Source organism: Microcoleus sp. Pol12B3 (assembly GCF_036701355.1).
In the GTDB taxonomy this organism is placed as follows: Bacteria; Cyanobacteriota; Cyanobacteriia; order Cyanobacteriales; family Microcoleaceae; genus Microcoleus.
Genome location: NZ_JAUBQS010000032.1, coordinates 1 through 57,671, shown reverse-complemented (window position 1 = coordinate 57,671; position 57,671 = coordinate 1). Strand labels below are relative to the sequence as shown.

The following is a 57,671-nucleotide window of genomic DNA, read 5'->3' as shown; positions in this document are numbered from 1 at the left end:
AAACAAAGCGCATTTTAACAGAGTAGGGTCTATATCTTGACCGATACCGCTCAGACAGTAATTTGACTGTGTTAACATTAAAGCACCCGTACCGCACGCAGGTTCATTGAAGCTGGAAATTCGCTCTGTTTTATCACCACTGACTAACTTAGATATGAACTGACACAAAGCTAAGGGTGTCGGATAAAACCCTGAACTTTTTTGAGCAGTCTTTCCGCAAATTTGGGGTAGCAGTCTGCCCATATAATCTTCAGGATACAGCATGAGAATTGACAGGTCAAACATCTGATAAAGACGCATTGATGCACCTTCACAGCCGGCAGGTTCTTTGGGTAAAATCTTGTAAGCTGGATGTCCGAATGCGAACAAAACCCAGTCCAAGAAAAACTCCAAATAGTCCCAAGCTGACCAAGTTTTCCATTCTCCATGTTGAGGAATGCAATTGAGGCTATTATCTAACATGGCTTCTGCGGTAGGAGAATGCTGCCATTCGATTTGGGGAATCGGTTCTGCTGGCAAAGTTTCCTCAATTACAAATTTGGGTAAAATTTCTGGTTTTCTGTTTTCCAGAATGGCTAGCATTGGCTCCATCTTCCACCGCATCCAGGCATGAGCGGGGACAGCTTGACACAAAGCCCAATAATCCCACCTTCCCCATAAACATCGGTCTATTTGTGCGAGAATTGTTAAAAGCCAGCCATGCTTTAAATCTCGTGTGAGGTTGGGGATTAAAGCTTGCTTTTTCTTTTGTTTATAGGGTTGATTTTTGAAATGTAACAGCGTTGACTCTCTAATTTTGGAGTCAATGATTGGCAAGACAAGCTTGTTTTTCATGAGTACAAGTCTGAAAAATGCACCCCTAAAAACCGCAGTAGCGGTTCGCACAATTTTATGTTGATGCAAGCAGCGTCTTGTTTAATAAAAACAGTAAAAACAAATTGGGAATAGAGCGTAGCTTTTTTGTGTGAAAAAAGCTACACTCTATTCCCCACTCCCATTTTCCCTATTTCTCTCTCCCATTCCCTCCCATTTCTCAGCCGTCTATTCCACCAATCTTTTGATATTTAAGGAGTAGAAAATGCTTCGCACAGCAGCAGCCCCACCTGCTTGAGTAAAGCTTTGTTACCATCAGGGCATCCCGACTGAATCAAACATTTAGGACAGCCAGAACTGCAAGAACAACTGCGGGCTAACTCAGCAGCCGCATGAGCTAATTGAGGGAGAGAACGAAAAATAGCTTCCGAGGTTCCCGAACCTCCTTCTGCTAAATCGTAAAAGAGTCCTGCATAGTCATTTGCACCTCTCTTCTCTACCAGAAAATTCACATCATTAGGTGAAGCCAAAATAGTCAGAGGTAAAGCTGCTAAAATTTGATGGCCGAAACTGTGAATAGCCAACAAATTCGCGGGGTACTCCCACAACTGCTGATATCCGGGCGGAATCTCCTGTTGAGATTGAAGCAATTCCTGGCGAGTAGCTGTTACTACCTGTTGCAGATAACATTCAACCGGGGAATTAAAACTAATTTGCAGTACAGGAGTCGCAAATTTTATTTCGTAAGGTTGCTCAAAGTTTACCTCATTAAGAACCGATGTTAGCTCAGCAGAGCGAGTTCTCTTGCCACAAACAGGACAGGCAGTACATTTTGGTAAATGCTCTTTGTAATTGACACACTTTCTATTGAGACAAGTTAACTCGTAATTGCGAGTTAATAATTGATAACCAGTGACGAGTTGGCTAATTTCTCCCCAAACCAGTTCCAGAATAGCTTGAGCTGGAATTGCCTTACTATCCGTTGAATTGGTTTGAACATTTCCTTCAACTTCTGGAATGACCAACGGGATTTGTTGAGGCAAACTCAAATTCTGCTTGAGGCTGGTATGAGTGTGGCTAATCGCTACAGTAAACAGTCGAGTTTCAGGGGTGTTTTGCAAAATAGCTTTGCCATTCAAGAGCGAGCGCGAAGTATAAGTCACCAAACAGCCGTCTGAGTTTTGCGTGCGGTAAATAGCACCAGGAAATACCTCTCGATAAGCAATCTCCGCACTGAGGAGTTCAATCTCTTCTTGAGTCTCCGCATCCACCAGTTGTATCGTGCTAGAACCCGTTCCCCCTCGAAAGTTTACATCTTTATGGGGAAAGCCTTTAGCCCATAATTTATCCCGACTTTTGTGAAGAACACCTTGCTCAATTAAAGCCGTTGCAATTTGAGGAGCGCTCTTGCCAAAGTAGTGCTTGAGCTTATTGGCCCGAATGCCAGTTTCAACAGCCGCGCACATCAAATGTTTGGCAATATCTATGGGATAATTGGCATTAAAGCTCACCAATTCAGATTCGGCCGACACCAACAATTCAGGGCGCTCGGCAAAATAGTTATCCAAAGGTGATTGTGCAATGGGAATGAAGACAATTAAACCGGAGTTTGCGCGACCAGCCCTGCCAGCCCTCTGCCTAAAAGCTTGCAAGCTTCCCGGCCATCCCCTAATAATAGCAAAGTCAAGTTGAGGCAAATCAATTCCTGCTTCGAGAGCGCTAGTGCTGAGGATACACTTAACTGTTCCTGACTGCAAAGAGTTAATAATTTCCATGCGGCGCTCGCTTGTTAAACTGCCGTAAAAAATTGCTACTTGCGACTCAATTCCCGAGTTAGTTTGAGTTACAGCTTCTTGCTTAAAAGTGGCCCACAAGTTCTTAATTGCTTGTCGGCCGTTACCGAAGCAAATTCCGCTTTGCCCTTGCTGCAACAAAAACATAATGATGCGAGCAACATCTGAATTAGCATCATGAGTCGGTTTAGTAACAATTAATTGCCGTTCTGGGACAGCAGCTCCGCTAGAGTTAATCCAAACTAACCGCTCGGGTTTATTGATATTTCGCTTTCGACTTCTACCAGATAGTAACTTCGCCAATTTAACTGGATTGCCAACGGTAGCACTCAATATCAGGAATTGCAGTTTTTGAGAAGAACCTCCGCGCTCGTCTACTGCCAATTTTAATCGGCGAATTAAGCTAGCCATGTTAGCTCCGTAAACTCCGTTAAAAGTGTGAGCTTCATCTAGGACAATATAGCGGAGGCGACTTAAAAAATGCTGCCAAGGCTGACTCCAGTGAACGCCTTTCAGCGCATAGTGAATTAACTCTGGTGTGGCGCTGATTATGCTGGGATTTGCAGCTAATAATTGTTCTCGGGTTTTGGGAGGAGTATCTCCAGTTAGAAGGGCAAGGCGCGGGCGCGCAGGCTCAGGAATCAGTTGGAGCAAATCGGCAAGTTTTTGACTTTGGTCGGCTGTTAAAGCTTTCAAGCCATAAATAGATAGTGCAGTAAATTGATGTTGGAGAATGCCCTCTAAAATAGGCAAGTACGCACTTAAAGATTTGCCAGAAGCTGTTGCTGTGCTGAGGATGACATCTTTGCCCTGGCGCACGGCTTTGAGTGTTTTAATTTGGTGCGAATAAAGCTGTTGAATGCCTTGGCTGTGCAAAGCAGAAATTATTGAAGGCGGCAAGTCTTGAGGAATTTTGTAGAGCTTAGGAGTTATAGCAGTCGCGATTGTCTGATAAATAACCTCTTCGCCTAAAAACTCACACAAATCGGCTGTTGCAGTTGGCTGCAAGTGGCTTGCTTCTGGGAAGTTATTTGGGTGAAAATCATGTCTGGCTATTAGTTGGGAAAGAAGGTTGATATAATTGGGAGGCATTGGTCACTCTAAGAATGAATCTTTTCTCTCTTACTACCGATAGGTAGGAAAAAGAACGAGAGAAGAAATTAATAAAAAAACTGGGAGTCGGACTGATTTTGGTAGCAATTATGGGTTTGGGTTCAGGAACCAACAAAGCGGTAGACTTCCACCTCACTGCGCGATTACAACGAGCTAATTACACTTATCTGTCAGTAGTTGTTTTAAGCGTTCGGCCACTGCACCAATCAACACCTTCTTGCGTCTAGCTGGAATCCAAATAAAATGGTATCTAATAAGCGTTACTGATGTAATTTTTAGTCTGTATTTATCTTGCATATTGATTGTCGTTAAGTCGTCAACATCTACAATAACCTCGTACAATAATTTAAGGAGGTGGTGCAATTTGCTTTTAAGCTTCAAATACAAACTTAGACCTAATCAGCAGCAATCCCAAAAACTAATCCAGTGGCTCGATATGTTGAGAGCGAATTACAATTGGTGCTTGCGTGACAGGATTGATGGTTGGCATCAGCAGTTTATTTGCGGTGATTATTGCGACTTGAGGACTCAGGTAGAAATAACGCCTTTGACTTGCGGTATTACTAAAGGAACCCAACTCGCCAACCCCTGGAAGGAGGGCGGCGGTAAAGCCCAAAAAGAAGGATATAAAGATACATCTCCTAAGCGGTCAGCATCATTAATGCAAGATGCAAATCTGCAAGAGTTAAAAGAGGCAAGACCTTGGTATCAAAGTATTGATATTGGAGTATTGCAGTCAATTCCAGCCAGAGTTAATGAATCCTTTAATAAGTTTTTTAAGGGCGCAGGGTTTCCGAAGTTTAAGCGCCGTCACGATTTCAAATCGTTTAGCTACAAACCAGGAAGAATCAAGATTAAAGGTAACAAAGTTTACCTCCCTAAAATTGGGTGGCTGCGTTTCTACAACTCTCGCCTTATCCCCGAAGGATTTGAGATTAAAACCGTAACCATCAGACAGAAAGTTGATGGATGGTATATCTCGGTCAGGATAGAAAACAAAGATATACCAGGCTTCCCAGTAATTCCAGATAGTGAAATCAAAACTATCACTGGCTGCGATATGGGGTTAGGTAAATTGGTTTATCTCTCTGATGGCAGCGCCATTGATAATCCGCGATTTGCTACCCACAAGAAAGCTAAGCGTTTGATGCGAATCAGACAGCGACGGGTTAGCCGTAAGCAAAAAGGTAGTAAGAATCGCAGTAAAGCTCAACTTAGAGTGAGCAAGCTGCACAATAAAATTCAACAGCGTCGCGAATCTTACCAGTGGGATGTAGCTAATCGGATTATTAAAAGATCCGATGCAGTTGTAGTTGAAGATTTACAGATACAAAACATGATGAAGCGGTGCAAACCTGTTAAATCTGAATCTGGTAGATTTCTCCCCAACGGTCAATCGGCTAAACGTGGTTTAAATAGTTCTATCGCTGATGCGAGTTGGTATGCGTTAACTCAAAAACTTGAATATTTGGCTGTGAAGTCAGGCAAGAAGCTGTACCGAGTTAACCCAAGGCATACCAGTCAAACTTGTAGCAAGTGTAAGCATATTGATAAAGATAGCCGCAATGGTGAAAAGTTTATCTGTACCAATTGTGGGCATATTGATGATGCAAATTTGCAAGCTGCAAGGAATGTGAAAGTTAAGGCGATAGAAACCTACAAGTTGAATATTGTCAAAAAGATTAAATCGAAAATGGTACGGCGGGACTCGTCGAAACCAGTACAGTTGAATCTCTTTGAGGTTGAATTGTACGAACGCTCGTCAGTTAACACGCTGCCTTTAAAAGGCAAACGGCGTGTGGGCGAGAACCCACAGGGCAAGCAATTGTCTCTTTGGGGTATTTAGAGCGAAATCTCTAAAGAATCCCATCCCCTTTAGGGGTGGGAGTGTCAACTTACAGATTATCCACTACCTCCGGTTGAGCAAATTTTGGGCTTTCTCGTTTGGATGATGCAGGAAAGATGAGCTGTTATTAAACAAAAATAGCGACCTAGTGCGATAAATAAACTCAAAAACTTCTTTGATAAATTAATGAGAAAAACAACTTCTTTATCACTACAGTTAATTAAGACTTACGCATAAACTCTATCTGTAGGTTACGCCGCGCACCTTACTGCTACCAATAGTGTTGCAAAGCAGTTTTTGCCTCCAGGATTGTTAATGAAAGACTGCCGAATTAACTCGGCAGCGCTTTCCTGTTATTTAAGGTGAGTGAGTTGAGTGATGCTGAGCAAAGCAGGCAACATCGAGTCAGGCTTATCCCCTGTTTTGAGAGCAATTTCTAAATCAAACAAAATGGAGAGCGATCGACTTAAGAAGTTCGCAGATACTTCCTTAACCTCCTGCTTAAGGAAATACAGCCGCTTCGGGTTACTAATTCCGCACATACTAGCAATTTCGCTATCAGAACGTTGTTGGTCGGAATTGATAGTAGCTTTTACCCAAAGCCAAGTTTTAAACTGAGTTTGGAGAGTGGCAATAATTGCTAAAGGAAACTCTGCCCGAGATAGCAATTCATCAAGCACCTTAATTGCCGCCACTGCTTGACCTTTTAAAAGAGCTTCGGCAAGTTGAAAACAGTTGGCTGTGGTAGCTGGAACGAGGATTTTAGCAGCTTCTTTGGTAATGCGAGATCCCGCTGCATAAATAGCTAATTTCTCCAGTTCCTTAATCATTCTAGAAGAATCGTTGCCAATGGCTACCGCTAGATAACTGACAGCATCTCTGGCAATTGAGAGATTCATCTGTTTAGCAGTAGTAGCGATCACACTTTCAATCAAATCAGTACGCCAAGGGGGAATGAGAGTAAACTCCTTAAGTTTACCAAAGTGCAACAAATGCTTGACTACCTTGAGCCGTTTGTCGATAACAGCAGCAGTGAAGACTAAGTGCGTTGTAGCAGGTAATTGGGGCAAAATTTGCAGCAATTCTAGCCCCATTTCTCCAAATTGCTTGAAATCGCAATTTTCAACGACAATAAGTTTGTTTCCACCGCCGAAAGGAACTGAAGCAGCAGCAGAGAGGGCTGCATCCAGGGAAGAAGCATCGAAGCGGTGGATGTTGAAATCTCGCCAGAGAGGATGAGTTTGAGTCTTAAAATTTTCAACTTCTCGTTCAATTGCGTAGGTATCATTCCCAATTAGGATGCTAATCATGCTGCTAACTCCTCCTGTTGTTTGACAGTTACAGTAACAGAGCGGCCTAAAGCTTTAGTAACGATCCGCTGCACGGATTTAAGGTGACTCTGAAACTTGTTTGCGTATTTTCTTTCTACTGCTAACACACATGAATCAGCCGAAAGTTCGGCAATTTGAGCGCGGTTTAAGAGGCTACGATTGCCTGGTTTCGCTGCTGCTACTACTTGCGCCCAAGTTGTCTCAAAGTCAGGAGAATCTGCCTCTATTTTTTGAGGGGTTTTATCACAATTGTCAGGCTGATTAGATGGGGAAGTTGCCGACGATCGCGTTTCGGGGGCAGCGGGTTTGCTTGACAGCATCAAGTTCAGCAGACAAACTTCTAACCAAGTAGCAGCATTGGTGCTAGTTCTCAATTGAAATTCTGATTTTTGCAATTGTGTACAAGCCGCATCAATTGTTTCAAAATCGAAATGAAGAGCGAGCGAGCGCAGTTGTGAATAGCCTACTGGCCCTGCAATTAAATTCTGGCAGTGGCGCGTTGATTTGACAATGAGCAAATCTCTCATTGCTGCTAGCAAGCTGCTGAGAATCAGTTTAGGGGTTTTGCCGCTGTCAATGAGCGTTCTCGAAGATTGCAGTACGCTTAAGGTATCGCCAGAATGAATGGCTTTGAGAAGGGCGATCGACTCTTGCTCGCTGATACTGCCAGATACTTCTGCAACTTGAGTTAGGGTAATCTCTGAGTTTAGCAGTGAAAGCTGAGAGAGTAATTGCAAGGCATCTCTTAACCCTCCGTCGCAGGTGCGAGCGATCGCCCGCATCGCCTCACTTGCGATCTCAATAGATTCAGCGGAGCTAATGTTGTGCAATTGTCCGATAATAGCATCAACTGACAAGGCTCGGAAGTTAAAAGTTTGGCAGCGGGAGATAATTGTCGGCAGGACTTTATGTGCTTCAGTCGTACAGAGAATAAACACCACATGAGCCGGAGGTTCTTCAAGGCATTTGAGGAGAGCATTTTGAGCGCTGGTACTGAGTTGGTGACACTCGTCTAAAATCCAAATGCGGTAACGGCTCATCGCTGGCGCAAAGTTGCTGTGTTGTATTAATTCTCTGGCATCATCCACGCCATTGTGAGAGGCAGCATCGATTTCAGTTACGTCTAAGCTTGAACAGGAGTCAATGGTTTTGCAGCTTGAACATTCTCCGCAAGGAGTGGCGGTTGGCTTTTTGCTATTCAAACAATTGAGGGATTTAGCAAGAATGCGAGCGGTTGAAGTTTTGCCTGTTCCTCTGGGGCCAGTGAATAGGTAAGCTTGAGCAATTTTGTCGGAGGTGATGGCATTGGTCAAGGTTGTTTTGATGGTGTCTTGACCCACTAATTCTTGGAGGTTTTTGGGGCGGTATTTGAGGTGCAGTGGTTGGTACATTTTGAGTGGTTAGAATACTTCTGGTAACTATTCCCCGATAGGGGAGCCGTGAGCCGTGCCTGAAGTTAAACTCATATGACTTACGCATAAGCTCTATCTGTAGTATAAAAATTGTGCATTTTACCGCTACCAATAGTGTTACCAAGTATTTTTTGCGTAAGTCCTGGCTCAGTTGTTGGCGCTGGCGCGCCGAACACACTACCGCAAGAAAAAATTGCTAAACCATCTGCTGCTGAGATACAGCAAAAAAGCACGGCATGAAGGAAAAATCGAAAGCAAAAGGTTTGAGCGAGTGGAAACTGATTCCAGATCCCAATACTGGGGCAATTTACACCCCGCTTACTTGCGATGTAGGGAGTTTTAAAGATGCCAATTGTCGGCTGTCGCGAGCTTATTTAAACCAATGGAGAGAGACATTAAAACTCACTAATTTACCAGCAAAATCGTTGCTTAGCTAAAAAAAAAGTAGTAAAATATATGTGGTGTTTGTAGACAATTTACTGTGGTATGGGCAAAAACCACTTAAACCCTCCTAATTTATAAGTAGTTGGACAGAAATATTTACCCAGATATAATTTTGTAAGGCTCACAGGAAGAAAATTTTAGATTTTATTTTGTGTAATTAATTCTGTCCAACTACTTACAGCAATAGGCTCCGAATTTTTGCAGGAGAGGGCATCAAATATAGATGCCACTCCCACATGCACGACTATTCTTGCGGAGCGACAATATATTCGCACTCTAAAGCCTCTGTACCCGACGCAGGCGTTCCAAACGGTGCAATCAGTAGGGGAGCGGTAGGAGTTGCCATTAACACCCGCAAATCAGAGCTGGAAATTGCTTTGGCTGTATCAATCAAATAGCGGATGTCACACTTGAGACAAAACTCACAACCCCATAGCTTGGCATCAACTGTCTCAGTTCCTGAACTGAGAGTATTGTTGAGTGATGCTCGCACTTGTTGGGCATCTAAATCGAATTCTAAAATAGCTGTTAGGTGAGACTTGTCGCTGTGAGAAGCTAACCTCTCTAAGGCTTTTAAAAAGCTCAGCCTCTCAACCACCACTTGATGGCTAAATTGATGCCGATAGGGAGCGATAATTTGGTCACAAATTGGATATTGCCCTTCTAGCAACTTCGTTGTCAACCGCCAATTATTCCACTCGAATGCGACAAAATTACTAGGTTCCTCTGGCAAACCTTCATAGTAAATCGTAACTTTGTCAGCAGAATTCAAAGAACGCTCCAATAACCGGAGTACCTTAGCAGGGACAGTAAAATTAACTACTTGACGGCTCAAAAGATAGGAATTGCCGCTTTCGTTCAATCCTAAAACCATTGCTATCCGATGCCCATCTGTCGTCCAAACTCTCAGTTGATCGAGTCCTCTGTCTGCGTCGTGACTGAGTTGAAAATTCCCTCCTGTTAAAATGCGTTTGTTTTCCTCAGAACTTACAGCAAATAAGCTAGCTTTTAGGACAGAAATTAACACGCTAGCAGGAAGCGTTACAAGTTTCTGTTGAACGCTGGGGATAGCCGGAAATTCGTCCGCAGCTAGCCCGCGAATGGCGTGCTTGCTTCTTGACGCACTCAGAGTGGCACTGACTGATGGAACGTGGCTTCCTTTAATAATTTCAGAAGAACTCTTTAAGGTAAGGCTGCCGTTAGGAAATTTTCCCAGAATGTCAGCAAGTATGGGTGCGGGGAGGGTAAGCTTTCCAGATTGATTGACATTCGCACCAAAGCTCACTTGCATTCCAAATTCTAAGTTGTAGGCAGTTAGATGCAAATGTTGAGTTTCTGCATCAGCTTCAATCAAAATATTGGACAAAATGGGATGGCTGCTATTGCTGGGAATGATGCCTTTCAGGGCTTGTATATAATCGTTGAATTCTCTTGAATTGCAGGCAACTTCAATAGCTGATGGGAGAGTAGAAGGGGAAGGCAATATTGCCTCATTTGACAATGTTTCTAGAGAAGGAGCATCGACGGCTGGAAGTGCTGCAAAATTTGTGCAAGTTTGCGAGGCTTCTACTTTTTGTGGAGAGATTGTTAAGGGTTCGCAAACCGAGTCAGTTTCAGTTGTTGCTTTGACTGATTTCTTCACAGTTTTGGCAGAATTATGTGCTGTGGCACTCGAGCGTTTTTTCTTAACTGTTCTCTCCCAATTTTCCTCTTTAGGGGGTGTTCCTGTTAGTCGAGATTTTGCCATAATTAGTCTGGTGTCAGGGGTGCGATTGGCCGCTGCGGTAGCAGCACTTATTCAGGTTGTTGAGAAAGAGGAGTGGGAAGGGGAAGGAGAAGGAGAAAGAGAAGGAAAAGGAGAAAGAGAAGGAAAAGGAGAAAGAGAAGGAACCCACGCTTAAAAACATAGGATTGAAGGGTAGACATTTTGTATCTAACTCGGTGGGTATCGATACAATTATTGATTTTTTGAGCGTTGCTATCAACCCACAACTAAAGTTTTTATCTCCATCTTTATCTTCTCTTTCCCCTTGCCCTTTCGTTTCCTTGTTCGCCTTATTTTATAAATAGGACTTACGCACAGACTCTACTTTAGGAATTACGCAACTGGCATAGTCCAATCGATTTGTAGGGTGCGTCAGACTTTCGTTATAAGGCGATTATCGAGGGTTTGGGATAGTAGCGCACCTTACTAATTGTGCCAGTTGCGCCCAGGACTGTACTTGTAGGTGCTGATGGCACACGTTACTACTACAGATAGTGTAAAAATTGATTTATGCAGCCTAAGTCCCGATGGAGAAGCTTTTTGAAAGTTGAGTGTTACTGACTGTTTTCTACAAACGTATGTGCCTCTTGGTTGAAGACTTTACCTCTTGGTTGAGAAGTTTACATTGTACTTGAGAATTTTATTGTTTGAGTACGAGTCATTGGGGGCAACAAATAATATCCGATATCGGCAGCGGCTTGCACCGACATAATAAAGTCGATGGTACTCTTTAAGTTTCTGTTGACTGCTCAAATCTTGACCGATTAACAATCTGCTGAAAAGGTCGCTTCCGTCAATGCCAACTTCATCAAAAGTGCTGCCTTGCGAATTGTGAATAGTCAGAGCAAAGCAATTGTTAATTTCAGCAAACAAGTCATCTTTGAACCAGTAATATTTCCTCCAAAGAAATCCATTGCGTTTAGCACTCTTTAGCTTTTCTTTAAGTTCAGCCTGGTAGCGCTTATTTTCAGACTCGTGCAGGACAAAGATTTGCCGAAATAAACCGTCATCAGTCACAATTTTTAGCAGCCAAACTCGATAGCCTCCGTGCTGGTTAATCTCAACTTCCTTGACGGTAAATTCCGTTGAAGTCGGTAAAATTACGGTTTTGCCGTCAGGTGCCATGACGGGTTTTTTGGTAATTAGCCTTTCTCCCGGTACAAATTGGGGTGCAGCTTGACCGTAGACTTGTTCTCTGATAAGCTGATTGTAGTATCTGACTCGTTTGTTAGTCCAGCACAGAATTCTGAAACGATCGGGATTTTGACTAAATTCTAGATCGATCGTTTTGACGGCATATTGTAGCAGCGTTTCTGATTTAACTTTGAATGCACCGTTTGACTTGTCTCCTTTTTTGTATTTAGAGTGTGGCAAAAATATGTCTGCTTTGCTATTGACAAAAGAGCGGCATTCTGTTATGAAATCGAGCACAGGGCTTTCCCCTGCTTGCCTGACAACTTTGGTCAGTACAGCTTTATTGGTAATGCTGAAAGCAGGCGACTTTTTGTCTCCTACAGGATTGAGTTGAGCGGGGTCGCCCATTAAAATTAGCTTGCGGTGATTGAAGAATGTGCGTTCAAAATTGCGTTCTATCCATTTCCACAATTCGCTTCCAACCATCGAACATTCGTCGAGGAAGATGATATCGTAGAGGTGAAGGCTGCTGGAACTTGTCTGTGACAAGGCTTTTTCTTGTTCTTTTCTGACCATGCCTAATCCTAAAAGTTGGTGTATTGTCATAAAATCAACTCCGAAAATGCCTTGAGACGCTGCCATTTTTCTGAGGATGCCGACTGCTTTGTTAGTAGGTGCTGTGAGGGCAATGCGTTTGCTTTGACTCAAGAGTTCTTGGATAATTTGAAAAACAATTGTGGATTTTCCAGTTCCTGCATAGCCGCACAGCAAGAAGAATGACTCGGTAGTGGTTAGAAAGGTTCTCAATTTGTCGAGGGCTTGCTGCTGTTGCGGTTTGAGCGTGAAGGGAAATTGTGTAAGTTTTTGGGGTTGTTCGAGTAAGGTTTGAATCATTAGTTAGCGTCCGTTACTAATTTTATCAACCTCTGATTAAGCGTTAGCTTGACGGGGAAGTCTTTCAAGAGTAGGTTTTTTAGATTCCGGGCAAGGAAGATTCCTAAGTCTTGTTAATAAAACTTTTAAGACAAATAGGAAATTTTTCTGTTTTTTGTCCCAGCAAAAAAGCACCGTTTACACCCTACGGAGTGCTCGCTACTTCCCACTCATCTCCTAAATGGCATCCTTTCTAAATCAAGTTTAACAACTTTTTCCAGAGCTTCAAGACGCTTATTTAATGTTTTATGTCGGGGACATTCTACAGCATACTCATATTTAGAACCTGTATGTTGCAGTTCATAAATTTGGCACTCAATTAAGTTGCTCAAGTTGCCGACTAGCTTTTTGACAGGTATTAGCCACGCTTTAGCTAGTGCTTTAGTACGAAACCCAATCCAAGCTGTAAAGTAGGAGCCGTCTTCGCTAATTTGATAAGCCACATTGGGCGATAATTTAACAATAGGTTTGATGCGGGCAATACCCAAACCTTTGAGTTCTCTCAAGGTGTAACTTAGGAGTTCTCCGCTGTTCCACTGGATGTGAAATGGACGTGGCTCTTCAACGTTCAAGTGTTGGACTCTCCCCATTCGTTGAAATCCTTCTCGGTGCTGTAAAATGCAATCTCCCTCTCTAAATCCGTAGAAGCCTTGTTTCTTTGTTAGGTTTTCTAACTGCTGCTTCCAGGCTTCTTCCCAAGCTATGTCAAAGTCGAGAAGTTGGTAATTTTGTTCGCTCAATTGTTGAGCTATTTTTTCTTTTAACTGCTGTTTGTAGATTGGCATAGCGAATTCTAAAAAGTTGTCGGGTACTTCGAGAGCTAAATGCGTTTTAGCTCTGATTCTGATATCGGTAACAGATAAATAGCTGGCGGCTTTTAATTGCTGGGGTGTCGGGATATCTATGGTACAAATTGTCGGGTAGCCGGGAAACAGGTTGATGGGAAAGTGATACAATTGGTCGAGAGCAGAGATGAGAATGTGCTGTTCAGTGAGCGATTCTACTTTGAAACGAGTTGCGTTACTAAATTGTATCTGTTCGGAATTAGCGAGTACGATAGTTGTGCAAGCTGGAAGTTCTCCCGCAGTATTTTGAGGAATAAACTGAGGCACGATAGAGATTTTAAGGACGCGGATTTCATCAAGGCTATAAGTCCAAGAAAATGCCTTTTCGCCCGAACTTGCGTCCCAAGTAATTGTCACAGGTTTTTCAGTTTGATTGAGAGAAGTAACAGTACCGTATTGGTTACCAGTTTTAACGATATCATTTAACCTGAAGGGATGTTCTTCAGCAGGTGCGGGAATGAGGAAAGGAAAAATTACTGCAACTACTTCTTTGGCTTGAGGGAAGTGCTGGCTAGCTGATTCAGGAAAGGTGTTGTGGGGGTTTATAATAGACTTGTTAGGGTTCATAAAAGCAAAAAGTTGGTTATCCCTCAACTTCTCCCGCTAGGGAATAGCTTTTAATTAATTTAGAGATTTCCTCAACTCATGGTTCTTGCTTCAATTGCCGGACATGACTTAGCTGTTGTTAGAGGGGAGACTCTGTTGCAATCGCCAACTATACTGGTATCTGCCAGCCCTAGGAGCGCACAGCTATCAACTTTAGGATTATTACTCATATAATTAGAGAAATCGATACAAAATGCGATGGCTCCTTTGCGTCAATTAAAACTCTAATAACAAGCTCTAGTTAGTAGAGTTTAACAAACCCGGTTTTGAGCATTTATCACTCCAGTTAACAGCCCCCAGTAGATAAAAAATTACCCCAGCTATCAGTAGGAGCTGTAGCTGGGGTAATTCGCCCGAAAGCGGATATATTAATCTAACGCAGCTATATCGATTAATTCGATTTCAAACAGAGCTGCGTCGTTATTCTTTAGGCAAAGTAGGCTTGGGTGGGATGTCAAAAACAATCACAAATGTGAATTCTTTGACAAACCGCTGCAAAACCCGAAAATGATCGTCTGCATCCCTCCTCCTGCGAAATCGCGCCACAACAATACGCTGACAATTAGGAAGCAGCTTAATGATGCACCACGGATGCAATCTCTCAAAATAAGTCATTTTAACCTCACCAGCGACAGTAATAGGTTGCGTTCTTTTTTCCTTGCTTGCCATTACGCTAGTTGAGAGAATATTCTTCAAGACAGGTCACGCTGACCTTGACAATTAATTAGGTTTGTGCTTTAAACTGCTCAAATTCTCTTCTAACGCACCTTCTTATCTTCGGAATGCGGACACAGCAAGTTCGCCAGTACGTCGGGAATCTCCTCAAAGTGTTCCAGCAGAAAATCCATTACTGCCAAATGGCGCAAATCAACAGCAGTAGGAAATCTTCGATTTTTCCCCCGCTTAAACCAACCCTGTACTGTCGAATCAGAGCGGGAACAAATGGAGGCAATTTGCTCGTAACTTACCCCCCACTTGACATAAAACTGTTTCGGCGTCATTCCCAATTGGCATTGGCTGTAAACTGCAATCAAATTGCGTTCTCTATCTGTCAAAGTAGGCGGCTTTTTCATCCTCATACCTCTCTAAATCTTCTTCCCACGCCGTGTCAAATTGACACCAAGCTGTACTCTTGGAATTAGGAGCCAACCAAATTATGTAGCACCACATCCAACAGTAACGGCGCGGTTCGTAGTTGTAAAAATTGCCAATAACTATTCCCCAGTCACCTTCTTCACCAACATCTGCCCAGCGCACCATCTCGCCACACTCAAAGCGCGGGGGATGAATTTTGGCAAAACTTGCAGGCAACTCAGTTGAAGGTGGTATATCATTCAAATGTTTTAGTGGCAGGGCCGAAATCAAATCTCGCTTTCCTTTTGAGATTGACATGAGTTATTAACTGTGCATCGACTGCAACAGATTTGTTTTGATAGGTTTTTAGGCCAATTTCTTGATAAAGAAATTGCTGGGCGATATTTCCTTAAATCAATCAATTGGAATCTATATTTGACGAACTATTCTCAAAGCCCAACTCTGGCTAGGCTATCAGTTTTTTGAGATACCGCCCAATCGCGTTGATGTCAAGTCCGGTTGCAGCAGACTGGTATAGTAAAGGTGTAGTTGCTTTCGTCAGCGAGGCGCGATGATCGACAAACGTCTCCAAATCGAACCACACCGGGAAGTAGAAGGACTATTGGAGAATATTGATGACTTGTTATTCAGAATATAACCAGCCAGCCAAAAAGGTTGCAGGTAGAATCAAACAATAGTATAATTAGATTAGCTACTAATAATTTTCTTGGTAGCGCGGTGTTATGACAGCCCTTGAACCTGTTACTTTCAGAGACCTCATAGACGCGATCGCCACCTTGCCGATTATCAACTTTCCTGAGAATTCTAGTCAGTTGAATAGCAATAAGCGGGAAGTAAGTTGCAACAAGCGCCTCCGATTGCCCAGAAAGCGATTGAGCCGGATTTGGTTGGCCATCAAAGAATAGAAGCCAGTTAGCCTACTTGACGTAATGTCCCTTTCGTCCAATAATGAAGGAATTTACGCTAAGAGGGCTGCGCCGTGAAGGTTCAAGGGAATGGGCGCGCTAAGATTTTGACGCCCGCAGAAATTGACCGACTGTTTGACCGGGGTTTTATTACAGCAAGGGACAGGCTTTTGTTTGCTGTAACTTTTTACTGCGCCTGCCGCATTTCAGAGGCGTTAGCTTTAACAACTCACGACATTGTTGGGGGGTCAGTTACGTTGCGGAAAGCGACGACAAAGGGGAAATCAGCAACGCGAACGCTGCCGCTCCATCCTATGCTGGCTAAGTATTTAAAGGCTTACAATCCAGATGTGGGTTTTTTGTTTCCGGGGCGAGACAATACGAAGCCTTTGACTCGCGCCGCATCGGATGTGATTTTTAAAGAAGCTTGCAAGCGGGTAAGAATTAAGGGGGCTTCAACACATTCGATGCGGCGGACGGCGCTGACTAATTTGAGCAATGCGGGGGTGCCGCTGCGGGTGATTATGGAGATTTCGGGACACAAAAATTTGTCGAGTCTCCAGCGCTATTTGGAGGTACAGCCGGAACAGCTTGTCAAGGCGATTGGGCTCTTGAAGTAAGGCGACAGAGCTCAATATTTTCCTGTCCTTTAATATTACCGCAGTTTATAGATATTCCGAAACCGACAGCATTCAGCATCAAACAGCAACTTAACCGTTCCCGTTCCGCTATTGCGCCCTTTCAATCCAATAATTTCAGCCATTCCTCTATCAGGAGAATCAGGATTGTAATAATCGTCCCTGTAAACTCCAAGCACAACATCCGCATCCTGTTCAATTCCACCAGAGCCACGCAAATCCGATAAACTTGGACGCTTGTTCGTGCGAGTCTCTACCCCCCGATTGAGCTGAGAAAGCAGCACAACCGGCGCGTCAACCTCGCGAGCCAAAATCTTCATCTGCCGCGTAATTTCGCTAATTTTATTGACAACATTTTCATCCGCCGAATTCACCATCAATTGCAAGTAATCAACAATTACCAAACCCAATGGGCCGCGCTCACAAACAAACTCCCTAACTCTGGAACGAATCTCCAAGGGAGACGGTTCCAAACTTTCGTCTATCCAAAAATCAGCATCGCTAACTTTCCCTAAAGCCGAAGCTAGGACTTCGTACTTACCAGCTAGGTTAACTTTCCTGATATCTTTCACCGACACCCCACTCTCAAGTGCCATTAGTCGCGCTGCCAAGTCCCGACCTGGCATTTCCATCGAAAACATCAAAACTCGACCGTTCGTGGGAAGGCAAGCAATGTTGTAGCCAAGGGCACAAGCCAAAGCTGTTTTGCCACTGCCCGGACGACCTCCTATAACAATCAATTCACCTCGGTAAAATCCGCCTCCCAATAGGTCGTCGAGGTCGTAAAACCCTGTGCTGATTCCAGGAAAGTAGTTAGCAGTCTCCAAGCGCTCTTCCTCAATTTCATCTAGATATCGCCAAAGCTCCCCGCAGTATTCCGAGAGAGGCCGAATAGCTTTTTGCCGCTCTTCTTTGTACTTATTGAGGGCAAAAATCTTTTCCTCGGCTTTATTTAGTATCGCATCCAATTCGGTGGAAGTTTCGTAGCCAAGCTGCACGAGGTCATTACCAACTTTGATGAGTTCGCGCCGGACAAACTTGTCTACGACTAGCAAGGCATATTGGTCGATGTTGACGGCTGAAACAGTTCGGTCTACCAGCATTACCAGTTTGGTTTGACCCCCTACTACTTCCAGCAGGTTGTGGTCGTCGAGGAAGGTGGTGACGTTCATCAAATCTGTGGGCTGCTCCTTAGAGTGCAGCGCTAAAGCGGCCCGATAAATGTGTTGGTGGACTGTAATTGCTAACGCTTCGGGACGCAGAATATTTGCGACTCGGTTAATCGCGATTGGGTCGATCAGAATTCCGCCTAAAATTGCTTCCTCTGCATCAATATTGATCGGCCTTTTGTCAACAAAACTGACTGCCATGTCTGGTATTCTCCTTTGAGCTTGTTGTTAATTAAACTGTACTAAAAGTTGTCTAAAGGATTAGATGCTGTCTACATGGGTTAAATCATCACTGTTTTCACAGCTAAGTTAAATAACTAAGTAGTAGATAATTTGTTAAAAATTTGTTTGACGTGCTGAGGAAATCGATGCATCCACTGCAAGTAAATTTGCTGCTGAATACCTAGCGCTGCAAAAGCTTCTTTGCCTAGTTGCTGGAACTGTTCGCATAACGTTCGATGAGTTTCTAATGGCATATAATGAGGGTCAACATAATCCTCAGTTATTCTTGTTGTCTGTGCAGAACGAGAATCTTTTGGAATTGGAGAAGAGCCTGTTGAAGCTGGAGACGAAACAACATTTGTTGGGTTCGAGTTTTGAAAACCGTTAGTTTTCTCCCACCAGCGACCGCGCAAACAATCAACGACCCACCCTGAAGGGTTGGATATTTGCTTTGTTTGGCTTCGGACTTGCAGCAAGTTTAAGGCGGCTTGGATTTCGTTTAAGCTGTGCTGGAGGACACAAATTTTTAATTCAGAATTCATGCCTCCTGTGGCTCGCGTAACGGCTTCGACAATTTCAGTTGCATCGGGATTGGCAATTGCAACCGCTTCGATAATTTCAGTTGTCTCGGAATTGGCAATTGCAACCGCTTCGACAATTTCAGTTGCATCGGAATTGGCAATTGGAACAGCTTCGACAATTTCATTCGCATCGGGGTTGGCAATTACAACCGCTTCGATAATCTCAGTTGCATCAGGATTAGTAATTGGAACGGCTTTGACAATCTCAGTTGTCTCGGAATTGGCAATTGGAACAGCTTTGAGAATCTCAGTCGCATCAGGATTAGTAATTGGAACGGCTTTGACAGTTTCAGTCGCATCGGGGTTGGCAATTGCAAGCGCTTCGACAATTTCAGGAACTTGGGGAGTAACGGGCGAAGATATTTCAGGACTTAACGGAACAGCTTTATTGGTAGGTATTGGTGATTTGGCGGCAGAGATTGTTGGATTGTCGAGGCTGTTGAGTTCTGTCAGCAGTTTTTGCGGGGGTTTAGAGGTCAAACCTCTTTGTTCTGGAGTGCAAGGCATTGCCACATCGACTGCCTGACTGTTATCTGAATTAATTCTCAGACATTCAGCGGTTGGGGCGGAACATTTATTTTCACTAAGGGTTTTTAGTTCTTGTTCTGAATTTTTATTTAATTCAGTGCTTTTAGATTTGATCCCAGTTACAAGCTGTGGTTTTTTATCTGGTGATGTTAAATTTTCTTCCTCTTTAGAAAAATTTAAAAAAACAGCAGCAACATTTTCAGTGCTTTGCTGTCCTTTTTTATCCTCTGTAAAGAGTACGGCACCATCAGGGTTTGAACCCCCTGTTTGCTCAATTTTTGGCTGGTTCAGTCGATTTTTTGACTGCTTGCTCAGTTTTTGGAATTTTGAATTGGTGTGAGTGAAGGGGCGAACGTCGCCCAGGTGCTGCACTGCTATGCGGAAAATGCCACGCCCGTAGTTTTTGAGAATTTTGACCAAGCCGAGTTTTTCGAGCTGTCTGAGGGCTGCCCGCCTGGTGTTAGGGCTATAGGGCTTGCCGTTTCGGACTCTTGTGGCTCGTTTTTCGCCCAAGGGGATGCAATTGATGTCGATTTCCTCTGGTTTGCCGCCGATGCAGGTTCTGTACAGGTAGAGGGCGAGTTTGAGGGCGCTGGGGGTAGCGCCTTCTAGTATGTCGGCTAGGGCTTCGTAAATTGCGGCGTGTCGGGCGAATGGCGGTTTGTGCCAGGTAGTTGTATCTGCAACCATTTTTTGTTCCGGGGTAAAAATGAGCGTAAATGTCCCTTCATGCGACTGTGACAGCCGCAAGGTTTGCCAGAGCGGTTGTTGTGAATTTGACCGCGGGCTATTGAGCGCGAATGCAGCGCTCGCTGCACTCAACAGGATTTCGGGTTGGCTTCAACAACCAGGTGTGGTAGTAGTTCCGCCGGAACTCGATTCATAGCGCCGTCGCTTGAACTATCGGCAAACTTTAGCGAAGCGGTTTTAAGGTCTTGTACTTTTGCGATCGCTTTTTTGTAGCGATGCAGTTGTCCTAAATCCAGCAGTGTTGAGACTGACCGCCCCGCTAAAAGATGAGAAAGGGTGCGCGACTATTTTTTCAATCCTGCCAGACCAGCCGATACGGGATTTGGTGGCGAATCAGTCTAATAAGACTGATCAGAGTTGTTCTAAAAGCTGAAAACTTTACGTGGTAAGAGTTTCAAAAATGACTTGTCGCGGCATTCTAGAGGTTTTGTCGCGGCATTCTAGAGGTTTTGTCGCGGCATTCTAGAGGTTTTGTTCTAACGGTCAAACTTGTATGGGGTATGGATTTGAGAGCGATTTTAAATACCTATTTTTTTTAGAACAAGTTTCAGAACAGTCGGAGCATCTTTTGCCGAAAAAAAAACCAGCCGGGAAAGGTGGGTTTGTAGGGTCGCTTTGGTGAGAGTTATGTCCTGGACACACGGGTGGTCATCACCTAGCCCTGTCTGGCGTGTTAAATCAGAACCGGAGAAAAAGGATAAAACCGCTATTTCACGTTCGGGTTTTTGAGACTTCGATCAAAAAAAATTGTTTTTCGGAACTTGGACTCACAATCAAAACGCTGAAACTTAGTAACCTCGTTCCTCACGCCAGACAGGGCTAGTGGTCATCACCTGAGTTTGATGGACGAGAATACAGAGGCTACAGCCCTTGAACCGGGGAAAAAACTAAGGTGATGGCGATGTTAGTCAAGCTCTGCTTGCTGTCGCTGTTTGAGCGTAGAATCCCCGTCTCTTGACTAGCGGGGAGTATGTCAAATTAGGACTAAGGCTAAGCATCATCAGGATAGAGGCTCTTCAGGGGGGGTTGCCCCTACTTTCACACCGTATATTGAGGCTGTGCGTAAGTCCTAAATATGTCAATCTGAAATGCTTAACAGATGCCAGATTTGGGATTCCAGTTCTGGTGCAGGGATTCGCTCCCCACGTTCCAACATGGATACATAACGCTGCGACACCCCTAGCCAGCCAGCCAATTGTGCTTGAGTCCAACCTTTGGCTGTTCTTGCTTCTTTTATCTCATTGCTTGTCAGTTTAGGTTTGGGAGCTTCTTTCAGGCGGGGTTGAACCTGTTTGAGTTCAGCTTTGCTTGCCAGGAGTTGGGGGATAGGTGCTGGCGGATGGATGGTAATTTTGGCTGCCAATAGCGTGTCAAAGTATCCTCGTTTTTTTCGATCCTTGCTACCGGGTCTCAGCCATTCTGGGTAGGTCTCTTGGTCAAACTCGATTTGAAACGCTCGCTGGAGTTTCAACAGCACTTCCAGGGTGTGATTCCAGCTATTCATCAGCGTGTAAGCTTTTCTACGGTCAGACCGGGCTATATCGATTACCGTTTGGGATAGGAGCGCTTTTAGAAGGGTTTCCACTTTGTAACTGCCACTGGTGTGAAATCGGCTTTCCATCGTCAGATGAAGTGCTAAGCGCAAAGCCAGTTCATCATGGTAGGCATCGATTTTGAGAATCTCCTGGGCTAAATAGCCAAACTGATACAAGGCTTCTTTGGCGAAGTAACCTGCTTTGTTCAAGAAGGCATGAGTCCAGAGCCCCGGTTGGACTGTGATGTAGACTTCATCAGGCTGCTCTATTTTGCCCTCCAGATTCTGCTGACCTGTTAACTGAATTTGAATATTCCACATTCGCGAGGTGTCAACGCTGGCTCTAATTCCACCTTTTTTGTGTTTGCCTTCAACCCATGTGGCTTTGATTGCTAGGCAACCTAGAGCATATGCAGTTTTAGCTAGTTCATTCAGTTTTTTAGACGCGGGCAAGTCTGTGCGTTTGTCCCAGCCCATTTCCTTGATTAAGTCACTGCCTTCGAGAGTGAATAAGCTTTCCCACGGCTCTTCTTGTCTCATAATATGAGCGGCAAAAATCAGGTGTAACTTGGCAGCGGTCAGCCCAAACTTGTCAATAATTTGCATGGCCTCTTCTAAAGGCAGCAGCGTGATGTCGCCGGGGTTGGCGATGTAGTGCTCGATGATGTTGTTGGGGTTGCCCTTGGCTCGGTGTTGGAAGTAGCCGACACCTGAAGGGTATTGCTGCCACAAGTCTGTTCTCAGTTGTGCGTGGAGGCTGGATACCATAGGAGGGGGTGTCGCAACAGGGGCGATCGGTCTATTATGGTACAGACGAGGTTCTGTAATGGGTTTGTCTGGGGTATCTCTAACTTCAGCCAGACTTTCTGAGCTGGTGCTGTCAATCATAGTTTTAGTCAATAGTTAGAACCTAGTATTTTACTTACTGAATTTTTAATAAATTCGAGAATTTTAAGTCGGCATAATGTCGTCAAGTTGCAATTGTAAATTGGGAAATAGGTAAGAAGAAATCGGCTCTCCCAAGCGATATTGTTGCTGCTGGTAAACTCCATCAACCAACTGGCAGACCGTGAAAGTAGGTTGCTTGGGATTGCCGATAAATTGCAAACCCCCCAAGCCTCGAAAGTCCACAATCCAATATTCTGCAATCTTCAAAAAAGCGTATTCTTCCACTTTTCTTGCATAATCATCTTGCCAATTAGTGCTGACAACTTCGGCAACAAGCTTAATTGTACTATCTTTACAAATCACTGGTTCTTTTTGCCAAAGGGGTTCACTACTAAGTTCTGCTTTATCTAAAACAACTACATCAGGACGCAGTGCTGTGGCCTCAGCGTATAGGGGTTTTATTAAACAAGTTTTTGGAACCAACCAATTGAAATTACCACGAAAAATTTCTACGTAAATTCTACCAGCAATACTACCTGCAACCGCTTCGTGAGGACCAGTAGGTTCCATGTCTCTGAGTTCTCCATCAATGAGTTCATATCGTGTATTATCCCCATATAGGGCAATAAACTCCTCAAAGCTAAGTAGTTTGGATGGGGTGTATGTCATAGGTTATTTTTTAATGGGAGGTAGCTTAATTAGAAGTTTCGTGGGGTAGGGAGTAGAGTTCTGTTAAGTTTATTATACTCGCTCGATTGCATGACCGCCTTCGAGCTTGTCAAACTAATGGAGGCGGATTGCGATCTGATAAATCGCCCCGTGCCGATTCCAGAGAACCATCCATTATATTCCAATCAATGTCATCATCGGGGAACAGCGATAATTGTCCAGGCGAGACGTTGGATTGCCCGCGATTGTGATAAGAAAGGTGACACGCAGTACAAAGGGCTATTAAGTTTTCTGGACGGTTGTCCTCCGGTATCCGGTTGCGGTGGTGCACTGTCAAAGTTAGGGAACATCGTTCGGACTTGGTTAAGCCACTTATCTTACCGGGTCGGAGGCATTGTTGGTTGCATTTAGTACAGCGCCAGAGCGCACTTTCTTTCACGGAGAGCGCAATAAGAGTGCCAATTGTCGGGATACCTCTTGGCTTTTGTCATAGCTCATTTCTCATAGGCAATTTAGGATGAGATTCTTTGACATCTGAAATCATCCAAGAATAGAATCTTGGAGACTTTCAGGAATGTGAACGTCAAAGGATATTCCGTGGGCAGCAAAGTAAGGTTGACCGTTAGCAACAACCGCATCAAACTTGTGTTCTTTATGACTTCCTTTTACAGGAAAATCATTTGTTAGCATTTCTTTTAAAGCAGGTTTATCATCATAGAATCTAAGAGTTTTTCTAATTATAGAAGTTGTAATTCTCGCAGCATCTTGGCGATTTCGCTTAGTTTTTGCAGGAACTACATTAACTAGGTAAGTCTACGCGATATCTTCTAATAGATTCTCGACATTATCTAAAGAGCCGCGAGGTTCTGTGAATTGAATACTGTTAATCCAACCCCGTGCAATTTTTTTTAATCGCTCATGTTTAGGAGTACCATCTGGCTCATCTCCGGGGAAAAGCAAACCCTCACTGGCCGCGAAGTTCATTCGTTTTGCAAAGTCTCTGAGAAAATGAATATCTTCGCGACCAAAAGCCTGCACTCGACTCCAATTATTTAAAAATTGTACGCGCACATTATTGTCATCAAAAGCAACAACACCAATATTAATCCGTTCGTCAGCGATGGGATTGGGGACGTATTGAACGATACTATATCTGCTTGCCATTGCTTTTGCCTCCTTCTATGCAAATCTCATCTATGATAAAATTGCAATTATCACACAAATAGGAGTTTTGTTCAGCTTGGGGCGCTTGCTTTAACACATTATCTCCTGCTTTGTCAAGTCGTTAATAAAAAATGACATATTCGCCAAACAAAATTTACGAATAATTACATCAACTCAGCAAAAGCGAACCGAGACAATTTGAGGAAAGAATGCCGGCAAGAGATACAATCCATAATATCGTTAAAGAAGCGCTGATAAAAGATGGTTGGGAAATCACTAACGACCCCTATGTAATTTCTTACGGAGAGCGATTTCTCTTTGTAGACTTGGCAGCGGCAGCGTCCGAAGTCAACAACAAAATAGAAGGGCGTTTTATTGGCGCAAAGCGAGAAAATACCCGCATCGCCATTGAAATTAAAGAATTTCGAGGAGTGTCACCTATTGCCGATCTGGAACAAGCTCTTGGTCAATATATACTCTATCGGTTATTGCTAGGCCAAGTTGACCCAGAACGGATAATTTATTTAGCCGTTTCCACTCTGGCCTATAACGGCATTTTCAACGAACCTATTGGCGAACTCGCCATTACAGAAATACCCTTAAATTTGGTAGTAATCGATTTAGAAAAAATAGAGGTTCAACAATGGATAACTTAACGGATAATGCAACCACATACCGAGAAATTGTCAAACAGGTAATCGGGAAATATGCCCAATTAAAGCCTTCTCACGGAGAGATCCGACTTGATCCCGTGTTTGACGAAACTCACGATCGCTACGCCTTGATGCAAGTTGGTTGGGATCGGGGGCGGCGAATCAGAGGAAACCTCATTTATATCACGTTGGAAGCTGGTAAAATCTACATTGAATATGACGGTATGGAATGCGGCATTACCCAAGATTTAATTGAGGAAGGCATTCCTCAAAACGATATCATCTTAGCTTTTCTGTCACCCGATCAAGTCCTTGTTGCCGCATAAAACAATGCCGGTCGTGCTAAGCACAATACAAGTAGTGTGCATCAGGGAGAAAATTATCGCTGTTAGCCAAGGATTTACAACTGACGCACCCTACTAGCTAGCCCTAGCTATATGACTTTACCAATCTAGCTCTTGCCGAAGCATTGAGCGCAGAGGAATTACATAATGTTTGATATTTTAAAATCGTGGCTATCATCTTTAACACCGATTCAATTTCAAGAATATACTGCGTTTACTACTACTTTACTTATATTAATTACTGTAATTAGATTTATTTATGACTTGAATAAAGATAGAATCAAAATAATAGTTACAGTTGAACGTGAGCGTGATAGCTTGCCAGCAATACAACAGCCTTTAATAAATTATTTTTTGCTTAAAGTTATAAATAAAAGCTATAATCCTGTCGTAATTAATGAAATTGGAGTGATTACCCAAAGCGAAACAATTAATTTGGTAGATATGCCTTGGATATTTACTCACCTAAAAGAGGATCAAGGGGAAATTCTGGGAAGTCTCGAATGGGTAGCGATTCCTGGTACAGTGAATCCACAATCTATGGGGATAGCTCTAATTTTATTTTCTAACTTAGAAAAAGCTTATAAAAATATCAAAAAAGAAGGAGAAAAACTGTCGTTGGAAGACCCTGGATACCTGCGAACAGTTAATCTTGTCACTACTTATGAAGAATTGATGAAGCCGAATTCGTATAACACCAGCACTCAAGTGCTGACAGTCAAACCTTATACAGTGATTACTACAGGTCAGCGTTTTATTGGCAAAAAAACAAAGATTCAATTAGGAAACCTTCATACATCTGTGCAAGCTATGACTCAAAAAAAAAGATTCCTTTGATACAAGTAAGGAATCATTTAGGCATTAAAGTTTGGACTAATTATTAAACAATCTAATTAAAGGTAAAGGCATATAATGAATATCAATGCAACCCCAACAACCCCCGCCCAAGTCCGCCAAGACCTAATCGACGCCTTACAACTCGACCTGATCGGCCCCATCCCCGACGACGAAGCCCACGCCGCAGAAATCATCAACCAACCCCCTTCCCGCTCGTATCTCAGCGGTTTTTTCGTACCCTGGTTTGCCAAGATTAGAGGCATACGGAGCGATGAAAACGGCGAGTGTTTCCACTCGATCGATTTTAGCAAGCAGACCGATCGAAACTTTGCCGTTATTTCTCAGTATTTTGCTTTAAAACCGCCTCAATTTCCGCCAGCTTTTGGCGCAAAACCTCCTGCAACTCCACAAGTTGGTCAACCTCAGCTTGCTCCAACACTTGAGGTGAGAGCTTTTTCAAATTCCCGGCTGCCAACTTAACCTGCTTGAATTGGCGGGCTGCCCCTGGGAAATCATCCAGATTAGAATTGATAATTTCTTGCACCAATTTACGAGTTTGAGTCACCGACAATTTCTCGGCAATAACTCGATCGGTTGCTTGAACTCTAATCGGCTGCGCTTCTTCCTCTGGCAAGACTAAATTTTTAGCAGAGAGTTTAGAAAGAGCCATTGCATGAACCCCTTTAAGTCCTAATTGCCTGATAGCAGTCTTAAGGTCATCAGCCAAAGACAGCATCGGGAAAATGTTGGCATCGATAGAAGCGGGATTGAGCTGCAAATCCAACAGTGTCCGCAAAACGGCCAACTCTTGTTCATCCAAACCCACAGCGGCCAAACCCTGTTGCTGCTCGTCAGGTGCCACCGTCACCAACTCGGAAACCAAGTTCATCCGTTTTTGCGCGTTCAAGCGTCGCACCACTGTCGAGAGAATGCGGGGGATAGTTGCAGCTTCCAAACCCGTATTTTCAGACAACTCCCGCACAATAGCTTCTGCTTTATCGAGGGGATTGAGATCTTCCCGGTGCAGGGAAGTCAGCAGTGCTTTGCGGTGCAAAGCCGCGGGTTCTGGAACGATCACAGCTTGTAAAGTTTCCCAGCCCAGATTTTTAGCGCTGCGCCAGCGCCGCTCTCCATCGAATATCACCAAATCCCCCCGTTGAATCAAGATAATGGGTTGCAGTTGTCCGTCACTAGCGAGGGAACGGGACATGGACTCGATACTTTCCGGCAAAAATGTCTGTCTGGGTTGTTCAGGATTAGGCTGAATTTGGTCTAGTGAAATGGAGAGGATACCGCTGGCGGATTCTAGTTGTTCTCGCAGTGCAGTCAATTGAGATTCCAATTCCGTTGAACCCGATTTTCGCAGTTCTTCAATTTCTGCTTTGAGTTCCTGAATCTCGGATTCAGCTTCAGAGAGGTGCATTGACTGCTTGGCGGATGAAAAATAATTTCCCAAGTCGGGAGCTTTACGGGTGGCCATAGCGATTTTAGATTTTAAATTGGGGATTGGAAGAAGTCAGTTCATGCCTATAAGCCAAAAACGAAGGATTCGTTTTCGCCGGCGCAAGTTGTGACTGTGAATCAAACACTATTTCTTTTTTTTTCCTTTTTTGGCAATAGCCGGAGCAACTCCATTTCCCATTAAAGTAGCTAACTGTTTAACAATTTCTTTGAAGTCGCCTAAAGCTGGGTGAAGGGGGCGATAAAGGTGTAATGGCAACCCTTGACCGCTGGCATTGACAAATTCTGCACTGTCCCGAATAGGTGGAAAAACGCGGATATTCATCTGCTCTAGCTGGGCTGGCAATGACTCTAAAAGTTGTCGGTGGACGGCTCGTTTCGTATCGTATTGGTTGGGTACAAACCCTAAGATTTCTGGTTGCGGCTTGAGGCGTAATTGTTTGCAATGGTGGTAGTACCACTCCAGCAGGTGAGCTGCTCCTTGAATTGATTTTGGTTCGAGCTGTACGGGCACTATTATATGAGTGCAAGCAGTTAGTGCCATCAAGGGCAAGGGGCCGAGGGTAGCGGGGCAGTCGAAGATAATTAGGTCGTGATCCATTGGATAGTCACTCAGGCAATCGCCCAGAAGATAAGCGCCACGCTTGTGCAGAACTAACTCGTCTGCTGTTTGCGTCAGCGTCATTCCGCCTTGACAAACGGTTATATTATTGGTGTGGGAACTCCAGCTAGGAGTAAGAGGCCAAGAGCCATTGAAGCTTTCTCGCATTATGGCGGACAGTGTGTGTTCTGGCTCTGGCGGATTTAGACCGCAAAAAAGGGTCAGGGAGCCTTGGGGGTCGAGATCCATAATGGCTACTTTCAAACCCCTTAACCCCAGTTCGTAGGCGAGGTGAACTGAAAGTGTGGTTTTGCCAGTGCCGCCAGCATTGCTGATGACTGCTAGTCGAATTTGCATGGTTTTGAATTAAGTAGATGATTTAAGTATCATATATCGAGAGTCGGCATCAGATATCGATATATGAGAGCATCGCGGTAAACCACCGTTGGGCCCCACGGTGAAACAGCAAGTTAATATTTAGTCTGACGAGTAGATTATCGTCAAGTTTAGTACGGGGAAGATTGTTGAAAAGAATTTAAGTTCGATCGCTAGACTGAAACACGGAACGTCATATATCGATATCTGAGGTATGGGATCTAACCGCCGAGTTAACTTCGATCGCAGTCTTGGGACGGTGCGATCGTACAATGTACTAGGGAACTTCAAAGGCACGGAAGGGTTGGGCGAGTCAACTGAACAATTTGCATTAACATACCTAGAATTAGTTGAATGTTTTCAATAAAATGCTCTGTTGTTTCAATATAAACCGTCCTATCTTCTAGTTTCATGAACCTCCAGATACTGCCTGTTGTCACTGCACCATAAACACAGGAAATGCTGTTATCTTTTTGAATATTAAAAATCTGGGCTGCAAACATTTCTGCAATGCACTGGGCAATTCCCGATTTGATATTGTCATTCTTGGCTTCGACAAGTGTAAACACGGGAGCATTTAAAGATAATTGTTCTGGTGAATGACTAATCATAAAGTCACAAATGCCATTCAGTCCTTTGACTCGATCAATATTAAATTCCGTACCGGAAAAGAGGCTGATTTGACGATCGCACCGCCTGCGGAGTTCAATCAATACCGGAGCGACTATCATCTCCGATCGCGCTTTTTCCGTGTCAATTCCCAAAGCTAAGGGAATATTTTCGGCTAAGGTTTCCTTTAAAAGCTGACTGGGTGCGATCGGTTCTACAGCCGTAAAGACTTCAGATACTTCTCTAATTGTTAAGCCGAGTTTATGCTTAATATCATCTAGGGAAAATTCGCTATAAGACATAATAGTTGCACCTTTCACTCCGTCGCTCTAATTTTATATTTAGATCGCGTTCGTTAAGCCAGGAAGCTATTCATAGCTTTGTCCCGATTTTGGTAGGTTTTTACGAACGGATGTTCCCAACAGATATGACCAATAATAACCTGTGTTCCGGATCCCAGCTCGCTCTGAATCTCCAACTGAGCGCTAATCTGCTCGACCCGCTGCCACATTCCACCCAGACCAAATCCGCTGACTTGCTACTGCGGATCGAACCCGCATCTGTCGTTACGTACAGACAGGTACAGCCGATAGCATGGAGTAAACAATCAAGTGAGCGTGAGTTGTTAGCAGATTATCGGCTGTACCTCTGCTCGGCATTGCTCTGTCAAATCGTGCTGCTCTGAACAAAATCGTCCTAATGCTTTGCGATCTACCGAACGTCACATATCAATATCTGAGGTACGAACTCTAAAAACCGAGTTAACTTTGATCGCAGTCTTGGGATTTGGTGATCGTACAATCTGCCGAACGTCATATATCGATATCTGAGGTACAGACTCTCACCGCAGAGTTGATTTTGATCGCAGTCTTGGGATTTGGTGATCGTACAATCTGCCGAACGTCATATATCGATATCTGAGGTACGGGTTGTAAACACAGAGTTAACTTTGATCGCAATCTTGGGATGGTGAGCTCGCCTAATCTACCGAAATGCACTCGGTGAACGTCATATATCGATATCTGAGGTACGATTCTCAAAACCGAGTTAACTTTGAGAATAGTCTTGGGATGTGGCGATAGACTAAGGTTGAACTTCATATATTGATATATGAGGTACGAATCTAAAAACCGAGTTAACTTTGATCGCAGTCTTGGGATTTTGCGATAGTACAATCGGCCGAAATGCAATTCTGAGTCAAATCGCTGATAATATCTAAGCTCATATTGTTAACTAATTTAGTCAGAGCCAGAGCAATTTGCTTCTGCGACAGGGGAATTCGCTCAATCAACAGCCTTACCGCTTGCTCATCTCCACAAGCGGCTGCTTTGTAAAGCTTCTCAATCAACTCCCTCGGCAACACAGACAGCGACTTAGAAGTCAGTTGCACAACAGGCTCATCCTGTTCGGACTTCCTAGACGACTCCTCTTCATAGATATAGCGAACTCCCAAATGAAGCGCCATCTTCTCAAAAATTACTGTTTCTCGGAACGGTTTGGCAACAAAGTCATCGAAGCCGTTCGACATGGCGAGTTCCTGGGTTTTAACAAAAGCATTAGCGCTCAAAGCAATAATCTTAGTGTTAGAACCGTTCGGCCGTGCTCGAATTTTTTGAGCAGCTTGAAAGCCGTCTAGAACAGGCATCCTCAAATCCATCCAAATTAAATGCGGCTTGTACTTTCGCCACAATTTAACAGCCAGGGTTCCGTTATCCGCGAACCACACAAGAAAGCCAGCCGACTTCAATATCCGAGTTAGCAGCAACCGATTTGCCGACTCATCATCCGCTACCAGAATGCGATATATTTGTTGGTTAGGTGCCAACCCCTTCACTCGTTTTTGCGGCAATCTGTCATAAACTTCGCTCTTAGTTGCATGACTGACTTTAATGTAAAAACTAAAAACCGTACCTTTCCCCACAGAACTTTTGACCTTAATCTCGCCACCCATCAGCTTCACAAAAGAGTTACTGATTGGCAATCCCAAACCCGTTCCCGTTTGCGATTTTCTGCCAGCAGAAGCTTGTACGAACGGCTTAAACAAACGGCTAACCTCATCAGGCGCAATGCCTGGGCCTGTATCCTTCACAGAGAATTGGAGAAAGAATTTGGGTAAAGGTTTTTTAGCCATAGACTGAAGGCATTTTACAGTCAGCTTCACCCTACCGGCCTCAGTAAATTTAACAGCATTACCCAACAGATTAATCAAAACTTGGCGCAGCTTGCTTTCATCAGTTCGGACGTATTGCGGTACATCTTTCCGGAGTTCAAAAACAAGTTGCAATCCCGACGACTGAGCTTTGAGTTGGAACATCCGTTCTATGTCCGAGAGCAAACTGTACAAGTCAACAGCAGTTTCTTCGAGGGTGATTTGACCTGCTTCAATTTTGGACAGCGACAAAATATCGTTGATTAGTTTCAACAAATGCTCGCCACTGCGATTGATAATATCTAAACTCGACTGCTGTTCCGGTGCAGTTTTTTTAGAGTTCACAAGGAGGTGGGCAAAGCCGATAATCGCATTCAGAGGCGTTCTCAATTCGTGGCTCATATTGGCCAGAAAGGTACTTTTAGCGCGATTGGCACTTTCGGCTGCAATTTTAGCTTGTTTTAGTTCCTTTGTTTTCTGTGCAACTTGCCGCTTTAAATCGCCAGAATATTCTTCTAACCGCTGGCGAGATGCTTTTAACTGGCAATTCATGCGCTCGAAAGCACAGGCTAGGGCTTCGAGTTCGGCAATACCGCTACCTAAAACTGTTGAGTCGAAGTCGCCACCAGCTATCGCCTCTGTTGCCGAAATTAACCGCAGCAGCCGCTGTTCTATTCTTAGGGAAATGGACAGCAAAAGGCAGATAGAAAGAACCAAAGCCAGTAGCACGAGCAAAATAGTGTTGCGGGTGTTGGCCTGAACTTTTTGGGTGAAGTCGGTTTCGGGTACAACTGCCACAATCAGCCAATTTAAGCCTTTCGGGTTTTTAAAAGGTCTGACTTGTAGCAAGTATAGTGAGTTGCTGGCAGTAAAGTTAAGATTTTGGCTGCTGTTAATAGCAGCGAGGCTGCCATAATGTTTAAGCAAATACTCTGTTGAAAGCTGGATTACTTTTTGTTGCAGAGCTTGGGCGCTTTCTCGCTGCAGTCCGTCAACAGAAATAGACGGTTTTGGTTCAGTTACCTCGTTCCGAGCCACTAAACGTCCCGAACGGTCTAAGATAAAGGCTTGACAGTTAGGGCTGATGTGGAAATCGTGCAAGTTGAATGTTGAGGTTGGGGTGGGAAAAGCAGGATTTGTTTTTTGTTGACGGAATATTGTTTTTGGAGAGTCTGACCCATTTCTTTTCCCATTTGGTTTGATTGTGACTCCGGCTGTTTGACTTGGGGGAAGTTGGTTTACCGAACCAGTTTGCATTTTTTTATAAGTCCCTTCTCCTTTCCCAACCCCAACCCCTTCTTTTAAGTAGTTGTCAAGGCGGTCAGAGATGCGGCTCGTTGCTTCTCCCAATAGCTGTGCAACTAAGTCATTCATTGTCTGCCGCCCTGTTTGAAAAGAAAGCCATCCCGTTAGAGCTAGTAAGGTTGAAATTAGAAGAGCGTTGGGGACTGTAAGCACAACGCGCAGCGGGAGGGCAGACTTTTTTTGAACTGAGCTTTTTGGGCGGAACATTGATTAAAAAAAGGGAGTGGGAATGAGGAAAAAAACGTTCTTCTTCAGAGGGGAGCAACACCATCCGTAGAAGAGTTCTCCTCTTCTGGGTTACCATCCCCTCTCACTCTCGTTATGCTCCTTGACTAATCCCTATTAGTAGCGCAGCCTCAAACGAATCTGAATCAGTCAAAAGCCATAAATTCTCAGAGCGAGCGGTTAGGAAAACAACTGGTTCCCACCTGACTCAGCGCGGGCAGTATTAAGGAGATGATTGGCATCTCAACTAACCCAAGTTGTGTGCTTAAAACCGCTCTTGACTGGTAATGGGTAATGGGTAATTGGAACAATTTGAGATTTGAGATTTTAAATTGATGGCTCGCCGTTTATCCCGCTCTGTGCTTGACCCCGGAACGAATGCACTTGCCTAACTCTGCCTAACATGAGTTAGATATGAGTAGGTTTGTGTGAGCGCTAGTTTGATTCTTCAAAAACTATTTTGGCTAGTTCGATAATCACAGACAAGTCTACTCCGGCTCGTGCAGCAGCATCGGCCGCCGATAGATTGTGGTTTCTTACTAGAGCTAAAAATTGTCGCACGCTGTAGACTACTGGGTCGTTGGCTGCTGTGTAGCCTTTTTGAATGGCAATCAGCAATCCTTTTTCAACATCTGATGCAGAGGGTGCGCGACCTCTATCAACGTTCACAGTCGGCTCCATTCTTGGCGTGACGGGAGCGATGCGAATTCCTAAGTGTTCTGGTTCTTTGTTGGTAGGAACGATGTTGAAGTTGTAAAGTCGCTGTTTCCCTTTTGAATCTACAGTTTTGATTGAAAGGTTAGTGATGGTAGCTGTGGTAGCTCCCGGAAAATTGAGCGCTTGAATGGGACGCAAGAAAACAGTTTTGGCTTGGCCGCTTGCCAACTGTGCATCGGTGCTGAAAACTATTTTTGAGGGGTCGGCAATTAAAACGTAGGCCAGAGCTTCGTCGGTTGAACTGAAGTCAATCGTACTCGCGCGACCGGGATAGACTAAAATATCGATCGCGCTATTGATGGCAATGTCTCTACCTACAGTTTGATAGCCTGTTACTCTCGATTGAGAAAAAGCACAGTTCGGGTAGCTCGCAGTAGCGAACACTGCTGTGAACAAAAGCCCTCCGAGGGAAAGCATTCTTGGGGATTGGATGCGATTCGTCATGGCAGTTATTCGTTGATGTTGAGAAAATTGTTGACAGTAGAAACGGGGATTTCCTTTACTAATCGCCGCAGTCGCGTTGGGGCGACTTAACCTTTTACCGACGGTTTGGTTATCGGTAAATGTTGAGAAAGCTGTTAACAGTAATAGAAACGGGGGTTCCTTTATTAACCACAGCTACATTAGGGCGGTTTAAAAGTTCTTCAGTTGCTCTATCTGAGCGGCTTTCCATCCGTTTTGCCAGGGGGCTGAAGAAGCCATCGAGGACGGCTGACCAAATTTGCGGGTCTCGACTTTCAACGGTGGTTGTACTGCCCCCAAACCTACCGCTAATACTGCTAGAGCTCCTGACTTTAGGCTCTGCGAACACTTGACCGACTCGTCCAACTCCCGACAGCACTGCGGTGAGGATATCCTGTCCGGCAATATCTGAACCTGGGTCGAAGTAGCCTGAAGCAATCAGCGGCCCTCCGCCCTCTCCTGCAATCAAAATTGCGCCTTCTGGAATGGGCTGCTGTTTAATCTGACCGTTTCTATCAGAGTAGACGAGCGCCACAGCAGTAGCTTGTACCATGCGATTGGTCTTGCTGACGGTGCTGGCTTTGGCAATGACAACCGTGCCCTTCCGAAAAGCAATAGAGCCGTCAGTTGCCGTGAAGTCGGCTGTGAGGGTGACGGCAAATTTGTCGTAAAGCTGTTTGCCTGAGCCTTCATCCCACAACAGGGGAACCGAAACTACGCCGTTGACTGTGGTTCCAAGGGGAACCTGAGCTGTTTGGGGCGTGCGGTTGAGAATGCCTTTTGCCCCTGGGGAGTTTACTTGTTCCAGGGTTGGGGAGTTTGTTAAGGCAGAAGCCTCTGGAGCAGTTTCTGGGGAAAGGGTTTGAAATTCTGTATCGGGCAAGGACGTTCGGCTAGCACTGAGTCGAGTCGCAGTCTCGATTGAGTTATCAGTAGAATCGGAACTTGTTTGGGGGGAAAAGGGAGCCGGAGTTAATTGGTTAGTGGGGTTTTGGGAGTTGTCGGTGGTTTCGAGGCTGTCCTCTCCATAAGGAAACTCCGGGTGTAGCCTTTCCCCGCTGGCGTTATTTGGGTGGCTATATAGTTTTTCTGGGATTTGCTCGAAAGAAACGTATGAGGGTTGCGACTTTTGGTTGCCGATATTGACTGTTAGGAATTCAGTTGTTGGAGCTGGCTTTGTCAGAGCGGCGGCGGTAGCACTTGTTGTCGCTGAAGTGCTTGGTGTTGCACTCACGGCATTCGCTATTCGGTTAGGGTCAAAATTTCCCCTAATTTGTCCGAGTTGGGCGAGTTGGTTCCACCGCTCAAACGGGTCGATTTTTTCTTCTGTTGGAGTTGGAATTAAAGGTGGGGGTATTAACGGTTTGGGTATGGGGGCTGGTGGGGGCGCGGGTGTTCTTTGCGGTATGGGTGCGGGTACTGTTACCGTCCGCACTACTGTTCGGGGTGCGGGTAGGGGTTCGCGTAGAGGAGTAGGTGGCGGTGCAGCGCTCCGGGTAGCGACTAGACGCGGAGTTCGCGGAGTTCGTGGGGTTCTTGACGGTTTGGGCGACGGTTCTGTTTTGGGTTTTGCGGTTTTTTGCGGTTTTTCGGCTAACAGTTTTTGTTGGTCTTGGTAAGCTAATTTAGCCAGCAACTCCGGTTTTTCATCTTTAATGGTGCCAGAAGAGCTTTCTTTTGGTGTTGATTGTGCGATAGGTTCGCGAGGTGATTTAGGCTTGATAAATTGCCAAATTAGCAGTCCTAGCAATAGTATTCCACCAGTCAACAGCAGCATTGTCACTGCTCTAGGAACGCCTCTTTCGGAAACAGGCGGGGGCAGTGGTCTTTCCTCATCTTGAGCGAGTTGATATTGAGTTTCAAGTGTTAGGGGTGCATTGGGGTCGAAATTAGCAATGAAGTTTTCATCAATATCATCGTCAGAAGGGGAAGGGTTTGGAGAAGGGGAAATAGGGGAATTGATGTTATCGTCATCATTATTAGGGGTATATTCACTTGATGCAGTTGTATGATTCATATTGGCTGTAGTGGTACTATTATCAGGAGTGGTATTAATTGGATTTTCGGTTAATCCATTTCTTTTGTTAGTCATGGCTTTAGAGTTGAATGTGTTGTGTTTAACTGTACATAAAAAAGCAAAGAGAGAAGACTTCAAGCAAAGGGATGAAACATACTAAATGTTTAAATTATTTAGTTGTTACGGTAGGTTTTTAAATTTACCCACTTGCCGGTTCGTCCCCTTTCCATGTCTCTTTCCTCTTCTAGGGTTTGAATTCGACAATTCGGGAAATTTCTAATCCGGCTGCTCTCAAAGAGTGAATAGTCTTCTCTAATTCATTAGCGTTTTCTTTGAGAGGGGATTTGGGAATTTCTACGGCTTTGACGGTGAAAGTTCGATTAAACTGTTCTCGGCTTTCTCCAATGCCTTGCTCTAGCACTACGCGAGTAGCAATTACATCTATTTCCCAAACACCTCTTTTTATTTCTCTGGGTTCTGAGATGTGAGAGATATAGACTCCAGAGCGGGTTTTTCCTGAATAGATGGTGTTGGGAACGAGTTTGGCAAGTTCAACAAGAGAAGCTTTACCAAACTCTGATTCCATCATCAAGGAACCCATCCAAGCAGTTGTAGGAACTTGGGAACCTTTAACTTTAATGCCGGGGTCGGGGTCATTTGTGCCGGGAATTTTGCCTGACCAAGCCCAGGTTAAATTTACCCAACTGGATACAAAATTTTGGATAATTTTCGGCTCTCTGTACAGTTCATCTTGTTCTGCAATTCGTGCTGCGGTTCCGTCTTTTAACTGGACAAATGTAACTTTTCTTTGAGATAAGGCTCTCAAACTGACTGTATTCACTAAAACAGTAATTGTCAGGAGGAAAACAAAGCTTGTTAGTAGAACAAAGCACAAGGCTAAGGTGTTTTTAGATTCAGGGAGTAAGGGTTGTGATTGTGGGAATTTCATATTATCGAAGGGGATGGCGAGATGGGGGATAGAGAATAGGGAGAGAGGGAGGAAATGGATTGGGAAACTGGGTTTGAGTAGTGAGTAACAACTCGGTTCGGTGAAGAAAAAGCTATCGGAATTTCCTTCCCCTAGATCAGTTTTCCAGCAATAACGCCGATCGCGTTACTGGCAATATCTGTAAGCTGTTTGGTGCTATTGGCGATCGCACTGTACAAAGCAGTTCCTCCACCCTTGGCTATTAACACGGCTAGAACGGGAGAAAACACAGCTAAAAAGAATAAAAAGGCGATATCTGTAACTAACTCTGCATCGGAATTGACAATCACTACAGCGACTAATCCAACGACGATGTTGTACCCCAATTGCACTCCAAATAACGACATAAATCCTATTAGCCAAGCCCAGATAGGTTTTCCTTGGAGTGGCAATAGTGATAAACCCATTGCCAGAGGCCCGAATAAAGCTGTTAGCAACAAGGCCGCTTCTAAAATATTGACAAATGCCCACTGTACTGATCTAAGAATTAAGCGAATGATGGGCAAGACAGTAGACCTAAAAACTTGTCCTGCAAAATCGCCATTTCCTATATCCTGAAGATTGGCAACATTGCCTAAGTTTTCCACAAATCGCTGCAAGCTTTTGAGAGGTCCTCCATTTTGCTGTTCGGCTGCCTGGAGGATTTGTTGAGCTGGCTGTTTTTTGCTGTTCCAACATTCCACTAAAGCTGCTCCAACTTTGCCCTGACATTCGCTGTAGAGTTTCTCAATCTCTTCTTTTCCAGCACTGGTGAGGTTAACGTCACTCAGGGCAGTTCTGAAGGTCATTTCTCCGACTTGAATTTTCATAATTTCTTGAACTTGAGTGCTGCCTACAGCTTTGATGAATTTGACACTCTCAGCTAAGACTTTACCGTTGTTGCTGAGAAATACTACAATTACGAGTGGCCAGATAAACATGGCTACTAGCTCTGACCAAGACTGTTTTTCGATGATTTCTTTGCCACTGGTGACAGCGAGGTAAGTAACAGATATTCCCGCTAGAATTAGTCCTAGTTTGACTAAGGCAATCCAGAGAGAGGATTCTTGAGTGTTGAAGGTGTTAAACCAAACTAAATTCCACGATTCGACGGTTTTTTGAGAGACTTCTATGGCATCTGAGAGAGTGTCCAGGGCTTGTCCTGCTGTGCTAGTTTGGGCGATTAGTTGTGTCAGCATCTTTGGAAGGGGAGGGGGAAGGGGAAGGGGAAGGAGAGGGGGAGAGTGGGAGAGGGGGAGAAAGAGGGAGAGGGGGAGAGTGGGAGAGTGGGAGAGTGGGAGAGTGGGAGAGAACAAGCGGGACAAGCGGAAACAGGAAACCCTTATCCCCTCACCCTCTCACCCCATTTCCCCCCTCTCCCCCTCCCCCACTCCCCACTCCCCTTATTCACCCAAGGTGATGCCTCCCGGCATTTGAAACAGTCCGGCTTGAGTAGAAGAAGCGGTAGCAGCCGCAGCATCCTGCCGTCTCTGGGCTGTGTTGATTTCGTTGAGTTCTTCAGCTTGTTGAGCATTGAGAATGTTGGCAAAACTGCGATCGATTTGAGCTTGCTGGCCCTGCATGACTAAGGCACTTTGATTTTCTGCTGATAAGGCTGCTTGCTTAGCTGCGAGCGCACTTTGTTGAGATATGTTTCTCATAATGTTCTGTGTGACATCTTGACCTTCTGAATCAGCACCCAATTCCATTGAATTTTGGCTCTCGCGATTAGTTTGCTCTACGTTCTGCTGGACAATTTCTTTCATCTGAGCTTGCTTTTGTTGAGCTTCTTTACTGAGAGTGGCTTTATTGGCTTCACTGACAGCACTTTCTCTTTCTGCGAGTTCTGCGGTATTCTCTTTGAGGCTGTAAGAATCTTGCGGTCTCTTCTCTAAAGCAGCGGATAGTTTTGTCCCTTCGCTTTCGGAGGTGTTGCCGTCCATTATGCTTTTAACTGCTTCTTTTAGGTCTGGAACTTTCAATTCTCCCAGGAATGAAGAGAGGGTAGACTCTATTTCACTGCTAAATTTTTCGACTTTATTTAACAAATTGTCCCAGATGCCTGAGATGCTGTCGGAGATGGTGGAGATGGTATCTGAAATTTCGCCTGTTATGCCGCTAATTGTGTTTTCTATACCTCCTATTTCTTGCGGGTTGCTCAAGAAGTTATTAGCTGATTGTTGGATTTGGCTTTCTATTTGTTGATTGGGAACTGTGAAGCTGGAGCGGTTGAAAGTGCTGCTGTTAGGATTGTTTAAGCTGGGAAGCTGTGTTGCAGTCGGATTGCTGTCAGAGGTTTGAGCTTTTGCTTCAACAGAATTTAGTATTAAGCTCAGCCAAATTGCAGGAATGCCGAGGGCAAGTTTAACAAGCAATTTCGGTGATTTCATCGGTTTTTCTCCGTCTAGCTAGCAATAAGGTCTTGAGGGGATTTGTGTCCATTGATATCAGTGACTGCATTCTTGCCAATATTGGTTAATGAACGTCCTTCTTTAACAGCTTGTACGTATTCAGAGGCAAATTGTTTGAGTGCTAGCAATTGCCCTTTTAACGTATTGGGATATTGAGCCATCACTCGGGCGCGAGCCATCAATTCAGCTTGATTGTTAGCCACACTTGCTAATATCATTTCGCCTGGATAGTATCGGCTTTGCCAGAAACGACCTCCTTTTTCAATTAGCCAATTGGAATAAAGGTCGGCAGCTCTGGGAAGGAAAGCTTCTGTGGCATTTTGGCTAATAACTTCAGCCGGATATCCCAAATTTTTTATCCAAGAACTGGCTCCGTTTGATGTTAGCCTTCCTGTAATTCGATACACCATGTTTTGCATAATCATAGTTCCCGCACTACAGTCGCAAATACTGTCGATATCTTGGGATAGCAAGAGCACTGAAATGCCATTCTTTCTACCCACTGCACAGAGTTCGCCTACTACTTCAGCAAATCCATCTTTTTTAAACAAAATCGAAAGTTCATCTCCGATAAATAGGCTTTTAGGGTGAGAAAGTGCGTTGCGGATGCAAGCAGCGTGGGCGTTAATGGCCATTAAATACTGGTCTTGTTCGTTGCCCAGACCGCTAAGGGCAAAAAACTTAACAGCGGGTTCGGGTGAAAATGTACTCGGTCTGCCAATTGCTTTCCCTAAAGGTGACGCTAGTAATGCGTTGCATTGAGTGATAATTTGGTTGATGGCAATGCGGTCGAAGTCGGTAAAGTTTTGTAGGTTTAGTTGCTCTTTCGTGCAGAATTTCAGAAGGTTTGTGAGGGTTGGCATTTCTTGCCACGCGGTCGATTTCCAGCCTTTTTCAAATGCCGTATTGTAGCGCTCGATAATGTCTGGGTCTTCCAGAAATTTTTTCAGAGTTAGCAGCAAAATGGCATCGACTCGCTGCGCTAATTTTGGGTCGCGGACTTTGCCCATGCTGATAATAGTCAGCGCTTTTCTGATAAACTCTTTCCATTGGTCTAGTCGGCGCGATCGCTCTTCTCTGTCAAAACGCCTCAAATCGGGTATTTCGAGTAGATTTGAGCTGCCAGAGGTGATGTCGTAGTACGCACCATCATCGCCTAACAGTTTCACTGCTGTCTCAAAGGTACTGCCGCTTCCTGCTGAGATGTCCATACCGACTACTGGGATATTAGCGGCTATTGCATCGGCGGCAAATCGCCATCCCAAAACACTTTTACCGGAACCAGACTCGCCTGTTATGACAGCGCGGCTGGTTTGGTTGTGCATGAGGTCAACGTACACGGGTTTGCCGCCAAAGGTGATGAATTCAACTCCTTTTGAGTCGATGTCCCTTACAGCAGTTAAGGGCAAAATACCGGGGACAGTTTCGGTGTCTAAGGTGAGGCGGCGTTCGTTAATTAGCGAACTGCTGTGCAGCAGCCAGCTTACAGTAATGGGCAAAGTTTCTAGCCACAGTTGCCAAGCAATATTGCGCTCTCTTAATACCTTGGCAGAGCCGAAGCTGTGGGAGAGCATTTGGCAAGCGTGTGTTAGTTGCTCCGGTGTTGGTCGGTAGACTAAGAAGGTGACAGCAGCGTGAATTGCTCTTGCACCTTTGTACATTTTTTTCTGGGCTTCAAAGGATTCTTCCTGTTTGACTTCTGCTCCTACATCGCGACCTTGACCTTTTTCTAAAGCGCGTTTTTTGGCACTTTTAGATTGTTTAGCTTGCCTTGCTAAGTTGTCTTGAATAATAAAGTTGGGAGCGGCGCTAATTTCGACAACGGCTTCAGTATCGCGGACGTAGCTGTTGCTCATAATTTTCCAGAGCCATTGCAGTTGCTCTCTAGTATTGAGCCAGCCGCCGGGGCCCTCTTCCATTGTTAGCACGCCACATTCTGCGTTTCTGCCGGGGAGCAAAATGCGTGAGCTAGCTTTTCTGTGTTCCGGGCAGCTCGAACGACCGCTCATACCTTCAATTAAAATGGTGCAGGCGTGTTTGTGACTGTTGAGAGTTTCGGTTAGTTTGTAGTCGGAGGCGGTTTCTTTTAAGGTGAGAAGTTGGGGGATAGGGGGTACGGGTGCGCTGTTGAATTTTTGCCACAGCCATCCCCACAGCGCTTGGGCATTCATGGGTTGAATTTCCAGTCCGATTTTGGTGTTTAGCAAAAGTTCCCACCGGATGTAGCCTTGCTCGAAAGCATCCAGCAGCAGTTGTTTGTAAAAGCGTTCAGAGTAGATGCGCTGGTTGCCTGTAAATTGTGCAGCAATGCTGTTGGCTGTGTTGATAATTCCATTGATGAATTTACTCAGAGGGTCGTTGGACTTGGAGCCAGATTGAGCGTTGAATGTCCAAGTGCAGAAAATAGTTTGGTTCCACAGTTGTCTGGTACCCGCTAAGTTGAGTTCTTGAATGCGTTTCTGTTCGTTACGAACGAGTACAGAAATGGGTTTGAGGTGACAGTTGTCAGCCAATTCAGTTAACTGTTGTTGGCGAACGCAATCGCTGCTGTAGCAGCCGGTGTGAAAGGTCATTTTTTCGCCTGGGGGAATGTCTTTTAGCCCTTCTTCTAAGGCTGTGGCTGCATTGTTTACTTCATGACGGTACAGGATGTTGTGAAAGCCAGCCGTCTCGAATCCGAATACAATTTGGTATTGACTGCCTTCATTCAGTAAGTAACCAGAAACTTCTCGACCATCCTTTTTGATAGTGACTAAACACAGGAGGTTTTGGTAGTTTTGGAAGGGCATAAGTCGGCTGTTACCTCCTTGTTGAGTGGGAGCAACTTTGGGTTTAAGTTTGACTCGGACTTGTGAATCGCTGATTCGGTGGCGAATCGGGTTTGGTCGGTGTTGGGGAACGGGAGAAAGGTATAAAAGATTACCGTTGTACCACTCATTCCCCGGCGGAGGTCTAAACCTGTCTACAAAAAGGTGAGGTTTGTTACCTGTCAAGAGCCACCAGCTTACAATGAGCCAGAAAGTAGTGATGAAAAACCAAGGCATTCCTAAGCTGAATAGGCCGTTGGTGAGGATGTAGGAAATTACAGTGATTAGCATCCAGGGAATTAGCTGTTCCGCTGGAATGATGCCGATGCTGGCTTGCTTTCCGAGAATTTTGTTGACAGAAATAAAGTCTTTATCTGGGTCTTTAAGCATGGTAATAGGGGGAGGGGGAAGGGGAAGGCGAAGGGAAGGGAAAGCCAGGTTGTTATTAGTTTCAATCGCTACTAATTTGTGTTGGGAAGGGAGGGGAAGGGAAAAAATATAGGGGATTGTTAGCTAGTAACATCTAGTATTCAGTGTTCCTAATTAAAAGAATAGGAAGGGTGGAACAAGTTGAGTAAAATCACGTTCTTCTCAAGGCAAGCGAGAGGATTTTTGATAAGTAAGAGAAGAAGGTTTAACTCAAAACTAGAAAATTTATTCTTCCCATTCCCATTCCCATTCCCATTCCCATTCTTCCCTAAGCTCCTCCACCTCCGCCATTGCCAACGAACAGAAAAGTTACTACGTCAACGGCAATTACAATGGCAAAGGCTAAGGCAACTTGGGTAACAATTGGTCTCCAGTCATTACCTTGTTGTGCTTGGTTGTAGGCGAAAAGAGAAGCGGCTGCTACTAACAAAAGAAATGCTCCGCGAATTAAGTTGAAAATCAGTTCGATGACTTCAGCATCAATAGCTTCGCCTCCTGCTGAAGAGGCTCCTTCTGCGAGTTCTTGCATAAATTCTTCTAAGCCGGAGAGGAAGAGGGCGTTGGCTGGGGAATCGAGTACGGAGCAAAGTGCAGTAGAGGTGATAATGGCAGTGGCAATGTGCCAAAAACGAATTTTGCAGCCTATGTATCGCTCTACAATGGGAATAGCTCTAGTGAGGTGCCATAAACTCAAAAACACAATGCTGGAGCAGCCTAAAGTCGCAATTAAGAGCGGGTCGTGAATGCTGAAGTAGATGAGTGAGGTTAGGCAAATGCCGAGGAATGGAATGTCGCCCAGTTTGATTTTCTGTTGTTTTAACCAGCGTGATAATGAGTTGCGGTTTCGTTCATTTCTTGTTTGGTCTAAGTAAGTAGCCATGTCACTATCTCGATTAATTTAGTGCTTTAATGCTAATTTAAGTTGCATCTAATCCCTGCAAAATCGCCAAAAAAGGTGATTTTATACAGTGAGAGTGACCCCCTCCAAATGGAGGGTGCAAGTGAAAAAAGTTATTTCAAATTTCCATTTCGGTCTCAGTTTTTCTCGCTTCCTGCTTGTTGGAGTTCTGGTTTGGAGCAAGTTGCTGTTGGGAGAGGAGATTTTCAACTACTTCTGGTGGAATGTCGCACAGAAGTACCTCAAGATTACCTTTTTGGAGGCTAGCCTCAAAAACTATCTCGCTGTGAGAGTTAAAGCCTTTGACAGTACCCTTCGACTTGGATTTATCGCTGAATTCGACTTCAAAGTCGAGGCGCGAGCCCTGGGAATCGGTAAAGCTCACTTCATCCTGACCGCTTCTCTTTACCATTTCAGCTAGACGTTCTTGGTTGAGAGCTTGTTGAAAAATCTTTAAACGGTCGAGTTCTTCTTTTTCTTCAGGTTTCAGGAAGTCGTTTGTAACTTCCCATTCTCCAGTTTTATCCTGTACTGCTGAAAACAGTTCCTCGCCTTCCTTAGTTTTTAAGCTGACAGCGGTAGAGGAGTCAAAATTTGTTACATAAAGTTTGGCTTGTCCAAAATCAACCCCGTCTTCTAATGCAATGCCTTCCGCATTTGCTTCTTCTTCAGCTAGGCTGTAAATTTTTGCCAGTGTTGCTGCAAGTTGGGCGTCCTGAGTAAGATTTTGGGCTGTCACAGTGATTTTTTTAGCAGTAGCGCTAGCGCTGTTGCTAGCTGGGATTGTTGATTCTAATGAAATTTTTTCACCTATTTCTGTTGCGTTTTGTACGAATTGGTCGCTGAGGGATGGAGTTGAGCTGTCGGGCGGTTCTAATTTTGCATCCCCAGCTTGAACGCCTGTCTCGCTTTTTTGAAGAGAAAGTTTGTTCTCTAAAGCTTCTATTCGCTCTTCTAGGGTATCGAGTCGCTTTTCAAGTCGGTTGAGTGCTTCATTTATTTGTACGAGCTGTTCTTCAAAACTCGCCTCTGTGTCAATCTTAATAGAAGCCGTTTTTTCAGAATTGTTGTCTCTTACACGACCGGAAATTTTATCAACTTTTCCGTGGACTTTGCTAACCGCTTTAGCTAAGAGCATACCGGGTGTTGAGACAAATTCGGCATCCGGTTCAGGTAAGATGTTTTGTTCTGGTTCTGGCTCCGTTTCAGCTATTGGTAAAGCTTCGGATTCAACCGTTGCATCTGCCATTGAATCCGCTTCAGCCAAGTTGGTAACCCGCTGCGAGAGGGAGTCAGCTCGCTGGCTTTGAGCTTGGAGCCTTTTGACAATACCGGCAACTTGGCGCTCTTTTCCAGCCCCAAGAGCAGCTTCTATAATTTGAGAAGCTGCTTTTTTCCCCATCAGAGTAGCGAGAACCGCAACTTGAGTGCTCAGGCCGCTGACAGTTGTACCTTCTACCTCACTTCCAGAAATGGCTGTTCTACCACTAACTTGTACAGCAGCATCGAGGATACTATCGATGTTCTGGTCGTTTGATTTTTTGCCTTGAGGTCGCTGTTGGCTAGTTCGGGTTTTTGAAGGTGTGCGTGCTAAGGATTCAGCAACTTCTACCGCTTCATCTGTCTGAAGTTTTCTTTTGGCTTGGGATTTAGCTGATAATTCTTCGTCTTCCAAATCTTCTCGCTCAGAGTTTTGAAGGTGGCTTTTAGTTTGAGGCTTAGCTTTAGGTTGAGGTTCTTTGACTTCAAACTCATCTAGTTCACTTAGTTCATCTCTCGGAGAGCGGGTTAAGGCTTTAGATTTAACCAGGGGTTCTTCCGACTCCAACTCCTCTACGTCATCTTTTCGGGATCTTCTTTTGGTTTGAGAGTTGGGTGATGGCTCGTCGTCATCCGAATTTTGTATTTCATCTTTTTTTGATTTGATATTGGCTTTAGATTTCGATTTGTGCGATGGTTCATCATCTTCTAAGTCATCTAGTAAATCGTCTTTTTTAGACTTGTTGGCCGTTTGAGATTTAGATCGACGCGAGGGTTGCTCATCCTCTAATTCATCTATTAAATCGTCTTTTTTAGACTTAGTTGCAGCTTTAGATTTAGACTTGGGGGAGGGTTGCTCATCATCCAATTCATCTAGTAAATCGTCTTTCTTAGACCTTGTTTTAGTTCGAGGCGAATCGAGTAATGCTTCAATTCCTGTTTTAGTAAATCGGTTGTCGTCCGGCTCTCCCAAGTGTTCCATCATGTACTTACCTGTGGTAGAGCCGTACTCGGGTCGATCGCTCAAACTGAGGACGAGTCCGTTATGCTTGACCTCCACGCTAATGCCAGGTTTGCCGTCGGCTTCCGTTAGTTCTTCAATTGCATCGGCAAAATCTTCTACGCTGGTGAGTCCGTTTTCCAGGCAGTAATCTAAAGCTTTCTCGCAGCGATTTCTTAGGTAGTTGAGGATTTTCTTGCCCTCCGCTGTGTTAGGGGTGATGTAGTTTCCCTGGCTTCGGCTTCGGTATGCTGTTTTTGTAGCCATAATCTTTGTGGCGGCGTGAGTGGATATTTCCCATGAAATTCGAGCAGTATGGCTAGTGACTTCACTCTAAAGTGCGGTTTTGGGGAGTTAAAGTGACCCCCTCCAATCGGAGGGGGAAGGCATTGATTAAGCGGAAGCAAAAGAAGTGTCATATCATATCCGTCAAAATACCCATAACACCGCAGGCTTCAATCTGTGTTGTACGAATGTCCTCAAGGGGGGTCAAAGTCGAATGTGTCTTTTCTTGCCTCATTCGACTTTGACCTCCGACAAGCAAGACACATTTAGGCAACACGCATTGAAAAGGTTTGCGCTTTTTCTATGATTTGCATGAGCCTGTATTTGTAAATTCGCCACAGCAAAGTAATAGAATTGCAATTACGGTCTAGTTACCGGACATAATATGACTTCCGAAATTACGTTAAAGTTGTGCGTCGGCAACTCTAATTGTTGAGGATGTGGCTGCTAATTCAGCATCGACTTTTAAGAGATATTTGAGAAAGTGAGCGCTGCTATTTTCCGAAAGCTTCTTAATAAATTGACCTGTTTTCAAGTCAGCAGCTAAGACCGGATTATCAGTTTCATCTCTAACTAAACACCTAACATTGTTGCGAGATTTGCTAATAAAAGCTGTCCAGTTTCCCACAGGAATTGTAGTTTCTCCAGTTTGGTTATATGCTTCACAAATCGCATCTTTCAGCAATTGTGAGAGGTAGGCGGGGCTGGCAGCAATGTCTTGGGATTGAGACGGCGGTTTGTTTTGACAAGGGGTTGGCGATACGGATTGCGATCGCTTTTGGGTAGGGGTTGGCGATACAAGCGGTCGCTCTTGACAAGGAGTTGGCGATACGGATAGCGATCGGTCTTGACAAGGGGTTGGCGCGACTTCTGCAAGTTCCTCAACTGATTCAATTAGTTGCACAGAGCTAGGGTTGATGTTTAAGATCAGAGCACTGCCTTTAGGCGAGGGTTCAATAGTGGCCTCAAAGGTACTGCCGATCGGCAATTTAGGTGAATTAGCAGAGAACATAGCTAATTCTTGTCCGTCAAGGAGGACAATAGGGCTGCCGTCGCGCCTCGAACCGCTACCGCTAACAGAACCCACCTCAAAAGTCAATGTTTTCTGCCTCCATTTGGGACTGCTAAAGTCAACATCTTTCAAGTCATTGTACTTCTGTCCAATCAGTTCAGCTCTGTTAAACTGAAAGGTTTGCAATTGCTGGCAAATTTCATCCGTAAATAGGTTGAGAACCAATGCTGCTTTAGGTGTTTGGTTTTGGGACTCAAGCCAAGTATAATCAGCAGGAGCTACAATGCGTGAACTCACATCTTTGGTGCGACCTTGACCATCGCGGTAGGTTAAGTCTAAACTGTCGATGTCGTTGACATTTTCGCCAAACTTCTTCTCAATAATTCCCACCAGTTTGTCGCTGGGTTCAATTAAGGCAAAATTGACCATTGGCAGGCTCGGATGCAAAGTTGCTTCATATTTAATGCCTTTGCTGTCTAACAATTCTTTCCAATGTCCAGCTAAGTCTTTGCCAACTGGCTGTCGCTTCTTATCCCTGACAGTCTTACCGCTGCCGTCGAGTTCAAATTCCTCGAAAGGGACGCTCAGAACGTAAGTGTCTTTTGGCATTGCTTCGTGGAGTCGCTCGTACTCAGGTTCAAGGTTGAATTCAATCAGCAGTTGGCGAGAAAGTTCCTTACAAGCTTTGCGAGGGACTTCTAAGTTGGGATTTGCGGTTTCGACGTGCCACATCGCACTAGCAGCTAAAAACCGTTCTTCAGGGTCAGTCCAAGCTTCGGTCACATCGGCTCTTAAGCTCTCGTATAACTTGCTGACGGCTTCTTTAATTGCCTTAGAATCGCCGCCGCACTCCAAGTGAATTTCACCCATCCTTTCTCGATAGCGTTCCTTAATATCTTGCGCCCACCTGACATAATGTTTCTCCCATTTTTCTCGCTCATCTAAGTCAGAAGGAGACTCAAACAAGTAGCGAAATTCGTCGCGGTGACGGCTTTTTAGACGAGTCGGTTCCCACTCAGGGTTAACAGCCTCCCTAGCAATGCAATTGATAGCGGTGCCGTCTCCTATAGGTAATGGCACCGTTTTGTAAAGCCTGGGGTCGTCTTTGTAGTCAAATAAGTAGCTTGGGTGCTGTTCTGACCACTGCTTAGCCTTGGACAACAAGGTGGGGTGGTGGTCTTCGGTGCGAGTAGCACTTTTGGGACTGTCCACTTCAATTTGTAGAGCATCAAATAGCTTTCCAAGAAGCTGCCGCTTCTGTTGATTGAATAAACTTTCTGGCTGTCCCGGTTCTGCTGCTGACGATTGCACTCTCCCGATTAAGGTAGCCACCCAGCCGATTTTATTTTTGGCGATCGCTACGGCAATTTGCCGCAATTTGGTATACTTGCGATCGCCATCACTATCGGTAGCTTTAGTGTAGTCAACTTTCTCTCGCTTCTCAACTGCATCGTACTCATTCTCTTGATTAGCGTGCCTGGTTTCAGAGGCGATGTTGGGCATTCGGGAAGCAGGCGTAATCACTAATTGATCGCCGTCAAAATCGCATTGATGATGCTGCATGGCTTGGTCGGAGCGAATGAAAACGCACCCTTTGTACTGCGTTAATTCAGGATGGCTTTTGTTGTCTACTGTGTAGCGGCGGATGTTATCTTTACTGACAATTGGGTATCGGGTAACGATGACTTCTGTGCCGTGTCGCAAGTGGGGGGCAACAATTGTACCGGGTTGGAGGTTTTCACAAGGTTGAGCCATTGCTGAACCATGATGAATTGCTCCCTTAATTGCTAAGTCTTTCCACTTTTTAGCCAGTTGTTCTTGCATGAAATCGACGACTTTGGGAAAGTCGAGGAGTTGACCGAGTTTGTCGTTCCTCAAAATTGAAATTAGCCGGGATTCGTGGCGCTGGGCTTTTTCATCTGTTTCGTCTTCTAATCCGCTGCTGTCTTCGTGAAGGCTAGATTGAAAAGCAGCTTTTTTGTCGTGCTGCTCCACTAAGTATTTGGCAAGTTGCAGCCGGTTATTTTGCAAGTCAGCTAGCTTTTGGGCTTCTATTTTGGTCGGTGTGGCTATGTCAGCCCCAATAGCTGCTTCGGAATACCAAATCGAGAATTGCCAGGAATTTTCGTATTCAGTTACTTTGGCGTTGCCTCGATTTCCCAGTATAGCTTTGGGAAATTCGTAGTCGCCACAGGGGATAAGTTCAGCTAATTGCTCTTTAGCAACTCCTTTGATAGAGGAGCGATCCATGATGATATCATAACCCAAGTCGGAGGTTAAATTAGCATCAGGCAACAGCGTTCCTTTGGCAAGAAAGCTAATTTCTGGAGTGTGGCAGTCTTCTTGTCCCCATTCCTGCATCCAGGCAAATCTGAATTGAAAAGGTCGGTTGTAATTCCCTCCTAATTGTTGGGCTAGTTCCGGTGAAATTTTACCGTGACAGTCTCCGGTTTGCCACTTATGAGCTTTCGCTTTTTCACTCTCGTCATCGCTTTGAGAATCAACAATTTTGACTCGCAAGGTTTCGCCGTCAAGGGAGCTATCTAACAATTTGGCTCCAAGGTTGCAACTGCTAACTAGCAGTGAGCCATAGCGACAGGCGTGGTCGGGTTGAGTTTTGAATACGCTCAACAGTTTGGTTGAGAGTTCAATGTCTGCAAAGTAAACATTTTTGCCGGAGCTGAAAGCAACTCTTCTGGTAATACCATCTCCGAAATCGATGTTTTTCAAAGGGTCGAAGCTGCTATCATTTGGGTCTGGTTTAACGATGCTTAGGGATGCTAATTCTTCAGGTTCAAAAAGCAGTTCAAGCAGGGAATTACGCAGCACTTCTGATTCAGCTTGGTACCGCCCCTTTGCTTTACCGTCAGTCAAGGACATATCAAAGACTGGGATTTTTAGTCCTTCCCCAGCTACCCATTCTGTGGAGCGATATTCTGGGGTAAGTTTTCTTCTGCTCATTGATTAGCTCCTGAATCCTAGTTTTTACATTTTTAGGACTTACGCACAGTAATAGTCCAGATTTTGACAAGGTTGTTCCTTCACAAATTCCTGCTACTGAGTGATATTCACCCCCTCCAATTGGAGGGGTTTATCAGAAAGAAGTAGCGTGTTACAATGAGATTGATAATCCCAATGTGGAGAAAAAAAGTGAAAGTAGTTCGCACAACTACGGCTATGGAAAGCCGACGAGATTATTTCTCCGATAGCGATGCACTTGCCCGCGTTGCTTTTGGAGAAGGTGAAAACAGTCAGCAGTTTGGAGGTTTGAGCATCGATGCTGGCGGGGTTATTAAAGGTAGAGCGTCAAGGTTGTTCAACGTCACTGAAGAACAAGTTGAAAACCCTCAATACTGGATTGATTTGTAATAGAGCTAGCACTTTTCCGTATCATGAGGTACGCTTCGGTTCTCCTGAGTTTTGAAGGCGTGAATGCGTGAGTAGTGAGTTAAAGAAACTTCTTAAAATTCACAAGTCACAACTGAAAATTTATAACTCCCAAGCTCGGTACAAGGTAATAGGTAATCGGTAATAGTTAATTTCAGGATTGGTAATTTTCGATCGTGTTAGCTACCAGCCCGGCCTGAACCATTCCTGCTCCCTTACCATGCCTCATTACGCATTACCTTGTACCAATTACCTTGTACCAATTACCTAGCTAACTGAAAAAGGCTATATCGAGAAAAATTAAGTTTTCGCTCTTACAAAACAAGCGTTTCACCTTCTTTTTCGGAGGTGTCTAATTCGGAGATGTCTAACAATTCAGGTGTCATACCAAGGTATTTGTGACACCTGAAAAGATGGCTAACGCCGTTTTTTGGACTGCGTTTTATCCGAAGAACGACTCTCAAGCGTCTGGTTGACTTGAAGAGAGTGCAAATTGTTACCGGGAAGCAAGCTGTAGACCACTTTGCGCTTGCGGAAAACCCTAGTACCATCTACAGGTATTCCTTTTTTCCAAGCGTCTGCAATCGCCTTTTTGTCGGCAGAAATTACGGTTTTGGTTTCGACTCGGCGATAGGGTTCTGGCAGTTGAGATGGCTCGATCGAAACTTCACAGGTAGGCGGATTTTCCTTAACAGTAATGCGGCGGTGTTTGCCGAGAATTTCTGAAGTTAACACGCCACACTCGTTGAAGTATAGAACGGTTTGGTCTAAGCGCTCTCTCCACCCCTGGAGTTTGTTGAGAGCTCTTGAATGCAGTTCTATCAAATACTGCATTCGCGCTGTAATTCCTGCAATTTCGGCATCAATTTGGTCGGCTAAGTCGGCATGGGCATCAACAGCGAGTTCCTGGGTTTCTTGGGTTTGCCAAAGGGATTGCAGCAGTTGGTCGATTTCTTCTGAGCTTTCTGCTGATTCTAGTTGATGCCAAACTTGAGCCGCAGTTATTGAACTTTGAGCAAGCGTCGCTGTGGCTAAATTCATGCTTAGTATCCTCCGTTGATGCAGGTGTGATAATAATCGCGGCGTTCTTCGAGTTGAGTAAGCGCAGCCATTGTTTTCGGGTCGGATTTAAGAGAGATTTGTTTGTCCTTTTGAATTTTGCTAAGTGGTTGAGAATGAGTTAAATTTTGTGACTTTGACTGGGTGATTTTTTGCATACAATTCAAAAAACTTTCTTAAAAATAGCGCGACCGCGCTCTTAAAAAAAGGAGTATTTAAAGTTATGAACTATCCTATAGTTTTTTACCCAAAAGTGGTAATGCAGTTCTGCCATCAATATCCTTTGCCAGAGGCAACTTCTAGTTGTGCCACCTCATCCCAACTTCAACAAACTCAACAATTCGGACAACCTGTTGTTTTGCTGACTCCGCCTCAACCACCTGTGGTGTTACCTGTCAAGTTGCTGTGGTTAATTTGGGTGTTTTGGCTCTATGGTGCTCACGCACTTGGGCTGTTAGCTATTTCTTGGGGTTGGCTGTGGTGGGAAATGCTGTTGGTAGTAGCTGCTTATTCATGTTTAATGGCGGCTGCTTATAGTTATGTGTTTGGTTGCCGTCAAAAACTGCTATCCAGGTATAAGCAGCAACTTCTTGAGTACAATCAACAAAATATATTATCCCATCAACATTTATCCTCTAATAAACAGCAAGAAGTTTCTAGTTTTAAGGTGGAAAAACAAGGGTTGTATACAGGTTTAAAAAGCGCAAAACTTGAGTTAGATTTCAGAAATCGAGCGCTCAAGGATTTGATGTCATTTCGGGTTAGTCCTAATGGCATATCTCAAGCTCGGCAAGGACTGAGTGAACAACGGTTTTTGCAATATTTGCAGCAATATTTCGAGGAAGTTGTCCAAGCAGCAGAGTTTAAAATTCCGTCATCTCAGAGGAGCTATTCAGCAGATTTTATTGTAATTCACACTGCATCTGGGATAGGAATTGATGTCGAGATTGATGAACCTTATGCTGGCAAATCTAAGAAGCCTACTCACTGCTGCGATGCTGACAGCGATATGCGCCGCAATCAATTATTCTTAGAGTGGAATTGGATTGTGGTTAGGTTTACTGAAAAGCAGGTGGTTCAGGCTCCTTTGAGCTGTTGCAAGTTCTTGGCGATTGCGATCGCCTTTGTAACGGGCGATCGCTCTTATTTAAAGCAACTGGAAACTCAACCCGATTTGCTGAGCGTCAAACCTTGGACAACAAGAGAGGCAAGGGCTATGGCTAAAAGCAACTATCGCCTTACTTATTTACCTGGATTTGGCGTCGGTTCTGCTTGCGATCGGGTTTCAAAGTTTTGATGCGAGCGCCCGCAATATCCGAGTTATTGACTGCAATAAATGTTTACAGCACTACCGGATGTTATGAGGTACAATAGAATTAACTAAAAATAATATACCAATGAAAGCATACTCAGTAGATTTGCGATCCAAAATAGTAGCAGCCCATCTAGATCAGAAGCTGTCGATCAGAAAAACAGCAGAAATATTTGCTTGCAGTAAAAGCTTAGTTCAAAAACTTGTCAAGCAACAAAAAATAGAGGGAAATTTACAGCCTAAACCCAGGGGTAAACCCAGATTCAGTTATTTGAATAATGCGTCAAAAGAGTTAAGAGAAATAGTGGCAGCACATCCCGATGCAACTTTGGTAGAATTGTGTGAGTTATTCGCCCAAAAGACCGGAAATTGGGTAGGCAGAACAGCCATGTGTAGCGCCTTACAGAAGTTGGGGTTAAATCGTAAAAAAAAACAGTCAGAAGTAGCCAAGCGGGCACAGAAAGAGTCATGAAGTTAAGGTTAGAGTATTGGGAAAAAGTCAAGCATATCGACCCAAAAAATCTAGTATTTTTAGATGAGACAGGAGTCTTGCTAGGTTTAACCAGAACTCATGCACGTTCCCAAAAAGGAACTAGAGCCTATGCGATCAAACCTTTTTATCGAGGCAAGAAAGTCACAGTAATTGGTGCAATTACTCTCAATCGAGTAGTGGCATTAATGACCATGGACAACTCGATGGATAGCCAAGCATTTGAGGTGTTTATCGAGCAATGTTTAGTGCCACAATTGTGGTCAGGAGCAGTAGACGTGAATTGATAACTTACCAGCCCATAAAGTAGATTTAATTAAGCCTATGATTGAAGCGGTGGGTGCTTCTATCTTGTGTTTGTCCCCATACTCTCCTGATTTTAATCCAATTGAATTATGGTGGTCGCAACTCAAATCTTTATTACGACAGTTTTCACCAACTACCACTAAAATGGTTGACACCATAATTGCTGTGGCTCTTGACTTAATTAATCCGAAACATCTCAAAAACTGGTTTACTAATTGCTGTTACTGTACCTCATAACATCCGGAAGTGCTGTATAATTAATACAAAGGAGATAAAATAGATATGCTGTCATTTGAAGAGGGGTTCATTGAAAGTCAACAGATCAACCAAAGACTTCTGCAAACAATTCGTTTGCTTGGAGAGTACAAGGGAAAGCAGGAGTTATTCAAACAACAAGCCCCACAAGTTTTAGGCACTTTGCGCCAAGCTGCGGTTATTCAGAGTACCGAATCTTCTAACCGCATTGAAGGCATTACTGTGCCGCTAGAACGGATTAAGAAATTAGTAACTGAAAAAACAACGCCGCGCAATCGTTCAGAACAAGAAATTGCGGGTTATCGGGACGTGTTAACTACAATTCACACCAATTATAACCACATTCCTTCTATTACCAGGCGTGGGAGTATTTCTTGGGATTCATGCCGCTATCAGCTTATCGGGAGTTTGAGCAGCGGGTGGGATATGTTACATCCGCAAAAGGAACTAAAACGGCGATCGTATTGGATGCAATTAACAATTTGCCTCAAGAATTCTCCAGTAGGGAATTGCAGGAACGGTGTCCGACAGTGGGAATTAATTTGATTCGCCGTCTATTGCGCCGGGAAAGGGATGCAGGACGTTTAGAATGTCGGGGACGAGGAGTTGAGGCGCATTGGCGAAAGCAATAGATAGAGGAATTATGCACAAGCAACTGAGTGTTAAGTTCAAGTACGAAATATAACACCCAGTTGCAAAAATTATACAAGCTGACGAAAGCGGTTAAGTATTAAAAAAGTAGCCTTCAAAACAGCTAGTTTTTTTAACACTTAAGCGTAATCTATCCGAGCGCAAATTCACTTAATTGTCGCATATTAGGGGGGTCAAAACCCAGTATTATGTCTTGTTTAGGAACTCCTAATTCTACGAGTTCGTTGGCAATACCTACCTCGGTTCCATCCTGCTGAATCCAAATTTTATTGTCCATAATATCCAGGTGCAAAACCGGGCCATAAATTCGCCGGTGATTGCGCCAGCCCACATATACTAATTGATAATGATCGCGCTCGGTATCAAAGATAGTTTGAGCCTGAATTCGCTCATCCCACACAAGACTAGCGTGTTGGGAGAGCAGATTTTGGATGTGCTGCCTATAAAGGTCTACATTTGCCATTGTGCGATCGCCTCCTGCTCTATATCGTAAACAATTAAATGAATTTGGTTTTGTTGAATTAAAGACTGAATAAACCCCATTGTAAAAAAACTCTCGTAGACATTGCTGGGTACTGCTAGGTATAAAATGCGCTCAGTTTCTTGTTGTTGCAAAGCTGCTCGATAACTAATGAATTGTCCTAATGCTGTGTAAAACTGGGAGATTTTGGAGGGGCCAATAAAGCTTTTGATTTCAACGGCAATTTTTTGTCCGTCTTTTTCGGCCGCAACCACCCTTTCGGCACCCAAGTCCATGTAAAGTTCTAGAGTTCCTGCTTGTAAAGTGTATGGATCGTGAGTAATCTGCCATCCATCTTTCTGGAGAGCGATTTTAACGACTTCGTGAAAGACATCTTTAGCAGACATAGCTGTACTGACTCGTTGTGTTTAATATCTTCGAGAGTTTTATTTCAAGTATATACCCTATTCATTTGAAAGCGATGTTCTCGGGCAGCGCCACAAAACTTTGCCCCTCGGCTTTTTTTAGATCAGAAGAAGCCTTTCGTCCAAATATAATTGTGCAGCCGACATAGTGTTGCGCCCGACGACTCGAACATATCGGCTTGCTCTTAAGCTGTTGTGCATTTAAAACGCATATTGGTATAATATAACATAATGATATTCAGAAAAAGTAAATGCCTGCTAAAAACTTTCTAAGTTCCGAAACCAAGGAAACTCTTCAACAAGTATTAAAAGAGCATGAGCATCCAGACATTCGGCAAAGAGCCTTAATTTTTTTGTTACTAAATAACGGAAATACACAAGCTCAAACTGCTGAAATAATTGGATGTTCTCTAAGAAAAGTTGCTTATTGGAGTATTCATGGTGAGCCTGAGAATTTAGACAGTTTTAAAGATGATAGGATGAAGGGTCACTACCGAAAAGCCACAGAAGAATACATTGATTTACTTCTAGAGACAATTGAAGTAGAACCTGAGAAATATGGCTATGAATTCGGGAGATGGACAACAGCTAGACTTGCCATATATTTAGGAAAAAAGACAGGAATTGAACTGAGTAGCACTCAAGTAAGGAGAATTTTAAAGTCAAAAAAGTATGTTTACCTCTGGGCGAAATATAGCTTAGAGGATAAACAAGATACCGTAGAGAGGGGTTTATTTAAAGATAAATTAGCTGAATATTTAAAAATAGAAAAAGAATCTCCAAACCTTTTACAGGTATGGTTTTGGGACGAGAGTAGATTTAGTTTAAGAGTAATCAGAAGGAAGAACTGGTGTAAAAAAGGGACTCGAAGTAAAAAAAGAGGAGATCGACGAAAAGGTCGTATTAATGTCATGGGTGGAGTGAGATATTCAGATAAAAAAAGATGGGTAGATTTTATTCCATCTGGGAATTCTGCTAATTTTTATGCAGTGCTAAAAAATTTTTATGAAGATTTAAAAGCAGAGTGGATATTGCAAGGAAATTTAGCCGAAGACTTTAAAGATAAAGGCTGTAAGTTTGTGATAATTTTGGACAACGCTAGTTTTCATAAAAAAGCAGAGACTTTGCAGAAAATAGCGTCAGAAATGCCGAATCTAATCATAGAGTTTTTGCCCAAATATAGCCCTGACTATAACCTAGTTGAATTAGTATGGCATTCGGCCAAGGAATATGTTGCTAATAGATTATTTGAATCCATTGAAAAACTAGAATCACTGTTACATAAACTTTTAAATGAAGAAGAACTAATTATGAAATGGAACCGAAAAATAAAAAATAAAGGTAACTTGGTTAATGCAGTTTAGATGTCGAACAGCTTAGTGCAGGAGATACACCTATGCTGCTATGAGAGGAAGGCTTTTTTGGATGTGGCGAAAAATGTTTGCTAGTGGCTGCCGGAGAAACAAACTTATCTCTCCGGCATCATTTAATTACCAGTCGATTTTTAGCTCGCAGTTTTTGGGGCTGCCGTTGCTGCTACCATTGCTGCTACCATTGTTGGTGTCGTTGTTGCTACGGTTGCTGCTTTCGAGAGGGAATTGGAAGTTTAAGGCCAGCAGCTCTTGCTCGATAATTGACTTTCTGTCTTGGACTTTTTTGTCTCTCAAAAGTCGCAGAACGTGGATTATTTGGTCGAGCGTTTGATAGCTTGTTTGTTGAAAATTTAAGACCAGTGTTGTTTGCCTTCCCATAATGTACAGTTCGTTTTCTGTGTGGTGGATCAAGGTTAAATTATTGAAGTAGTAGGTGTTGGTTTGCGATACTTCCATTTTTTATCTCCGATACTTTATTTTTTGGCGCGCCAGCGCTCATTTTTTTTGTAGGATTAAAAAAACCTATAAATAATTTATTTTTATCAAGGTCGGCTTACAAAAAACAATGAGCAAGCGCCGTCTCAATTTACTTAGCAGATTAAGAAAAAATACTTGATAAATCTATTCACAAATTTGTAATACTTAGTGGCAGCACTATCAGTAATTTAGGTCGTGAGCTGAAAATTTGTTAAGTAGCCTTTGTATTAAACACTACTCACTTTTTTATGGAACCATAACTAATCCAGTTCGATGTCTTGGATGCGCTGTTTATGCTGTTGGTGAGTTTGCTGTTCTTGCTCAATTAATTGTATCCAGATATCATTCCAACTTGACGGTGGATTGACAAGTTCTGCATCCGGTAGCAACGATCGCACATTTCGAGCGAGGTGAGAATCTTCTGCGATCGCTATAATAACGCTATCGAGTTCTTGTAAGAATTCTATAGGCAGT

47 protein-coding genes and 1 pseudogene (1 of these 48 running past the window's edge) are annotated in these 57,671 nt (G+C 44.0%); 14 read left to right on the top strand and 34 right to left on the bottom strand.

Annotated features, from left to right (window positions below; all coding sequences use genetic code 11):
• From QUA53_RS17415 to QUA53_RS29250, 3 genes are all read right to left on the bottom strand, one after another.
• Window positions 1–834, bottom strand: partial view of a hypothetical protein gene (locus QUA53_RS17415; protein ID WP_333098695.1) — the 5' portion only. The gene continues 348 nt to the left of window position 1, outside the view; the window shows 834 of its 1,182 coding nt (coding positions 1–834); it begins with the start codon at window positions 832–834; its stop codon lies beyond the left edge, outside the window.
• A gap of 230 nt (window positions 835–1,064) precedes the next feature.
• Window positions 1,065–3,698: a DEAD/DEAH box helicase gene (locus QUA53_RS17410; protein WP_333098697.1), complete on the bottom strand. Its 2,634-nt coding sequence runs from the start codon at window positions 3,696–3,698 to the stop codon at window positions 1,065–1,067.
• 174 nt (window positions 3,699–3,872) lie between these two features.
• Window positions 3,873–4,016 carry a transposase gene (locus QUA53_RS29250; protein ID WP_445243051.1) on the bottom strand — a complete coding sequence of 48 codons (144 nt, stop codon included), beginning with the start codon at window positions 4,014–4,016 and terminating at the stop codon, window positions 3,873–3,875.
• Window positions 4,017–4,083: 67 nt separating this feature from the next.
• Here QUA53_RS29250 and QUA53_RS17405 point away from each other — a divergent pair, with 67 nt between their 5' ends.
• On the top strand, window positions 4,084–5,565 hold the full coding sequence (locus tag QUA53_RS17405) for a transposase (protein WP_333098699.1): 1,482 nt from the start codon (window positions 4,084–4,086) through the stop codon (window positions 5,563–5,565).
• A 353-nt stretch (window positions 5,566–5,918) separates the two neighbouring features.
• Here QUA53_RS17405 and holA read toward each other — a convergent pair whose 3' ends face one another.
• From holA to dnaN, 3 genes are all read right to left on the bottom strand, one after another.
• Window positions 5,919–6,875, bottom strand: a complete 957-nt coding sequence (holA, locus tag QUA53_RS17400) for a DNA polymerase III subunit delta (RefSeq protein ID WP_333098700.1) — start codon at window positions 6,873–6,875, stop codon at window positions 5,919–5,921.
• Entirely contained in the window at window positions 6,872–8,287 is a 1,416-nt protein-coding gene (gene dnaX / locus QUA53_RS17395; protein WP_333098701.1) for a DNA polymerase III subunit gamma/tau, read from the bottom strand. The genes holA and dnaX overlap by 4 nt, the downstream gene beginning before the upstream one ends.
• 709 nt (window positions 8,288–8,996) lie before the next feature.
• Window positions 8,997–10,394 carry a DNA polymerase III subunit beta gene (dnaN, locus tag QUA53_RS17390; protein WP_333045415.1) on the bottom strand — a complete coding sequence of 466 codons (1,398 nt, stop codon included), beginning with the start codon at window positions 10,392–10,394 and terminating at the stop codon, window positions 8,997–8,999.
• Between the two features lie 22 nt (window positions 10,395–10,416).
• On the opposite strand from dnaN, the gene QUA53_RS17385 reads away from it, so the two are divergent.
• On the top strand, window positions 10,417–10,653 hold the full coding sequence (locus QUA53_RS17385; RefSeq protein ID WP_333098703.1) for a hypothetical protein: 237 nt from the start codon (window positions 10,417–10,419) through the stop codon (window positions 10,651–10,653).
• A 464-nt stretch (window positions 10,654–11,117) separates the two neighbouring features.
• Here QUA53_RS17385 and QUA53_RS17380 read toward each other — a convergent pair whose 3' ends face one another.
• From QUA53_RS17380 to QUA53_RS17360, 5 genes are all read right to left on the bottom strand, one after another.
• Window positions 11,118–12,545 carry a DEAD/DEAH box helicase gene (locus tag QUA53_RS17380; protein WP_333045413.1) on the bottom strand — a complete coding sequence of 476 codons (1,428 nt, stop codon included), beginning with the start codon at window positions 12,543–12,545 and terminating at the stop codon, window positions 11,118–11,120.
• Window positions 12,546–12,754: 209 nt separating this feature from the next.
• Window positions 12,755–13,996, bottom strand: a complete 1,242-nt coding sequence (locus QUA53_RS17375) for a hypothetical protein (protein ID WP_333098705.1) — start codon at window positions 13,994–13,996, stop codon at window positions 12,755–12,757.
• Between the two features lie 459 nt (window positions 13,997–14,455).
• A complete protein-coding gene (locus QUA53_RS17370) occupies window positions 14,456–14,650 on the bottom strand; it encodes a hypothetical protein (protein ID WP_041623899.1) in 195 nt (64 codons plus the stop codon).
• Window positions 14,651–14,793: 143 nt separating this feature from the next.
• The gene (locus QUA53_RS17365; protein WP_333045410.1) at window positions 14,794–15,108 is read right to left on the bottom strand and encodes a helix-turn-helix domain-containing protein; all 315 of its coding nucleotides are present in this window, start codon (window positions 15,106–15,108) and stop codon (window positions 14,794–14,796) included.
• Window positions 15,080–15,427: a hypothetical protein gene (locus QUA53_RS17360; RefSeq protein ID WP_333098706.1), complete on the bottom strand. Its 348-nt coding sequence runs from the start codon at window positions 15,425–15,427 to the stop codon at window positions 15,080–15,082. Before QUA53_RS17360 ends, QUA53_RS17365 begins: the two co-directional genes overlap by 29 nt.
• Window positions 15,428–15,852: 425 nt before the next feature.
• Between QUA53_RS17360 and QUA53_RS17355 the strand changes: the two genes are divergently transcribed.
• Window positions 15,853–16,035 carry a hypothetical protein gene (locus QUA53_RS17355; RefSeq protein WP_015179663.1) on the top strand — a complete coding sequence of 61 codons (183 nt, stop codon included), beginning with the start codon at window positions 15,853–15,855 and terminating at the stop codon, window positions 16,033–16,035.
• A gap of 74 nt (window positions 16,036–16,109) precedes the next feature.
• Complete coding sequence (locus QUA53_RS17350) at window positions 16,110–16,655, top strand: site-specific integrase (protein ID WP_333085761.1); 546 nt, start codon at window positions 16,110–16,112, stop codon at window positions 16,653–16,655.
• Window positions 16,656–16,690: 35 nt separating this feature from the next.
• Here QUA53_RS17350 and dnaB read toward each other — a convergent pair whose 3' ends face one another.
• The 5 genes from dnaB to QUA53_RS17325 form a co-directional block, all read right to left on the bottom strand.
• Window positions 16,691–18,043, bottom strand: coding sequence for a replicative DNA helicase (gene dnaB / locus QUA53_RS17345; RefSeq protein ID WP_333098708.1), 1,353 nt, complete (start codon window positions 18,041–18,043; stop codon window positions 16,691–16,693).
• Between the two features lie 116 nt (window positions 18,044–18,159).
• On the bottom strand, window positions 18,160–19,863 hold the full coding sequence (locus QUA53_RS17340; RefSeq protein WP_333098710.1) for a hypothetical protein: 1,704 nt from the start codon (window positions 19,861–19,863) through the stop codon (window positions 18,160–18,162).
• 1,138 nt (window positions 19,864–21,001) lie between these two features.
• On the bottom strand, window positions 21,002–22,345 hold the full coding sequence (locus tag QUA53_RS17335) for a helix-turn-helix transcriptional regulator (protein WP_333098712.1): 1,344 nt from the start codon (window positions 22,343–22,345) through the stop codon (window positions 21,002–21,004).
• A 63-nt stretch (window positions 22,346–22,408) separates the two neighbouring features.
• Window positions 22,409–23,014 (bottom strand): Uma2 family endonuclease, encoded by a 606-nt coding sequence (locus tag QUA53_RS17330; RefSeq protein WP_333098713.1) that lies wholly within the window; start codon window positions 23,012–23,014, stop codon window positions 22,409–22,411.
• 813 nt (window positions 23,015–23,827) lie between these two features.
• Window positions 23,828–24,178 (bottom strand): DUF3037 domain-containing protein, encoded by a 351-nt coding sequence (locus tag QUA53_RS17325; RefSeq protein WP_190655499.1) that lies wholly within the window; start codon window positions 24,176–24,178, stop codon window positions 23,828–23,830.
• Window positions 24,179–24,387: 209 nt separating this feature from the next.
• On the opposite strand from QUA53_RS17325, the gene QUA53_RS17320 reads away from it, so the two are divergent.
• From QUA53_RS17320 to QUA53_RS17310, 3 genes are all read left to right on the top strand, one after another.
• Window positions 24,388–24,834: a XisH family protein gene (locus QUA53_RS17320; RefSeq protein ID WP_333098718.1), complete on the top strand. Its 447-nt coding sequence runs from the start codon at window positions 24,388–24,390 to the stop codon at window positions 24,832–24,834.
• On the top strand, window positions 24,822–25,157 hold the full coding sequence (locus tag QUA53_RS17315) for a XisI protein (protein ID WP_015179643.1): 336 nt from the start codon (window positions 24,822–24,824) through the stop codon (window positions 25,155–25,157). The genes QUA53_RS17320 and QUA53_RS17315 overlap by 13 nt, the downstream gene beginning before the upstream one ends.
• A gap of 165 nt (window positions 25,158–25,322) precedes the next feature.
• Complete coding sequence (locus QUA53_RS17310) at window positions 25,323–26,012, top strand: hypothetical protein (RefSeq protein WP_190655503.1); 690 nt, start codon at window positions 25,323–25,325, stop codon at window positions 26,010–26,012.
• Between the two features lie 334 nt (window positions 26,013–26,346).
• Here the strand turns inward: QUA53_RS17310 and QUA53_RS17305 are convergent, their stop codons facing one another.
• The 13 genes from QUA53_RS17305 to QUA53_RS17245 all read right to left on the bottom strand — a co-directional run bounded on the left by QUA53_RS17305 (window position 26,347) and on the right by QUA53_RS17245 (window position 49,963).
• On the bottom strand, window positions 26,347–27,492 hold the full coding sequence (locus tag QUA53_RS17305) for a ParB/RepB/Spo0J family partition protein (protein WP_190655504.1): 1,146 nt from the start codon (window positions 27,490–27,492) through the stop codon (window positions 26,347–26,349).
• 108 nt (window positions 27,493–27,600) lie between these two features.
• A complete protein-coding gene (locus tag QUA53_RS17300; RefSeq protein ID WP_190655507.1) occupies window positions 27,601–28,431 on the bottom strand; it encodes a ParA family protein in 831 nt (276 codons plus the stop codon).
• A gap of 305 nt (window positions 28,432–28,736) precedes the next feature.
• Window positions 28,737–29,360 carry a hypothetical protein gene (locus QUA53_RS17295; protein WP_333098722.1) on the bottom strand — a complete coding sequence of 208 codons (624 nt, stop codon included), beginning with the start codon at window positions 29,358–29,360 and terminating at the stop codon, window positions 28,737–28,739.
• A gap of 833 nt (window positions 29,361–30,193) precedes the next feature.
• Entirely contained in the window at window positions 30,194–32,581 is a 2,388-nt protein-coding gene (locus tag QUA53_RS17290; RefSeq protein ID WP_333098723.1) for an ATP-binding protein, read from the bottom strand.
• A gap of 591 nt (window positions 32,582–33,172) precedes the next feature.
• Entirely contained in the window at window positions 33,173–33,898 is a 726-nt protein-coding gene (locus tag QUA53_RS17285; protein ID WP_333098726.1) for a hypothetical protein, read from the bottom strand.
• A gap of 109 nt (window positions 33,899–34,007) precedes the next feature.
• Window positions 34,008–36,008 carry a hypothetical protein gene (locus QUA53_RS17280; RefSeq protein WP_333098728.1) on the bottom strand — a complete coding sequence of 667 codons (2,001 nt, stop codon included), beginning with the start codon at window positions 36,006–36,008 and terminating at the stop codon, window positions 34,008–34,010.
• A gap of 169 nt (window positions 36,009–36,177) precedes the next feature.
• Window positions 36,178–36,774: a hypothetical protein gene (locus QUA53_RS17275; protein WP_150111742.1), complete on the bottom strand. Its 597-nt coding sequence runs from the start codon at window positions 36,772–36,774 to the stop codon at window positions 36,178–36,180.
• Between the two features lie 239 nt (window positions 36,775–37,013).
• Entirely contained in the window at window positions 37,014–38,099 is a 1,086-nt protein-coding gene (locus tag QUA53_RS17270) for a hypothetical protein (RefSeq protein ID WP_333098730.1), read from the bottom strand.
• Between the two features lie 204 nt (window positions 38,100–38,303).
• Window positions 38,304–39,290 carry a hypothetical protein gene (locus tag QUA53_RS17265; protein ID WP_333098734.1) on the bottom strand — a complete coding sequence of 329 codons (987 nt, stop codon included), beginning with the start codon at window positions 39,288–39,290 and terminating at the stop codon, window positions 38,304–38,306.
• Between the two features lie 14 nt (window positions 39,291–39,304).
• Complete coding sequence (locus QUA53_RS17260) at window positions 39,305–42,508, bottom strand: hypothetical protein (protein WP_333098736.1); 3,204 nt, start codon at window positions 42,506–42,508, stop codon at window positions 39,305–39,307.
• 307 nt (window positions 42,509–42,815) lie between these two features.
• Window positions 42,816–43,427 (bottom strand): hypothetical protein, encoded by a 612-nt coding sequence (locus QUA53_RS17255; RefSeq protein ID WP_333098738.1) that lies wholly within the window; start codon window positions 43,425–43,427, stop codon window positions 42,816–42,818.
• A 136-nt stretch (window positions 43,428–43,563) separates the two neighbouring features.
• Window positions 43,564–45,972 carry a hypothetical protein gene (locus QUA53_RS17250; RefSeq protein ID WP_333098740.1) on the bottom strand — a complete coding sequence of 803 codons (2,409 nt, stop codon included), beginning with the start codon at window positions 45,970–45,972 and terminating at the stop codon, window positions 43,564–43,566.
• 421 nt (window positions 45,973–46,393) lie between these two features.
• Entirely contained in the window at window positions 46,394–49,963 is a 3,570-nt protein-coding gene (locus QUA53_RS17245) for a hypothetical protein (RefSeq protein ID WP_333098743.1), read from the bottom strand.
• 189 nt (window positions 49,964–50,152) lie between these two features.
• Here QUA53_RS17245 and QUA53_RS17240 point away from each other — a divergent pair, with 189 nt between their 5' ends.
• Complete coding sequence (locus tag QUA53_RS17240; RefSeq protein ID WP_333098745.1) at window positions 50,153–50,371, top strand: hypothetical protein; 219 nt, start codon at window positions 50,153–50,155, stop codon at window positions 50,369–50,371.
• Window positions 50,372–50,806: 435 nt separating this feature from the next.
• Here QUA53_RS17240 and QUA53_RS17235 read toward each other — a convergent pair whose 3' ends face one another.
• Window positions 50,807–51,430: a siphovirus Gp157 family protein gene (locus QUA53_RS17235; protein ID WP_333098746.1), complete on the bottom strand. Its 624-nt coding sequence runs from the start codon at window positions 51,428–51,430 to the stop codon at window positions 50,807–50,809.
• Between the two features lie 241 nt (window positions 51,431–51,671).
• On the opposite strand from QUA53_RS17235, the gene QUA53_RS17230 reads away from it, so the two are divergent.
• The 5 genes from QUA53_RS17230 to QUA53_RS17215 all read left to right on the top strand — a co-directional run bounded on the left by QUA53_RS17230 (window position 51,672) and on the right by QUA53_RS17215 (window position 54,357).
• Window positions 51,672–52,745: a hypothetical protein gene (locus QUA53_RS17230; protein ID WP_333098747.1), complete on the top strand. Its 1,074-nt coding sequence runs from the start codon at window positions 51,672–51,674 to the stop codon at window positions 52,743–52,745.
• A gap of 100 nt (window positions 52,746–52,845) precedes the next feature.
• Window positions 52,846–53,232 carry an IS630 transposase-related protein gene (locus tag QUA53_RS17225; RefSeq protein WP_333098748.1) on the top strand — a complete coding sequence of 129 codons (387 nt, stop codon included), beginning with the start codon at window positions 52,846–52,848 and terminating at the stop codon, window positions 53,230–53,232.
• On the top strand, window positions 53,229–53,537 hold the full coding sequence (locus QUA53_RS17220; RefSeq protein WP_333098750.1) for a transposase: 309 nt from the start codon (window positions 53,229–53,231) through the stop codon (window positions 53,535–53,537). The genes QUA53_RS17225 and QUA53_RS17220 overlap by 4 nt, the downstream gene beginning before the upstream one ends.
• Window positions 53,533–53,793 carry a transposase gene (locus QUA53_RS29245; protein ID WP_445304959.1) on the top strand — a complete coding sequence of 87 codons (261 nt, stop codon included), beginning with the start codon at window positions 53,533–53,535 and terminating at the stop codon, window positions 53,791–53,793. Before QUA53_RS17220 ends, QUA53_RS29245 begins: the two co-directional genes overlap by 5 nt.
• 45 nt (window positions 53,794–53,838) lie before the next feature.
• On the top strand, window positions 53,839–54,357 hold the full coding sequence (locus QUA53_RS17215; RefSeq protein ID WP_333098752.1) for a hypothetical protein: 519 nt from the start codon (window positions 53,839–53,841) through the stop codon (window positions 54,355–54,357).
• Between the two features lie 235 nt (window positions 54,358–54,592).
• Here QUA53_RS17215 and QUA53_RS17210 read toward each other — a convergent pair whose 3' ends face one another.
• Together QUA53_RS17210 and QUA53_RS17205 are read right to left on the bottom strand one after the other, a co-directional pair.
• The gene (locus tag QUA53_RS17210; protein WP_333098754.1) at window positions 54,593–54,925 is read right to left on the bottom strand and encodes a XisI protein; all 333 of its coding nucleotides are present in this window, start codon (window positions 54,923–54,925) and stop codon (window positions 54,593–54,595) included.
• Window positions 54,913–55,329 carry a XisH family protein gene (locus tag QUA53_RS17205; protein ID WP_333098756.1) on the bottom strand — a complete coding sequence of 139 codons (417 nt, stop codon included), beginning with the start codon at window positions 55,327–55,329 and terminating at the stop codon, window positions 54,913–54,915. The genes QUA53_RS17210 and QUA53_RS17205 overlap by 13 nt, the downstream gene beginning before the upstream one ends.
• A 269-nt stretch (window positions 55,330–55,598) precedes the next feature.
• Between QUA53_RS17205 and QUA53_RS17200 the strand changes: the two genes are divergently transcribed.
• Window positions 55,599–56,711 carry an IS630 family transposase gene (locus tag QUA53_RS17200; RefSeq protein ID WP_333098757.1) on the top strand — a complete coding sequence of 371 codons (1,113 nt, stop codon included), beginning with the start codon at window positions 55,599–55,601 and terminating at the stop codon, window positions 56,709–56,711.
• 126 nt (window positions 56,712–56,837) lie between these two features.
• Here the strand turns inward: QUA53_RS17200 and QUA53_RS17195 are convergent, their stop codons facing one another.
• Window positions 56,838–57,176 carry a hypothetical protein gene (locus tag QUA53_RS17195; RefSeq protein WP_015179799.1) on the bottom strand — a complete coding sequence of 113 codons (339 nt, stop codon included), beginning with the start codon at window positions 57,174–57,176 and terminating at the stop codon, window positions 56,838–56,840.
• Between the two features lie 281 nt (window positions 57,177–57,457).
• Window positions 57,458–57,671, bottom strand: a pseudogene (locus tag QUA53_RS17190) (relaxase/mobilization nuclease domain-containing protein); the annotation flags it as partial.

Coding starts and splice junctions, on each gene's coding strand:
- QUA53_RS17370 (WP_041623899.1), bottom strand. CDS start 14,650: ATGACTTATTTTGAGAGATTGCATCCGTGGTGCATCATTAAGCTGCTT.
- QUA53_RS29250 (WP_445243051.1), bottom strand. CDS start 4,016: ATGCAAGATAAATACAGACTAAAAATTACATCAGTAACGCTTATTAGA.
- holA (WP_333098700.1), bottom strand. CDS start 6,875: ATGATTAGCATCCTAATTGGGAATGATACCTACGCAATTGAACGAGAA.
- QUA53_RS17215 (WP_333098752.1), top strand. CDS start 53,839: ATGCTGTCATTTGAAGAGGGGTTCATTGAAAGTCAACAGATCAACCAA.
- QUA53_RS17330 (WP_333098713.1), bottom strand. CDS start 23,014: ATGACATACACCCCATCCAAACTACTTAGCTTTGAGGAGTTTATTGCC.
- QUA53_RS17260 (WP_333098736.1), bottom strand. CDS start 42,508: ATGCTTAAAGACCCAGATAAAGACTTTATTTCTGTCAACAAAATTCTC.
- QUA53_RS17290 (WP_333098723.1), bottom strand. CDS start 32,581: ATGAATGACTTAGTTGCACAGCTATTGGGAGAAGCAACGAGCCGCATC.
- QUA53_RS17280 (WP_333098728.1), bottom strand. CDS start 36,008: ATGACTAACAAAAGAAATGGATTAACCGAAAATCCAATTAATACCACT.
- QUA53_RS17340 (WP_333098710.1), bottom strand. CDS start 19,863: ATGGTTGCAGATACAACTACCTGGCACAAACCGCCATTCGCCCGACAC.
- QUA53_RS17285 (WP_333098726.1), bottom strand. CDS start 33,898: ATGACGAATCGCATCCAATCCCCAAGAATGCTTTCCCTCGGAGGGCTT.
- QUA53_RS17375 (WP_333098705.1), bottom strand. CDS start 13,996: ATGAACCCTAACAAGTCTATTATAAACCCCCACAACACCTTTCCTGAA.
- QUA53_RS17270 (WP_333098730.1), bottom strand. CDS start 38,099: ATGCTGACACAACTAATCGCCCAAACTAGCACAGCAGGACAAGCCCTG.
- dnaB (WP_333098708.1), bottom strand. CDS start 18,043: ATGGCAGTCAGTTTTGTTGACAAAAGGCCGATCAATATTGATGCAGAG.
- QUA53_RS17230 (WP_333098747.1), top strand. CDS start 51,672: ATGAACTATCCTATAGTTTTTTACCCAAAAGTGGTAATGCAGTTCTGC.
- QUA53_RS17225 (WP_333098748.1), top strand. CDS start 52,846: ATGAAAGCATACTCAGTAGATTTGCGATCCAAAATAGTAGCAGCCCAT.
- QUA53_RS17210 (WP_333098754.1), bottom strand. CDS start 54,925: ATGGCAAATGTAGACCTTTATAGGCAGCACATCCAAAATCTGCTCTCC.
- QUA53_RS17235 (WP_333098746.1), bottom strand. CDS start 51,430: ATGAATTTAGCCACAGCGACGCTTGCTCAAAGTTCAATAACTGCGGCT.
- QUA53_RS17265 (WP_333098734.1), bottom strand. CDS start 39,290: ATGAAATCACCGAAATTGCTTGTTAAACTTGCCCTCGGCATTCCTGCA.
- QUA53_RS17305 (WP_190655504.1), bottom strand. CDS start 27,492: ATGGCCACCCGTAAAGCTCCCGACTTGGGAAATTATTTTTCATCCGCC.
- QUA53_RS17255 (WP_333098738.1), bottom strand. CDS start 43,427: ATGGCTACTTACTTAGACCAAACAAGAAATGAACGAAACCGCAACTCA.
- QUA53_RS17380 (WP_333045413.1), bottom strand. CDS start 12,545: ATGATTCAAACCTTACTCGAACAACCCCAAAAACTTACACAATTTCCC.
- QUA53_RS17320 (WP_333098718.1), top strand. CDS start 24,388: ATGCCGGCAAGAGATACAATCCATAATATCGTTAAAGAAGCGCTGATA.
- QUA53_RS17300 (WP_190655507.1), bottom strand. CDS start 28,431: ATGCAAATTCGACTAGCAGTCATCAGCAATGCTGGCGGCACTGGCAAA.
- QUA53_RS17315 (WP_015179643.1), top strand. CDS start 24,822: ATGGATAACTTAACGGATAATGCAACCACATACCGAGAAATTGTCAAA.
- dnaX (WP_333098701.1), bottom strand. CDS start 8,287: ATGTACCAACCACTGCACCTCAAATACCGCCCCAAAAACCTCCAAGAA.
- QUA53_RS17335 (WP_333098712.1), bottom strand. CDS start 22,345: ATGATTGACAGCACCAGCTCAGAAAGTCTGGCTGAAGTTAGAGATACC.
- QUA53_RS17325 (WP_190655499.1), bottom strand. CDS start 24,178: ATGGCAAGCAGATATAGTATCGTTCAATACGTCCCCAATCCCATCGCT.
- QUA53_RS17195 (WP_015179799.1), bottom strand. CDS start 57,176: ATGGAAGTATCGCAAACCAACACCTACTACTTCAATAATTTAACCTTG.
- QUA53_RS17205 (WP_333098756.1), bottom strand. CDS start 55,329: ATGTCTGCTAAAGATGTCTTTCACGAAGTCGTTAAAATCGCTCTCCAG.
- QUA53_RS17245 (WP_333098743.1), bottom strand. CDS start 49,963: ATGAGCAGAAGAAAACTTACCCCAGAATATCGCTCCACAGAATGGGTA.
- QUA53_RS17355 (WP_015179663.1), top strand. CDS start 15,853: ATGACAGCCCTTGAACCTGTTACTTTCAGAGACCTCATAGACGCGATC.
- QUA53_RS17250 (WP_333098740.1), bottom strand. CDS start 45,972: ATGGCTACAAAAACAGCATACCGAAGCCGAAGCCAGGGAAACTACATC.
- QUA53_RS17220 (WP_333098750.1), top strand. CDS start 53,229: ATGAAGTTAAGGTTAGAGTATTGGGAAAAAGTCAAGCATATCGACCCA.
- QUA53_RS17310 (WP_190655503.1), top strand. CDS start 25,323: ATGTTTGATATTTTAAAATCGTGGCTATCATCTTTAACACCGATTCAA.
- QUA53_RS17295 (WP_333098722.1), bottom strand. CDS start 29,360: ATGTCTTATAGCGAATTTTCCCTAGATGATATTAAGCATAAACTCGGC.
- QUA53_RS17360 (WP_333098706.1), bottom strand. CDS start 15,427: ATGTCAATCTCAAAAGGAAAGCGAGATTTGATTTCGGCCCTGCCACTA.
- QUA53_RS17410 (WP_333098697.1), bottom strand. CDS start 3,698: ATGCCTCCCAATTATATCAACCTTCTTTCCCAACTAATAGCCAGACAT.
- QUA53_RS17200 (WP_333098757.1), top strand. CDS start 55,599: ATGCCTGCTAAAAACTTTCTAAGTTCCGAAACCAAGGAAACTCTTCAA.
- QUA53_RS17365 (WP_333045410.1), bottom strand. CDS start 15,108: ATGAAAAAGCCGCCTACTTTGACAGATAGAGAACGCAATTTGATTGCA.